This is a genomic window from Pseudoxanthomonas helianthi, assembly GCF_017939625.1.
Classification (GTDB): domain Bacteria; phylum Pseudomonadota; class Gammaproteobacteria; order Xanthomonadales; family Xanthomonadaceae; genus Pseudoxanthomonas_A; species Pseudoxanthomonas_A helianthi.
On sequence record NZ_JAGKTC010000002.1, the window covers coordinates 629 to 56,953 of the forward strand.

A 56,325-nucleotide genomic window follows, 5' to 3' on the forward strand; every position below is an offset into this window, starting at 1 on the left:
GCCACATATGAGACTAGTCGAGATCCGCACCTATAAACTGAAGCCGGGCACTGCTGATCGGTTTGTGGCGGCCTTTCAAGATGCACTCCCGCTTGTGCGGAAAAGTGGCATGGATGTTGTGGCCTTTGGCCGCTCGGACCATGAGCAAGAAAGCTTCTATCTCGTTCGTGCCTACAAGGACCGCGCCCACCTAGAATCGGAGCAAAACGCGCTCTACTCATCCGATGCCTGGCGGCAAGGTCCACGGGAATCGCTCATTGCCTGCCTTGATGACTACCTCAACACGTTGCTTTGGCTTTCGGAGCAAAGCGTGGAAGACTTACGAAGTAACAACGGCCTTGGCGTATCGCTTGTGGCCTAACAATTCATTCAAGCTGACGCCGTTTCGCAGCGCGACTTAATTAAGGCGTTAGCCCGCAACCGTCGGTCCAGGTAATTCTGTAAGCAACATCCCGCAAATCGAGGACTCTATGCCGCATTTTGTAGTTGATTGCTCGCAGGCTATTTTGCAATTTCATACCGAAGAGCAAATTATTGAGCGCGTTCATCGTGCGGCCAATTCAACCAATCTTTTCGATGAGGGTGACATCAAAGTTCGAGTCAACCCTTTCATGATCTATTCCGTTGGCAATAGGCGTGAAGATTTCATACATGTATTTGCGAACATCATGGAGGGCCGCAGCATCGAGCAAAGAGCCCATTTATCTAGACTGATAGTCAGCGATCTTGTTTCCATGTTTCCACATGTCCCTAATATCGCAATGAACGTCGCCGAGTTTGAGAAGGCAACCTATTGCAATCGCGCAATGCTGTAAGCGCGGGCTGACGATCCATTCAAGCCGAAGCCGTTTCGTGGCCCGGCTTGATTCAGGCATAAGGCGTCATGAAGTCATCCTCCGCAGACATGACATCGTTTGAAGAGCAAGTGCTCATCAACGCCCCCGTATCCACTGTCTGGGAGGCGTTGACGCATGTCGAACGCATGCAGGAATGGATGGGGGAGCCCGACATGCTTCTCAAGATCGAGACCGATTGGCAGGTCGGCAACAGGTTTGTCGTGCGAGGACGCCATCACATGGACTTCCAGAATACCGGAACCGTGCGCGAGTTCGATCCAATGCGGCGACTGGCCTATACGCATCTCAGTTCGCTGTCACGGCTTCCTGACAATCCGGAGAACCATGCAGTCATCGACTTCCACTTGGCTCCCGCGCAAGGCGCGACGTCATTGAAGTTATCGATTGCAAGCCCGCGCTCAGCCAACATCTTCGAGCACCTCCAATTCTACTGGCAAGGTACATTGCAAGTGCTGAAGCAGTATGTTGAGCAGCGCAATGAGGCCTAATCCCTCCTTGCGGCGGGCGTGCCTTCGGCGTGTCGCTTTGGTCAAACATTCGTTCGTCATATGCAGGATCAAAGAAATATCGTCCTGAGAATCGCGACCCACGGCGACATCGTTCGCCTGAACGCCTTGATTCGAACATCGGCGATCGAGATAACTCGTGGCTTCTATAGCCCGGTACAAGCCGAAGCCCTGGCAGAACATGTCTTTGGTGTCGATACCGTCCTTGTCGACGATCGGACCTACTACCTCATTGAAGTCGGGTCGGAAATTGCAGCATGCGGGGGGTGGAACAAGCGCGACACCCTCTACGGCGGCGACCAGGCGAAATCCCCGAGGACCCGCTGCTTGATCCCGCGACACAGGCGGCCAGGATTCCAGCCTTCTTCGCTTCTCCGGATTCCGCCCGCCGCGGCCTCGGCATGAAGCTGATTGACGCGCGTCAGAAAGCGGCCTTGGAGGCCGGCTTCAGCCAAATGGAGCTCGGGGCGACCATGCGTGCGTACCCTATACCTGCTGCGGGCCTCGAGATCGTCAAAGAATTCGAAATCGTCCTGCCCGGCGACATCAAGGCGCCGCTTGCTCGCATGTCGAAACGGCTGGTGACCTGGCTATTCGTTCAGGCCAGCCTGTCCCGCTAGGACAGGTGTACGGCTTCCGCTAGTCCCTAGGCCGCGAAGCGATCACCTACCGGTTCCACGGGAGTCTCGTCGCATGTCCCGCAACCCGCTCGATAACTTCATGAATGGCGACCTGAATCACACACCGGTGGCGGTGTCGTAGGTACCGTTCGGCCGGGGAACTGCTTTCCTAGTCGATATCCGGGCTATGAACGATTCAATGGAAAGGACTCTTTCGGGCTTCGCGGCACGAGCGCGCGCCGTGCCTGCGTCACGCGAGGTCGGCGTCCTGCTCGGACTGGCGTTTTCGGCCGCATTGCTGATGGTCAGCATCCACGACCGCAATATGCGGATCGACGCCGCCGAGCGCCACAGCCTGGCGGTCGCGACCGGCGTGGACCGCCTCCTTCATTATGAAGTCCGCCATCTGGAACGTGCCCTGCGGAGTGTCGCGGGCCAGGCCGATGTTTCTGCCCACGATCTTCCCGACCAAGGCCCCTGGGGCATCTCATCGGCGATCCGCGGTCTCCTCTCGAGGAATGCCGAGCTCGAGGACGTGGACTTGTACGACGAGAACGGCGAGCTCATACGCCAGGGCGCCAGCGAATACGCATCGTCGATCCGCTTCGATCCTCCCGCGGGCGACGGAGATTTCAGGATCGGGCTTCTGCAGAAGGACGGGCGCAGCCAGCCCGTGGTGCCCGTTGCCTTGCGGACCCGTGGAGGCAATTGGCTGGTCGCGCGGCTGCGAACGGAGGAGCTGCAGAAGATCCTGAAGGGACTCGATATCGGCCGGCTGGGGAACGCGGCGATTCTCGATGTCCAAGGGCAGGTTCTGGCGCAGGAGGGGACGAACGGCGACAGGATCGGCGAAAGAACCGGTTATCCGGCGTCGCTGGTAGCCGGATCGGCACTCCAGGCCCGCACAGTCGGCGGGATCGACGACATCGAACGGTACTCGAGCTTTACTTCCACGAGCGGCTATCCGTTCGTGGTGGTGGTGGGAATAGCCAAGAAAGAGGTACTGGCGCCATGGTGGAACTATGTGGCCGCAGCCTCGCTGGTGCTTGGCTTCTACTGGATCGGGGCCATCTTGCTGACGAGGCGTTTCCGCCGCGCCGAGTCGGAACGCCTGGCGACGCGCGGGGAGCTGGTCCGGCATGTCGACTGGCTGACCAAGGCCCAGGAGGCGTCGCGGCTGGGCGTGTGGGAACTGGAGCCGGGGACGGAAATGGTCAGGGTCTCCGACCAGGCGGCAGCGCTGTTCGGCTTCAGCAAGGAAGCGGGATTGATCCCGATCGGGGACTTCTTCGAACGGATGCATGAAGAAGACCGGGAACGGGTGAACACCGAATTCCGCGAGTCGCTGGAACAGGACAAGGCGTTCCGTTCCGAATACAGGGTCGTGTTGCCGGGCGGACAGGTCCGGTGGATAAGCGCCCGCGGCGCGTCGGTGGAAGACGAGGCCGGGAAAACCATCATGACTGGCACCCTCGTCGACGTCACCGAGCGAAGGGAGAACCAGGCCAAGCTGGAACGGGCCGAACAGCAGTTCCGCGAGCTCTTCGACCTGAACCCGCTGCCGTTCTGGGTGTTCGACGTGCAGTCGCTGCGGTTCCTCGCGGTCAACGAAGCCGCGATACGCAAGTACGGCTACTCCCGTGAGGAGTTCCTGTCGATGACCATCCTGCAGATCCGCTCGCCCGAGGACCAGCAGGCCGTGCGGCGATCGGTGGACGATTCGACGGAGCCGCGCGAATCCGAACGCGTGTGGATGCACTATGCCCGCGATGGGCGTCCGATGTATGTCCGCGTCCACAGCAGCAGCATCCAGTTCGACGGGCGGGCGGCGCGCCTGGTCCTGGCCGAGGACGTCAGCGAGCGGGTCGCCTACGAGGAGGACCTGGCCTGGCGGGCCACGCACGACGAAAGCACGGGCCTGCTGAAGCTGCGTGCGCTGATCACCCAGGTCGATGCGCGTGCGCAGGGCTGGCATACGCCGTACGGCGTGGTCTACATCCAGTTGCGCGACCTGGAAGTCGTCTCGCCCACCTTGGGTCGGCGATTGGGCGAAGCCATCGTGTCGGAGCTTTCGAGGAGACTGGCGGACGTCGCCCGCCCGTTCGGGCCGGCGGCGTACCTGCCGTCCGATTCGTTCGTCCTCGTGGCGAAGGACGGCAACCGGGTGGGCAACCTGGTATCGAACGTCATCGGCACGCTGGCCGAGCCGGTGGAGTTCGAGGGGGGCAGCCATCGGATGGATGCCTGGATAGGGATCGCGCATTCGCCGGGGCCGGTTCCGGGAGCGGCCGAACAGGTGGTCGACCACGCGGCGCTGGCCGCCCTGCATTCCAGGAACGAGAACGAGGACGCGACGCCCTTCCGCCTGGAGATGACCGAGCAGGCCTCCGAGCGCCTGGCGACGATATCCCAGCTGCGCCGTGCGCTGGTCCAGGACGAATTCGAGTTGTTCTTCCAACCCATCACCTGCCTGCGGTCGGGGGACACGGTGGCGCTGGAGGCCCTGCTGCGGTGGCGCAAGGACGGCAGTTATGTTCCCCCGTCCAGTTTCATTCCCGTCAGCGAGGAATCGGGACTGATCGTGCCGATAGGGGAATGGGTGCTGGAGAACGCCGCGGCGGCGCGCGCGAAACTCCGCGCCGCGGGAATCGAAGATGTCTCGATCGCCATCAACGTGTCGGCTGTCCAGTTCACCGGTGGCGACCTGCCGGCCAAACTGCGCGAGGCGCTGTCGAGATACCGTCTGCCGAGAGGCGCGCTGCATATCGAGCTGACCGAAACGGCAATGCTGAAAAGCAGGGATGCCGTGCGCTCGTTGCTGGAGGAAATCCAGCACGAGGGCGTCTGCATATCGATAGACGACTTCGGCACCGGTTTCTCCAGCATGGCCTACCTGCGCGACCTGCCGCTCGACCACCTGAAGATCGACCGGAGTTTCGTGGCCGGCGTGCATCGCGACGAAAGGAACGCGTCGATCTGCCGCGCGCTGATCGAACTGGCGCGCGGGCTCGGGCTGCGGACGGTCGCCGAAGGGGTCGAGGAAGAAGGCGAACTCGAATGGTTGAGGGACAACGCCTGCGACCAGGTGCAGGGGTACCTGGTGGCGAGACCGGCGCCGCTCGATCGCGTAATGGCGGCACTGCGCGCCGAGACGACATCGATCCGATAGCAGGGGCGCGGCGGCAGTGCAGCAGACGGCTGCGCTGAATCCGCCAAGTCGGCAGGCTGCGGACGGCGCAGCGCCTTCGCAGTCCCTAGACATGCTATGCACAAACCGCGGGGTACAACCGGCCAGCTGTCCAGGAGGCACCATGGGCCGGTTCGTTGTCCCGCGAAGCAAGGCTGGCGTGGACCTGCGTGGCACGGACGCACCATTTCCCGGCAGGGCTTTCCCTCGGCTCGCCTGGATTGCCGGCATCGGCTCGCTGCTCTTGCTGGCCTCCTTATCCGCCGTCGCCTGGAGACACTATTTCTCGCCTCCGCCGCCGGAGCCGCTGGTCGTGCCGGCCGACCTGGTTCCGTTGCAATCGACGCTGGGACGGAAACTGTTGGCCGAAAGCGATGCGCAGGCCGACTACCCGGAGCTGGCGGCGAACTTCGTGACCCAATCGCGGCGCTCCTATTGCGGCGTCGCCAGCTCGGTCATCGTGTTCAACGCCTTGCACGACCCGCGGCCGCGCCTGGACCAGTCGAGCTATTTCGACGGTCCCGTCGGCCTGACTTCCTTCGACGTCAGCCTCACCGGCATGTCGTTGCATCAGCTGTCCGACGGCCTGCGTGCGCACGGCGTCCGCGCGGAACCGGTCTACGCCGGCGACACCGACGCCGCATCGTTCCGCACGCGGGCCGCGCGCAACCTGCGCACGGATGGGGATTTCCTGCTGGTGAACTATCAGCGCGCGGTGCTGGGGCAAATGGAGTCGGGACATATTTCCCCGGTGGCGGCTTTCCATGCGGGCACGGACCGGCTGCTGGTCATGGACGTGGCGAGCTACCGGTATCCGCCGGTCTGGGTACCCGTCGACAAGCTGTGGGACGCGATGCGCAGTCCCTTGAACGCGAAGACGCGGCGCACGCGCGGTTTCGTCGAAGTCGGAGGAATTTCGCGCGAAGTCGCCACTGCGTCCGCCGACGGCGGACAGGGTGTGGCGGTTCACGACTGACCATGGCCGATTCCGCGGCCGCCGTGTTGCCGGTTCGCGAATGCCTCACAGGCCGAAGGGATAGGTGTCCGGCATGCCTTTGCCCGGGGTTTCGGCGAGCGCATGCACCGCATGGGTTCGGTCGAACCAGGCGAAGGCGTCGAACTGCCGGGCGAGGGCCGCTTCCGCATAGTGGCTCCAGCGTTCGGTGCGCGGACGGTAGATCACGCCGATGAAGCGCTCCAGCTTCGCGGACGACAGGCGCCCATGCAGTTCCGGCTCGGTCGCGGCACGCAGGTCGTACAGGCAGGGCGACACGTCGGCATCGTGGAACAGCCGCTCGTAGCTGCCCGTCAGCGAGGGGACCACGTCCATGATCCGCATTGGACCGTCCCAGTCGTCGGCGGCCGCAACGGTGCCGCCGTGCGTGCCGAAACCGATCGTCGCCACCCGCTCGCCGTAGCTTTCCCGGCACAACTGGCCGATGTTCAATTCGCCGCGCGTCCAGCCCATCTCGGTATGGCGCGCGTCGCCGACGTGCGAGTTGTGCGCCCAGACGACGGCCTTGGCGTCCTTGCCCCGCGATCCCAGCGCGTGTTGCAGGGTTTCGAACATGTGCCGGTCGCGCAGGTTCCAGGACTCCGCGGCGCCGTAGTACATCGCGCGGTAATAGGCTTCGGCATCGCGCACCAGGCGGGCGTTCTGCGCGGCGTCGAGGAAGCTTTCGCCGTCCTTCCCGCCGTACTGCAGCTGCCGCTCCAGCAGGGCTTGCAGCATCTCGAGCACGGCCTTTTCGCAGCGGCCATAACCTTCGCTGAGCGCCATGCGGCCGTATTCGGCCGGTTCCCTGGCCCAAGGCACCAGGCAGCCGTAGCGATGCTTGGCGACGCGTGCGGCCTCGGGATCGACCCGGTCGAGGTAATCGACGACGGCGCGGATCGAGCGCTGCAGGCTGTACAGGTCCAGCCCGCAGACGCCGACCCGCTGCGCGGGTTCGCGCGTGGCGTTGTGCCCGCGCAACCACTCCACGAATGCCGCGAACTCGGCGTTGCGCCACATCCAGGTCGGGAAGCGGGCGAACGCGCCTTCGGGCTCCGAACGCACCGGCAGATGACGCACATAGCGATCGACGACCGCGGCATCGGGCCAGTCCGCTTCGATGGCCACCAAGGCGAAGCCGTGCGCCTGGATCAGCCGGCGGCTGATTGCCGCGCGTGCGGCATAGAACTCCGCGGTGCCGTGGCTGGCTTCGCCCAGCAGGACCACCCGCGCCGTCGCGAAGCGATCGAAACAGGCGCCGAAGCCTTCGTCGTCCAGCGCCGGCAACGCGATGCCCCGCTTGCGCAGCAGCTGCGTATCCGCATCGGGCTCGGGCTTGCGGGGCTCTTCGACATCGGGTGCGCGTGCGGTGGGATCCGGCCAGCCTTGTTCGCCGATCAGCGGAACGAAGAGGACTTCGCCCAGGTCTTCGCGGGTCGTTTCGCCGTCTTCTCCCCGCGTGACCTTGACCAAGCGCTGCCGATGCGGCGTATCGCCGACCGGCATCACCAGGCGTCCGCCCGGCGCCAGCTGCTTCACCAGCGTCTCCGGAATGGAAGGAGCGCCGGCCGCGGCGAGAATGGCATCGAAGGGAGCGGCTTCGCGCCATCCGCCGCTGCCATCGCCGGTGCGGACTTCGACGTTGCGGTAGCCCAGTGCCTTCAGTCGCCGGCGGGCGAGGTTCGCCAGGACCTCGTGTCGCTCGATCACGAATACGTGCGCGGCGATGGTGGCGATGACCGCGGCGGCATAGCCCGAACCGCCGCCGATCTCAAGGACCCGATCGCCCGGCCGGATCCGCGCCGCTTCGACCATCCGGGCCACGATGTACGGCTGCGAGATGGTCTGGCCCGCTTCGATCGGCAGCGGCGAGTCCTCGTAGGCGAACTCGCGCAGCGCATCGGGCACGAACCGCTGGCGCGGCACCCTGCGCATGGCGCGCAGCACGTAGTCGTCCTTGATGCCGCGCCGCGCGATCTGCCGCTCGACCATCAGTTCACGCGCTTTCGGGTAGTTCGTCTTCATGCTTGGATGCGCCTGGCCGACGCGATGACGCACGACTGCGCATCGTTCACCGCGTGGTCTCCGCCGACGACTGCGCGAGTGTGCGTCGTTGTCCATGCCGTGAAGGTGAAAAGCGCGTTCCCGACGCGTGAGGTCGCGAATCTTCACGCCGGGAAATGATTCGGACGTAACACGCCCGGCGCTATCGTGGCCGCGCCGGTGGTGCTTTGGACCTCGGTTCGAAGCCAACCTCGGTAGAAGGCCCTGATGCCGGAGACCCTCGTCTTCGGCACGGGGCCTTCTCTGGGGAGCGGGGAAGGGCGAGGCACGTCGGTGTTTTTCGCGAGCAGCGCGATGTTGAACGGCGCCCGGCGCTGGCGCGCGGCCTTCAGCCCGCCTCGACGACCGGGTTGCGGCGCAACAGCGGATCGATGCAGCCGCGATAGTTGCGGCCGCTGATCAGGCGGCGGCCACCGTGCAGGTCGAGGCGGTAACGGCCCGAGCCGATCGGCTTGATTTCTCGGATCGCCGCCGCGCGCACCACCAGCGAGCGGTGCACGCGCAGGAACAATGCCGGGTCGAGTTCCTGCGCGAACGCCGCCAGCGTGCGCCGCAGCACGTAGCGGCCCTGCTCGCAGTCGATTTCCAGATAGTTGCCCTGCGCTTCGACCACGTTGATCTGTCGCTCGGGCACCAGGTGCACGCGGTGCCCCACTTGCAGCGGAATCCGCCGCGCGCCGTCGTCGTCGGATGGGGTACGCAGGCCGTTCAAGGCCTGGCGTTCGCGCAGGCGCTCCACCGCCTGGGCCAGGCGCTCGGCGGACACCGGCTTGAGCAGGTAGTCGACCGCGCGCGCGTCGAACGCGCGTGCGCCGTGTTCCTGCCACGCGGTGACGAACACCACCATGGGCAGCGGACCCTGCCAGCGCGCCAGCGCGGAGAAACCGTCCGGGCCGGGCATTTCGATATCCAGGAACACCACGTCCAGCGGCTGCCGCTGCGCCGTGGCCAGCAGTTCGTCGGCGTCGACGCATTCGGCGACGACCTGTAACTCGCTGCCGGCCACCTTTTCCAGCAGGCGGCGCAGGCGCGACCGCGCCAGCGGCTCGTCGTCGACGATGGCGGCCTTCAGGCTCATGCGAAGGCCTCCGCCGGCGCCGCGGCGGCCGAATGTCGCGACAGCGGCAGGCGCAATTCCACGCCGTACGAATCCGGGCCGAGATCGAGGCGCCGCATGTGCGCGCGTTCGCCGTACAGCAGTTGCAGGCGGTCGGCGACGCTGCGCAGGCCGATGCCGTTGCCGCGGCGATCGCCGTCGTCCGGTGCGGCGCTGTTTTCGACGCGCAGCGACAAGGCGTCGCCGGCTTCGCCGGCGGCGATCGCGAGGACGCCGTTGGCCTTGCGCCGGGCGATGGCATGGACGATGGCGTTCTCGACCAGCGGTTGCAGGATCAGCACCGGCACCGGCGCGTCCAGGCAGACCGGTTCGACGTTCCACCGTACCTGCAGGCGTTCGCCCAAGCGGATCTTCTCGATGGTCAGGTAGTGCTCGATGGCCGCGATCTCTTCGCGCAACGAGCGTTCCTGTTGCGGTTCCTGTTTCAGCGCATCGCGCAACAGCGCCGACAGCGCCACCAGCATGCGGTCGGCCAGTTCGCCGTCGATGTGGACCATCTCCGCCACCGAGTTCAAGGCATTGAACAGGAAATGCGGGTTCAGCTGCGCGCGCAGGGCTTCCAGCCGGGTCGAGACCAGGCTGCGCTCCATCTCGGCGATGCGCAGTTCGCGTTCGCGAGCACGCTGGTAATAGACATAGCCGTGGGCGACGCCGATCACCGTCCAAGCGGTCATGAAGTTGTTGCGCACGCTGGTGAGCAGGACTTCGCCGAAGCCAGGCAGGGCGTCGTACCAGCCCAGCCACGGATTGGAATACCAGACGTAGACCGCCTTGGCCACGATCACCCCGGCGACCGCCAGCAGGTGCAGCGCGATCGGGCGCGCCAGATGGCCGCGCTCGATCGGATGGCGGAGCGCCAGCCAGTAGAACCCGAGGCTGAGCGGAACCCAGGTCATCCAGCCGGCGAAGCTGTACTTCAGCGCCTCGCCCCAGGCGACCGGTCGCCCATCGGTTTCGCCCATCGCCACCACCTGGCTGGCGAAGAACAGCGCGTAGGCGGTCCACCAGACCAGCACGGCCCACAGCAGCGGCAGGATGCGGTTTTTTTTCGCGGGAAGCATCGCGCCACCGTACCCGCGCGGCGGTGGTCCGCACAAGCCGCGGACGTGTCGTTCGTCCCGCCTGCGGTGCGGTTGGTCACTGCCGGCCGCCAGGCCCGCGCCGGGCGAAGGAAGATCGACCTGCCGCGGGCTGCGCCCGCGCGTCCACTCAATGCAAACCAGGGAAAGCCATGGATAGAAAGGTTCTCGTCGCCGCAGCGCTGTTCGCGGCCGCTTCCGTCGCCCATGCCGGCGAGTGCGAAGACAACTTCAAGAAGAGCGGCAGTATCTTTTCGGGCGTCGATTTCGCCAGCCGCGTCACCGTACCCGACCTGTCGGTGGCCAACGCGATGGGCCAGATGCGCGGCATCATGATCGGCGAGAAGATGGACGTGATCACCGAAGACGCGGACACCGGCACGATGCTGGTCGAGCAGCGTTCGACCAACATGGTCCGGGCGATTCCCACCCTGATCAACATCAGTTCCGACGGCTCCGCCGCGGTGGTGGAAATGACGGTGAAGACCGAGAAGGGCCAGTTCGCCAAGCAGGACGCGATGCGCGCCTACATGTGCCCGCTGCTGGCCAAGCTGAAGGGCGGCAAGGAAGGCAAGCTGGCCGGGGCGCAGGGCGCCAAGGCGAAGAACAGCGAGGACACCACGTTCAAGGACGTCTACGTGTTCTCGCGCGAGATCGCCCGCGAAGCCAAGGCGAATGCGTTGGCGGTGACCGCGCGGCACAAGGGCCGCAACTATGCGCTGAAGGGCAAGGTCGACTACATCCAGGAAGACGGCGAGGACTACAACGTGTCCTTCGACATCCCGGAGCAGAGCGAAATGCTGCTGCAGGTGCCGGGGGACGACCAGCCGCGGGTCGGCGTGGCCTGCCTGTTCCGGCCGAACCAGCTGGCCAACGTGCTGACCTTCCGCAAGGGCGATCGCGCCACGTTCCGCGGCCAGTTCCTCAGGTACGACGATTTCAAGCGCGTGCTGTGGCTGCAGAACTGCAGCCAGGTCAAGAAATAGGCCGTTCGCGCCACGGACGACTTCGCGCCGGGGCCGTCAGGCCCCGGCTTCGTTTGCGGCTCGGCCGTTGTCGTCGCGCCTGCCGCGAGCGCCGTCGTGCGCGGCGACGACCAGCAGCATCGCAAGCAACGCCACGCTGTATTCGCTGCCGCCCGTGCCGTGTTCGCCGACGAACCAGCCGTTATGGCGGTGGATGATGGCGATGCCCACGGCCGCTATGACTGCCAGTCCCGACGCGGCCCAACGCACACCACGGTTCAGCACGAGCAGGGTGCCGGCGCAGATCTCGTACGTGGTGATCGCCCAGACCCAGACCACGCCGTGGGGAAAACCGTGGGTGTCCATGAAGTAGGCGAATTGCGGGATGGTGCCGTTGGCGATGCGGACGATGGCATGGGCCATGAACAGCGCGGCGGTGGTGATGCGCAGTGCGTGCAGCGCAAGCTGCGGGCGGATCCACGGATAGTGGCGTAACGGCTGGAGCATGGTTTCCCCTTGGCGGATGGCATGGACGCATCGCGCCGCCGGCACGCGCGTGCCGGCACCTTGGGGCGGGGAATGGCCTGTCGCAATCGGGCTGGTGCGAAACGCACGCAGGGCGGGGCCAACGCCCTGCGTGGGTGTCGAGGCGGCATCGGCGCGCGGGCCGCAGCGGGTGGTCAGTTCCAGGTGTAGCGGATCACCAGCGACGTGCTGCGCGGCGACTGGTAGCCGGGGAAACCGTAGGAAGGATTGATGGTGTTGTAGCCGCCCACGTTCCAGTTGCGCACCGCGCCGTCCTCGCCGATGTGGTTGAACACGTTGCTGACGTTCAGCGCCACGTCGATGTCGTGCGCGCCGAACTTGCGTCCCCAGGCCAGCAACAGGCCGGCGGTCCAGTTGAACGACTGGCGTCCCATCGAGCCGCGCGGGCTGAGCTTGTTGAAGCAGTAGTACGAATAGTTGCCGCGGCTCGCGGCGGCCGTGCCCGACGGGGTGTTCTCCGTGTTCGGGTAGAAGCTGTTGCACAGCACGGGCGCGCCGGTATGGGCGGTGATGTTGCCGCCGACACGGAAGCCGTTGCGGAAACGGTAGAAACCCATGGTCTTCAGCGAATGGCGGTAATCGTTGCTCAGGTCGCCGGTGGCGCCCTGCATCAGCTGCGGGTAGTCGAAGGCGTAGGACGAGCCGGAAATGCTTTGTCCGGTGGATTCGTCGAAATAGCCTTCGTAGTTGCCGAACATGTGGCCCCACGTGTAGCTGACGTTGAAGAAGTATGGCTCGTCCGGGCTTTCCGCGTGGGTCAGCGTGCCGATCAGCTGGTAGTTGGTGCGCTCGGCCCGCGGCATGCCGTACACGCTGGCCGGCACGGTGATGGTCTGCATCTGCCCGGTGCCGCCGAGGTCGTTGGTCAGCTCGATCGCCGAGCCCGGGTTGTACAGGATGCAGGCATTGGAGATCTTCGCGTTCGGATAGCCCTGCGCCGCCAGGTAGTTGCGCAGCGGGCTGCCGGGACCGAGGTCGCAGGTGGTTTCGATGGTGCGGTCGAGGAAGGTGTACTTGGCCTGCACCGAGCCCTGCCAGTTGCTGTCGAACTTGTGCTGCAGGTAGACCGTGTAGTTGTTCTGCCGGGTGTTCTTGATATTGCCGGAAGCGATGGTGCGCGGGTCGGCGGGATTGCTGCTGCCCAGGGTGACCGTGTCGCCGTACTTGCCGCCGAGGATCGGGCTGCCGTCCGGGTTGATGCCGGTGTAGGCGTAGTAATCCGTGCGGTTGACGGTGATGCCGCCGACCCCGGAGTTGATCGAGGCGGGCAGGGGAATCGTGTACTGGCCCGCGGCGGCGCCGAACTTGGTGCTGCCGTCGCCGAACACGTCCCAGGCCACGCCGACGCGCGGCGATACCGTCTTGAGGTCGATGAACTCGCGGCCGGTCAGCTGGTAGCCGATGTTCTGGTCGTAGCGCACGCCCGCGTAGACGACGAAATCGGGTGCCAGCTTCCAGGTGTCCTCGATGAAGGCGCCGCGGTTGGTGGTGGTGAACGCGCCGCCGCTCTTGCGGTACATGGCCTGCACGTACGGCGTGTTGGCGGGGATCACGACGCCGTTCGGCAACGTGGTGTTCTTGGTGTACTGGTGGTAGGCGTAGTTGCCGTTCTCGCCCGAGATGCTGAGGTTGTTGAAGCCGACGTCGTAGTTCTCGGCGCCGAACATGATCTGGTGGTCCCCCGGCGTCCAGGTGAACGCCGCGCGATAGCCGCGCTTGAAGTAGGTGCTCGGCAGCAGGGAATTCGGCGAGGCGCTGGCGCCGATGCTCTGCGAGGAGCGGTCGTCCACGGTGTACTGCAGCGCATACGGCGCTTCGGTGCCCGAGGTGCTGGTCGGGGTCAGCGCCCAGGTCGACATGTAGCCGCCCATCACCGACAGGGTCATCGTGTCGTTGATGTTCCAGTAGTAGTTGCCGATCAGCAGCCGCTGCAGGTTCTGCGGATTGCTCCACGAACGCTGATTGCGCTGGCTGGTGTCGTAGCGCGTCGGCAGGTCGTAGACGGTGCTGTAGGTGCTGTACCTGTTGCGCTCGCCCATCACGTTCAATTGCTGGCTGTCGGTGATGTTCCAGGTCAGGTTGACCAGCGGCGCATTCAACTTGTCCGTCGACACGGTCTGCTGGGTGCCGGTGGTGTTGACCGACTTGCGTGTGTACTCGGGGTTGTTGCGGTCCAGCACGTAGAAGAACAGGCGGTCGCGGACGATCGGCCCCGACACCCACAGGAACTGGTCGAACAGGCCTTCGCGGCTGCCGTTCGGATACGAGTAGTAGGTGCCGTCCGGATAGCGGTAGGCCGGGGACTTCTCCATCAGGCGGCTGTACAGCGGCGGCGTGTAGTACAGGTCGTAGCCGAAGCGGAAGTCGTTGGTGCCCTGCTTCACGGTCTGCGCCATCGATCCGCCCAACGCGTTCGAATAGCGCGCCGAGGCGGTGTCGTCGATGATCTGCGAAGTCGCCATCGCTTCGGCCGGGATGCCGGTCAGGCCGTAGCCGTTGCGGTCGTTGGTGACGTCGAACTCGTTGACGTAGTAGCGGTTCTCCGCGCCGGAGGAACCGCCGAAGCGCGGGAAGCCGCTGGAGTTGGCGACCGAGACCTGCGACAGGAACTGTTGCGCCGTGGAGATCGCCGAGCGGCCGCCGGCCAGCGAATCCATCAGCTTGACCGGCACGATGGTGTTCAACTGGGGCGTGGTCATGTCGATCGGATTGATGCCGCCGCGATCGACCGCATTGGCGACCGCCTTGACGGTGTCGAGCGTCACCGCGGAGCCGGCGTCGGCAGCCGCGGCGGAATCGAGGTCCACGCGCGAAGACGAGCCGGGCACGACCTGCACGCTGCTCGAACCCACCGGCTTCCCATCGACCTCCGCGGTGACTTCGTAGCGTCCGGCGGCCAGCGTGTTGGCCGAATAGCGGCCATCGGCGTCGGTGCTGCGTTCCTGCACCGCGCCGGTGTCGAGGTTGCGGATGACGACCTTTGCCGGCGATCCGCCGGTTTGCTTGACGATGCCGGAGATGCCGCCGGTGGTGGATTGGGCGTATGCCGAGGACCCGGCGAGACAGGCGACCAGGGCCAGCGCGAGGCGCGTTCTCTTGCGGGTCTTGCAGGACGGCGGAACGGCAAACGTGGAAGCTTTCACTCGCATGATCCTCGGGAAGATGATGGGTTCTCGTGTCCGCCGCGTTCCGCGAAGCGGAAGCGCGTGCAGCGGTTCTGTCGCATGGGCGTCACGCCCTTGACACGAAAAGATTCTGCGCCCAACGCGGGCGCCGATTGCGCCCGCTACTTCATGAGTTCATGTATGCGGACGCACGCGATGCGCGGCTCAATCGCCGCGCGTATCGCTTGCGATCGGACGCAGGACCAGGCTGCGCAACTTGGTGCGGTCCATCTGCCACGGCACGCGGCGCGTGGTGCTGTCGGGTATCGCGAGATCGCTGCGCAGGGTCAGCGTGTACGTTCCCGGTTTGTCGATACGCACGTTGCCGAGGTGGGAGATCGCTTCGGCATAGGGATGTTGGGTGCTGCGTGCGTTTTCCGGTTTGCTGTCGATCGATGGTTGCGTGGAAAGCCGTTGCTCGCCGAACTCGATGCGTACCGGGCCGCGGTAGGCCAGCGGTTTGTCCGGGTGGTACAGGCTGACCAGATCCAATCGGTAGTTGCCCGGTGCGAAAGCCCGGAAGGTCCAGCGCGCGGCGTTGTTCTCCGGCTTCGCCGCATCCGCCTCGAGTCGCGCCGCGGCCATGTCCAGCGTGACTACGCCGGAGCCTTGCTGCAGCAATTCCTGGCGCATGCGCGGCGCCTCGCCGCGGGTTTCCAGCACGACGACGGAAACCGGCTTGTCGGGAGCTTGCGCCGGCAGGCGCAGCGAAAGGCGCGGCACATCGCTGGTCGGGATCCTGTCCTGGGTGAACTCGATGGCCTGCTTCGGCGAACCCAGCAGGTAGGCGCGTTCGACCTTCGCCTCCAATCCGTGCAGCACCAGGTCCGGGCGCCAGTCGATCACGTTGAGGTACAGCTTGCCGGCCCGGGTGGTGATCGTGCCCCAGTCGAACTCGTACGGCGTGCGCAGCGGCCGCGTGCCGTAGATGGCTTCGCCGTTGCGCGCCAGCCAGCGCGCGGCACCGCGCAGGATGTCCTGGGAGGGTTGCGGGATTTTCCCCGAACCGGTCGGACCGACATTGAGCAGCAGGTTGCCGCCCTTGCCGGCCACGTCGACCAGGCGCAGCACCACGGTGTCCGCCGATTTCCAGTTCTGGTCGGCGCGGCTGTAGCCCCAATGGTTGTTCAGGGTCATCGCCGATTCGAAATCCTTGGCGAAGCCCGCCTGCGGAATCTCGTTGTCGCCCATCGAGACGAAGTCGCCGTAGTCGCGCTCTGAGAACGACTTGATCCGGTTGTTGACCAGCGCGTTCGGCTGCAGCTTGTGCACCAGCGCCAGCAGTTCCCGCACGTTGGCGTCCGGCGTTTCCTTGCCGATGTCGAACCACACTTCGGCAATGTCGCCGTAGCGGGTCAGCAACTCGGTGACATGGGGCAGCACCGTCCGCTTCCAGTAACGGTCGAAGCGGTTGCGGTCCAGCTTGAACTCCCACTTGTTATTGAACGAATCGGGCGTCGCATCGGGACTGGACCAGTCGAGGATGTGCGAGTAGTAGACGCCGAACTTCAATCCCTGCTTTCGCGCCTCGTCGGCCAGTTCGCGCACCGGGTCGCGGCCGAACGGCGCGGCCTTGACGATGTTGTAGTCGCTGACCTTGGTGTCGAACATCGCGAAGCCGTCGTGGTGCTTGGCGGTGAACACGATGTATTTCATGCCGGCGTCCTTGGCCAGCTTCACCCATTCCGCCGCGTCAAAATCCTCGGCGCGCAGGTTCTCGACCAGCGCCTTGCGGTACTCGGCGGTCGGGATCTTCGCGTGGTTCATCATCCACTCGTCGTAGCCGGGCTTGCCCTTCCATTCGCCGCCGGCCACCGCGTACGGTCCCCAGTGGATGAACATGCCGTAGCGGGCGTCGCGCCACCATTGCATGCGGGCGTCGCGGGATGCGGGGGCGGCGCCCGGCGCAACGGCCGCCGGTTCGCGGGCCGCGGCAGGCTCGGGCGCGGAGTCGCAGGCGCCGGCGGCGAATGCCAGCAGCAGGGCGGCGCACAGGCGGGCATGACGGGGTCGGACTGGCATGGGTTCGGGCATTGCGGACGAAGACGGCCAGACTAGGCCTTGACCGGCCCCGATGGGCGCCGCGCGTGCACGAGTTCGCATATGTGCACGGGGGAATGGTCCTGCGGCTGCGGCGCCGGGAGGCGTCCGGGCTACTCTTGTCGGCCTCGGACCGGGAGGTGGTTTCTGAACAGGTTGATCGTTTCGCTTGCGCTCGTCGCCACGCTGCTGGCCGGCTGCGCCTCGTCCCCCGCGCGACCCCAGGCCGCGGAGCCAATGGCGCAATTGATCCAGGGCCAGCTGGACTTCGCCGCGAAGCAATACCGGCAACTGGCGGCCTCGGTGCCGGCCGAACGCATGCCCAAGACCTTCGAGGACGGGAAACTGGTCACCAGCGATACCGAATGGTGGACCAGCGGTTTCTTCCCCGGGACCCTGTGGCTGATCTACGAAGGCACCCGCGACCCGTGGGTTCGCGGCGAGGCGGAGCGGCGCACCGAAGTGCTGGAGCCGCGCAAGTTCTTCACCGGCAACCACGACATCGGCTTCATCATCTTCGACAGCTTCGGCAATGCCTACCGGATCACCGGCGACGCCAAGTACAAGGCCGTGATCGACACCGCGGCGCAGACCGCGACCCGGCGTTACCGCGAGAAGATCGGCGCGATCCAGAGCTGGGATTCGAGCAAGCGCTTCGCGGCGCCGGTGATCATCGACAACCTGATGAACCTGGAACTGCTGCTGTGGGCCGCGGACCACGGCGGCGACGCGCGCCTGCGCAAGATCGCCCTGCAGCACGCCGACACCACGCTGCGCAACCATTTCCGCGCGGATCACAGCAGCTACCACGTGGTCGACTACGACCCGCAGACCGGCCAGGTGCGCGCGCGCAAGACGGCGCAGGGGGCGGCCGACGAATCCGCGTGGGCGCGCGGGCAGGGCTGGGCGGTGTACGGCTACACCATGCTGTATCGCTTCACCCGCGACCCGCGCTACCTCGCACAGGCGAAGGGCGTGGCGGACTTCATCGTGAACCATCCCAACCTGCCCGCCGACAAGGTGCCGTACTGGGATTTCAACGCACCCGGCATTCCCGCTGCGCTGCGCGACGCCTCGGCGGGCGCGATCATCGCCTCGGCCCTGCTGGAACTGGGGCAGTACGTCGACGGCGACGATCGCCATCGCTACGTGGGCGCCGCCGAGACGATGCTGCGCAGCCTGTCCGCGCCGCCGTACCGCGCGGAGCCGGGCGCGAACGGCGGTTTCCTGCTGCAACACAGCGTCGGCGCGTTGCCGATGAAGAGCGAAGTCGACGTGCCGCTGACCTATGCGGATTACTACTTCGTGGAAGCGCTGCTCCGCTACCGGCGCTGGTATCTCAACGGTTACTGAGGAAGACGATGCGCAGACGCCATTTCCTGCAGACGCTTTCCCTCGGCGCCGGCGCCGCGGCATTGCCGGCCGCGATGCCGGCGTTCGCAGCCGCCGCTTCCACGGCGGTCGCCGCCACCCAGCCGGCGAACGACCGCGAGTACTGGTGGCGGATGCTCGACCGCATCGCCTCGCCGGTGGTGGAAAACCTGGCGCGCGGCCAGCTGGTCCGCAACATGCCGGTCGAGAAGGGCGCCAACTACGGGCCCGAACCGGCCGCGACCTATGTCGAAGCCGTGGGCCGGTGCTACGCCGGCCTCGCACCGTGGCTGGCCCTGCCGGACGACGCCGGAGAGGAAGGCAAGCGTCGTCGCGCTTTGCGCGAGCAGGCCTTGCAGGGACTGGCGAACGCCGTCGATCCGAGGAGCCCGGACAAGCTGGACTTCGGCGCCAAATGGCAGCCGATCGTCGATGCGGCCTACCTGGCCCACGCGTTGCTGCGCGCGCCTGACGCCTTATGGACGCCGCTCGATGCACGCACGAAGCAGCGGTTGATCGCCGCGTTCCAGTCCTTGCGCGACCGCAAGCCCTGGTACAACAACTGGCTGCTGTTCGCGGCGATGAGCGAAACCTTCCTGCGTTCGGTCGATGCCGCGTGGGACCCGATGCGGGTCGACTACGCGATCAACAAACTCGAGGAGTGGTACGTCGGCGACGGCTGGTACAGCGATGGGCCGAACTTCGCCTACGACTATTACAACGGTTTCGTCATGCACCCGATGATGGTCGACGTGCTGCGGGTGCATTCGCAGCGCGACAAGGCGTTCACGGAAAAATACCAGCGCGCGCTGAAGCGCATGCGCCGTTTCGGCGAGCAGCAGGAGCGGATGATCTCGCCCGAAGGGACCTTCCCGCCGATCGGGCGTTCGATCACCTACCGCGCCAGCGGTTTCCAGCCGCTGGCGCAACTGGCGTTGATGGAGCGGTTACCCGAGAAGGTCACGCCGGGCCAGGTACGCGCGGCGCTGACCGCGGTCACGCGCAACGTCTACGACCATCCGGGCACGTTCGATGCCAATGGCTGGCTAACCCTGGGCTTCGTCGGCCACCAACCGGAAATCGCCGACTACTACACTTCGACCGGCAGCCTGTACATGGCCACGCTGAGCTTCCTGCCGCTGGGCCTGCCGGCCGACAACGCGTTCTGGACCGCGCCGGCGGAAGACTGGACGGCGAAGCGCGCGTGGTCGGGCCGGTCGTTCCCGAAGGATTACCACGTCGATTATTGAGCGCGTGATCCCGAGGACCCGCACAGGCATCCAGCATGGAATCCCTCTCCCCGCCTGCGGGGAGAGGGTGCCGAAGGCGGGTGAGGGGCAAGCCCGGACGTGATGACGCCTCGGAAGTCATGGCTTTATCGAGTGCCATGCTCCGCGACGCGTCAAGCGCGGATCGGAATCCGCAGCGAGTTCAGCGGCACCGAGCGTCACAAGCGCTCGAATTCGTGGCGTTACCGGAAGCGCATGTGCTCCGGGTGCCCCTCATCCGGCCTGTCGGCCACCTTCTCCCCGCAGGCGGGAAGAAGGATTGAGGGCGCAGATTCCGCGAGCGGTCAATCCAGCTTCGCCGGCTGCATCCGCGGCACCAGCAAGTGGATCAACAGCAGCGCGAACAGATAGGCCATGCCCGCGATCAGGAAGATCGGGATATAGCTGCCGGTTTGCTGCAGGATCGCGCTGGCGACCTTCGCGATCAGCATGCCGCCGATCGCGCCGAACATTCCGCCCAGGCCGACCACCGAACTGACCACGCGGCCCGGGAACAGGTCGGAAGGCAGCGTCAGCAGGTTCGCCGACCAGCCCTGGTGCGCCGCCGCGGCCAACGAAATCAGCGCGACCGCCGTCCATACGTCGTGCACGCGCGGCGCGAGCACCACCGGCAACACCGCCAGCGCGCAGATCAGCATGGCGATCTTGCGTGCTGCGTTGGGACTGCGCCCGCGCTTCATCAGGCGCGAAGAAAGCCAGCCGCCGCCCACGCTGCCGACGTCGGCCGACAGGTACACCACGACCAGCGGAATCGCGAAGCTCTTCAGGTCGAGGTGGAAGCCGCGGCTGAAGAAATCGGGCAACCAGAACAGGTACAGCCACCAGATCGGATCGGTCAGGAATTTGCCGACCGCATAGGCCCAAGTCTGGCGATGGCGCAGCAGGCCCAGCCATGGCGTCTTGCTGCCGGCTTCGATCGGCGAACTGCGGATATGCGCCAGCTCTGCCGCGGACAGCTGCGCGGTTTCTTCCGGGCGCCGGTAGATCGCCAGCCACGCGGCCAGCCAGAACAGGCCCAGTCCGCCGGTGATGACGAACGCCCAGCGCCAGCCCAGGGTCAGTACGATGGCCGGGACGACCAGCGGCGTCAGCATCGCGCCGATGTTGGCGCCCGCGTTGAGGATGCCGACCGCCAGCGCGCGTTCGCGCCGCGGGAACCAGTCGGTGACGGCCTTGATCGCGGCGGGAAAATTGCCGGCTTCGCCCAGGCCCAAAGCGGTTCGCGCGGCGATGAAGCCGCCCACGCTGCCGACCGCGGCATGGGCCATCGCGGCGAGGCTCCAGAAGCCGACCGCGAACGTGTAGCCGCGACGCGTCCCCAGCCAGTCCAGCAGGCGGCCCATCAACAGCAGGCCCACTGCGTAGCTGGCCTGGAAGGCGAACACGATGTTGCCGTAGTCGATCTCGCTCCAGCCGAACTCCGCACCCAGCACCGGCTTCAGGATGCCGATGACCTGGCGGTCGACGTAGTTGATCGTGGTGGCGAACAGCAACAGCGCGCAGATCGTCCAGCGCCGGCCGAAACGCGGCGCGGGCGCGGCGGTGTCCGCACGCGGATCAGGCTGCGCGAGAGACATCGGCTTCCGCGGCAAGCGCGCGACCGGCGGCGACGATGCGTTCGAGTTCCGCCAAGTCCTCGCGCGTCGGCTGCACCAGCGGCGCGCGGACCGGGCCGGCCTCGATGCCGGACATCGTCACCGCGGCCTTGACCAGCGACACCGCATAACCGGGCACGCGGTTGCGCAGCTCGACCAGCGGACGGTAGAACCCGGCCAGCAATCGCTGCGCGGCGTTGCGATCGCCATCGCGCACGGCGCGATAGAACGCGAGGGAAATTTCGGGGGCGAAGCAGAACACCGCGGAAGAATACAGGGGAACCCCGATCGCGGCGTAGGCGAGCTGGGTCATTTCCGCGGTGGGCAGTCCGTTGAAGAACTGGAACGGACGTTGCCGTTCGACTTCGGCGACGGCCAGGATGATGCGCTGCATCGCATCCATGTCGCCGATGCCGTCCTTGAAGCCGACCACGTTGGGCAGGCGCGCCAGCGCGGCGGCCGTTTCCGGAGTGAAGCGCGCATTGTTGCGCTGGTACACGATCAGCGGCAGCGGCGAGGCCGTCGCCACTTCCTCCACGTAATCGGCGATGCCGGCAGGCGGCGCGGTGACCAGGTACGGCGGCAACAGCAGCAGCCCGTCGGCACCGGCGCGCGCGGCGGCTTCGGCATAGCGGCGCGCCAGCGGCAGCGCGCCGCCGGTGCCGGCATACACGGGCACTCGTCCCGCGGTCGCTGCGACCGCGATGCGCACCACCTGTTCGTATTCGTCCAGGTCGAGCGCATGGAACTCGCCGGTGCCGCAGGCGGCGAAGACGCCGCCCGGCCCCTTGCCGACGCCGCGCGAAACATGGGTTTCGAGCGCGGTTTCGTTCAGGCGTCCGTCCGCCGCGAACGGCGTGACCGGAAAGAACAGCACGCCGTCCAAGGGTGCGGTGCGATGAGCGGGCATTGGGCTTCCTTCGAAAGATATGGCGCCGGGTTGCTTGCGTTTGAGCGCACCGGATCGCGTGCAGTCTGTGCCGGTTGTCCGATCCGTGGGTTCGCATACGAAAACTTGAGCCGCCGCTGTGCCAGACTTCAGGCAAAGTAGGCATGAACCCCAGTCGGTGCGGTACGGGCATGGCGATCCATTCCATCGAATCCGAATCCCAGGAAGAACGTCAGGGCGGCAGCGCTTCGGCGCGTACGGTCAAATCGGCCGACCGGACCACCCATTTGCTGGAAGTGCTCGCGCGTTCGCCGTGCCCGCTGTCGTTGACGGAACTGCAGCGCGAGCTGGATTGGCCGAAGTCCAGCCTGTACATGCTGCTGCAGACGCTGGTCGCGCGCGGCTGGCTGCAGGTGGAACCGCGCACCGGCGCCTATGGCGTGGGCGTGCGCGCACTGCTCGCCGGCACCGCTTACCTGGACCATGATCCGGTCGTGCAGGCGGCCAGCCCGGTGATGTCGCGCCTGCGCCTGGAAATCGACGAAACCATCCACCTCGCCCGGCTCGACGGCTGCGACATGGTGTACCTGGCCAGCCGCGAGTCGCAGCATCATCCGCGGATCTTCTCGAGGGTCGGGCGCCGCCTGCCGGTGCACGCGACTTCGCTGGGCAAGGCGCTGCTGGCGGTGCGCACCGTGTACGAAGTCGATGCGATGCTGCCGTTGCGCCTGCCGCAGCTCACCGAGAACACGGTGACCGACCGCAATCGCCTGCACCAGCAACTCGCGCTGTTCCGCGAACGCGGCTACGCGTTCGAACGCGAGGAGAACTCGATCGGCCTATGCTGCTTCGCGGTCGCCTTGCCGTACCGGCGTCCCGCGTTCGAAGCGATCAGCTGCTCGGTGCCGATCGATCGGCTGGATGCGGCGCACGAACGGCGCGTCGTAGGCGCCTTGCTCGACGCCGCGCGCGAAATTACCCAGAACCTGCGGCGGAACGCGGCGTGAAACCGCTGGTTCCGTTGTGCCTGGCCGTGGCCATGGCGGCGGGCGCTTGCGCGAGCGCTTCCGGCACCGGAGCGGCCGCGGCGACGCTCGGCCGTTTCCAACTCGTCAATCCGCTGCAGGTGGCGCGCGTGGAGATCGTGGCGCTGCCGTTGTCTGCGGATGCGCTGCGCGCGACTCGCCTGGAAGCCTTCGATGCGACGGCCGGCAAGCGGTTGCCGATCCAGCAGCGCGCCGCGGACGACGATGCGGGCCGCGCGCTGGTCGAGATCCGGATGGGCGCGGGCGAGCGCCACGAAGTCGTGTTGCGAACGGCCGGCGATGCCGTGCCGCCGGCATCGCGCGCCTTCGGCCGCCACGTGCCGGAACGCATGGACGATTTCGCCTGGGAGAACGACCGGGTCGCCTTCCGCATGTACGGGCCCGCGCTGGCGGCGACCGGCGAAATTTCCAGCGGCATCGATGTGTGGGCCAAGCGCACGCAGGCGCTGGTCATCGATCGCTGGTATGCGGGCGAGGACTACCATACCGATCACGGCGAAGGGCTCGACTTCTACAAGGTCGGCCCGAGCCGCGGCTGCGGTGGCCTGGCCCGTCGCATCGATGGCGTCGATCATGTATCCGGCAATTACGTGCGCTGGCGCCGCCTGGCCAACGGACCGCTGCGCGTGGTGTTCGAACTGGATTACGCGCCATGGGGCGCGAAAGGCAGCGAGGTCGCGGAAACCAAGCGCATCTCGCTGGATGCCGGTTCCGACTTCTCGCTGATCCGTTCGCGCTTCGGCGGCGATGCCGTGGGCGTGCCGGTGCCCGGGATCAATGGCGATGGCGAAGCGAGCGCCGATCCGCAGGGGCGCTGGATGGCGCTGTGGGGCAAACCCGATCCCGCGCATGGCAGCATCGGTTGCGCCATCGTGCTCGCGCAGGGCAAGGGTCGCGCGGACCAACGCGGCGGCCAACGCTGGCTGGTGCCGGCCGATGTGCCGGGCAGGGAATTCGCCTACTACGCGGGCGCCGCATGGTCGCAGGGCGCCGACGTCCACGACGCGCAGGCGTGGGAACGCGCGGTGGCCGCGTTCGCGCAACGCATCGCCGCGCCGATCGAAGTGCGAGTGCAGGAGAACGGGCGTGACTGAAGCGGTTTCGCAAAGATTGCTGTTCACCGGCGCGGCCGGCCAGCTGGGCCGCCTGCTGCGGCCGCGGCTCGCACGCACGGGCCGCGAGTTGCGTTTGCTCGACATCGCGCCGATCGATTCGGGCGACGACGGCGCCGTGCGCCTGCAAGGGTCGGTGACCGACATGGCGCTGATGGAACAGGCCTGCGCCGGTGTCGATGCGGTGCTGCATTTCGGCGGACTGAGCGTCGAGAACACCTGGCAACGCGTGCTCGACGCGAACATCAATGGCAGCTACGTCACCCTGGAAGCGGCGCGGCGCCAGGGCGTGCGCCACGTGGTGCTGGCCAGCTCCAACCACGCGATCGGTTATATCCCCACCGATCGGGGTCTGATTCCCGCGGACGCACCGCCACGCCCGGACACCAACTACGGCGTCAGCAAGGCGGCGATGGAAGCCATCGGCAGTCTGTACGCGGACCGTTACGGCATGTCGGTGACCGCGGTGCGGATCGGTTCGTGCCTCGAGCGGCCGCCGAACGCACGCATGCTGCGCACCTGGCTGTCGCCGGCCGACGCGATCCGCCTGCTGGATGCTGCGATCGCCGCGCCGCCGGGATTCCGCGTGGTGTGGGGCGCATCGCGCAACACTCGCGCCTGGGTGTCGCTGGAAGCCGGCGAAGCCATCGGTTATTTCCCGCAGGACGATTCGGAAGTCTTCGCCGAAGCGCTGCTCGGCGGACGCGGCGACCCGCCACCTGACGATCAGATGATGGCGCACGTCGGCGGGCTGTGGTGCGGACCCGACTGGGATACCGCGGTCAGGGAACAAGCCGAATCCGCAACATGAGAAACATCGCATGAGCAGTCAGGGCATGGATCCGCGCAGCGGACGCAGCATCGGCGAGCCCATCGCCGACACCGGCAGCGCCGAGCTGGATCGTCTGGCCGAAGTCGCGTCGGCGGCTTTCCCGCGATGGGCTGCGACGTCGCGCGAGCAGCGCGCACGCGTGCTCGAGGAAGTCGCCGGCGCGCTCGATACGGAAGCGCCCGCGCTCGCGGCGATCGCCGACGCCGAAACCGCGCTCGGCCTGCCGCGATTGCAGGGCGAGATCCAGCGGACCAGTGGGCAACTGCGCCTGTTCGCGCGGGTCATCCGCGAAGGCGGGTACCTCGAAGCCATCCTCGATTCGCCCGATCCCACCGCCGCGCCACCGCGACCCGACTTGCGGCGCATGTTGCGGCCGCTCGGACCGGTGGCGGTATTCGGCGCGAGCAATTTCCCGTTCGCGTTCTCCATCGCCGGCGGCGACACCGTTTCCGCGCTGGCGGCCGGTTGTCCGGTGCTGGCGAAAGCGCATCCCGCGCAGCCGGGCACGGCCAAGGCGACCTTCGACGTGGTCGCCGAGGCCTTGAAGCGGGCCGGTGCACCGGAAGGCGTATTCGCAGTCGTATACGGAACCCCAGCCGGCCTGGATCTGGTGCGACATCCTGCGATCAAGGCGGTGGGCTTCACCGGTTCCACGCGCGGCGGTCGTCATCTTTTCGATCTGGCGCAAGCACGCCCCGAACCGATTCCGTTCTACGGCGAACTCGGCAGCCTGAACCCGGTCGTCGTGCTACCCGGTGCAGCTGCAACGCGCGCAACCGCGATCGCGCAGGGTTATGCGGCGTCTCTGACCCTCGGTGTGGGACAGTTCTGCACCAATCCGGGTTTGCTGTTCGCACCGCAAGCCTTGCTGCCTGCGCTGGGCGAAGCCATTGCCGCGACCCGGGGCGGCCCGATGCTCACCGCCGGCATGCGCGATGCGTACGAGTCCGGCATGGGCGAGATGACCCGCCATGCCGAACGGCTTGGCCAGGGGCAGGCGGATGCGACGCACAATGAAGTCGCGCCGCATCTGTTCCATGTCGACGTGCATCGATTCCTGCAATCGCCGCAGCATTACCTCGACGAGCACTTTGGTCCGGCCGGCCTGGTCGTAACCTACGACGACATCGCAGAGCTGATGGCGGCCGTCGAACTGATGCCAGGTGCATTGACCGCAAGCGTGCACGCGGAGTCGGAAGACGCCGCGCTCGCCGCGCCGCTGCTGTCGGCATTGGCGGCGCGCGCCGGACGCTTGGTCTACAACGCATGGCCGACCGGGGTCGCGGTCAGCTGGTCGATGCAGCACGGCGGCCCGTGGCCGGCGACGACCAATCCCTTGCACACTTCGGTCGGTGCGACCGCCATCCGCCGCTGGCTGGCGCCGGTCTGCTACCAGGACTGGCCGGAAGCGCTGCTGCCGTTGGAACTGCACGCCGACAATCCGATGCGGATTCCACGCCGTGTCGATGGACGCCTCCAGCCCGGATCGCAAGCCTGAGCGGGTGAAACCGCGAAGCGCTACGCTTCGGCGCGTCAGTTCAATCTCCGGAGAAAGACGATGAAGCCGTGCGCCGTTCCGATCCTCATCGCCATCGGCCTCACTGCCTGCACCGCCCGCGAACCTCCGGCCGAGGCGGCGGCTCCCGCCCCGCCACCGGCCGCGACGCCGGCGATGCCGGGTTCCGACCGCGATGCGCACGGCTGCATCGGTTCGGCCGGTTACAGCTGGTGCGAAAGCACCGGCAAGTGCGAACGGCCGTGGGAATTGGCGAAGGAGAAGAATTTCGACAATAGCGCCGAGGCTTTCGCCGGCTATTGCAGAAACCCGGCGAAGTAAGCGCTAGTCGCGCAGGGGCGGCACGGTCGCCAGCCGCAACACCGGCAGTTTCGAATCCGGATGCACGCCGCTGCGCTGCGGCAGGCCGGCGGTGGCTTCGCCGACCGCCTGCAACGCGGCTTCGGTCTCGCGGATCGGCCGCCACAGGCCGACCAGGTCGAACGCGCGCTGATGGCGCAAGGTCTGCGCGCTGCCGATCCACAATGCGCTGCCGTCCTCCAGTCGCGCCGGCGCCGGCCACAGCCGCAACACGTGCAGTTCGTCCGGATGCGCGCCGGGGCGCAGCATCAGCAGGCTTTCCGCGCGCGTGTCCAGGGTCGCCGGCAATACGGGCTGGTCGGCGTCGGCGCGTTTCGGGTCGAGCAGGGTCAGCGCTTCCACCCAGCCGGCCTGCGCCTGCGAGCGCCAGCCGGCCGCTTCCAGTTGCGCGCGCAACGGCGCCAGCGGTCCGGCGACCTGCACATCCAGCGGCCAGCGCTGTTCGTCGTCGAATTCGTTGCGCCGCGCGGGCAATGTCTGCCAGCCGGTGTTCCACCAGTCGGCAAAGGACAGCAACGTCGGCAAAGGCGCGTATTCGAAACGCGCCAGTGTCGGCGCGATGTGGCGCGGCGCGTACCACAGCGCCGCCACGGCGAACGCGCCGTAGAAGATCGCCGCCAGCGGCTTCATCCAGAACGAACGATTGACCCGGCGACGATAGGCGACGCCCAGCACCAGCAGCCAGACCGTGCCCAGCAGGCTGCCGCCGACCACGTCGCTGAGCCAGTGCGCACCGAGGTACAGGCGGGCGAAGCCGATCAGCGCGACCACCACGCCGGCGACGAGGTACGGCCAGATCCGGCGCCGGCCCGGCAACTCGCGCGCGATCAGCACCGCGAAGAAGCCGAATTGCACCGTCGCCATGGTCACCGCCACCGACGGGAAGCCGAAGCCGCTGCCCACCGCCGGCGGTTTCGGAATGTCGATCACCGCGCCCAGCCAAGCGGTCAGCGCCAGGCCGAACACCAGCGCCGCCAGCCAGTGCGCCGCCGCCATCCAGCGCTTGCGCCACGCCAGGTAGGCCAGGGTCAGCGCCGCCGCCGGCACCAATACCGGCCAGTCGCCGAGCGAGGCCAGTGCGGCCAGCGGCGCGTCGGCCAGCGGATTGCGCAGACCCTGCATCAGCTGGTGCAGGGCCAGGTCCACGCCGAGCGGCTCGCCGCTGCCGACCACCCAGCCGAGGAAGGCAAAGGCGACCCAGCCCACCGCCAGCAGCAGCACGGCCAGCAGGGCCAACGGCACCGACTCGCGCCGCCGCGGGTCGAACACCGCTTCGGTATAGCGTCCCAGCACCGGATGCGCATGCGACCAGTGCAGTGCGCGCGCCAGCAGCGCGTCGGCATGCGTGGCGAACCAGCGATAGCCGTACAGCACGCCGAACCACGATGCGGCTAGCACCAGCGCCAGCAATCCCAGCACGATGGCCAATTGCCCGGCGACCGCAGCCACCGCATCGTAAGCTTGGCCAAGGATCCAGCCGGGCGCGAGGAACAGCGCCGCCCAGCTGACCGCGGCGAAGGCGCTGGCCGGCGCGTAGCGCTGCAACGGCATCTTCAGCATGCCCGCGACCGCCGGCACGAACGGACGGATCGGCCCGACGAAACGGGCGATGAAGATGCTGCGCGCGCCGTTGCGGCGGAACATCGTCTCGCCGCGCTCCAGCAACTGCGGGTAACGCGCGAACGGCCACACGCCGCGCAGCCGGTCGCCCCAGCGGCGCCCGACCCAGAACCCGATCGCATCGCCGAGGAAAGCACCCAGCGCCGCGCAAGCCAGGGCATAGGGCCCGGAAATCTCGCCCATGCCGATCAGGATGCCGACCGGCAGCAACAGCGGTAGCGCGGGCACCACCGCACCGACCACGATCAGCGCGTCGCAGAACGCGACCGCGAAGATCGCCGCGCCCGCCGCCACCGGATGCGTGCCGATCCAGGCCAGCAGGCTGTCGAACCAGGAAGGATTCATTGGCGCCGATTATAGGTGGAGCCGCTCGGGCGAATGCCGCTCCCATGGCCTTGCGAACCATTCAGGACCGTTCCCTAGAATTTCCGCATGGACGAAATCCCCCCGCTCGAGCTCAAGGCGCTGAAAGCGGATAGCTTCGGCCGCGTATTGCTGATGCGCGGGAAAAATGGCGTATTCGTCCGCCGCGACCTGAGCGTGACGCCACCATGGCTGCGCCTGCCGGCCTGGAGGCTGGCCCGCCGCGAAGCGCGCGCCCTGCAGCGCCTGGCCGGCCAGCCGGCCACGCCGCAGCTGCTGGCATGGAACGGCAAGCAACTCGATCGCAGCTACATGGCCGGTGCGGCGATGTACCTGCGCCCGCCGCGCGGCGACCTGGCCTATTTCCGCGCCGCGCGCCGGTTGCTGCAACAGATCCATCGTCGTGGTCTGGCCCACAACGACCTGGCCAAGGAAGCCAACTGGCTGGTGCTGGAAGACGGCAGCCCGGCAGTGATCGATTTCCAGCTGGCGACGCTCGGCCATCCGCGTTCGCGCTGGATGCGTCTGCTCGCGCGCGAGGACCTGCGCCATCTGCTCAAGCACAAACGCATGTATTGCCGCGAACGCCTGACCCCGGTGGAACTGCGCCTGCTCAAGCGCCACTCATGGCTGCGCGACCTGTGGTTCCGCACCGGCAAGCCGGTGTACCGCTTCGTCACCCGCAAATTGTTGAAGTGGGAAGACAACGAAGGGCAAGGCCCGAAACCGTGACATCACCGTCATAATGGCTGCGCTCTTCGCCCCCTTTGTAAAGGGGCGGGCGTTCGCGCAGCGAACGACGGGGATTTGCTTTTGACGCGAAGAGCAAATCCCCTCATTCCCCTTTTCCAAAAAGGGGAGATCAACGACATCGAAATGGATTGCCAACGCATGAATACCCTCAACGGCAAAACCTTGTTCATCACCGGCGCCTCGCGCGGTATCGGCCTGGCCATCGCCCTGCGCGCGGCGCGCGACGGCGCCAATGTCGCCATCGCGGCGAAATCCAGCGTGCCCAATCCGAAGCTGCCCGGCACCATCCACACCGCTGCCGAAGCGGTGAACGCAGCCGGCGGCCAGGGCCTCGCGCTGAAGTGCGATATCCGCGAGGAGGACGAAGTGAGGGCCGCGGTCGCCGCCACCGTCGACACGTTCGGCGGCATCGACATCCTGGTCAACAACGCCAGCGCGATCTGGCTGCGCGGCACCCTGGACACGCCGATGAAGCGCTTCGACCTGATGCAGCAGGTCAACGCGCGCGGCAGCTTCCTGTGCGCGCAGGCCTGCCTGCCGCACCTGCTGCAGGCACCGAACCCGCACATCCTGACCCTGTGCCCGCCGCCGTCGCTGGAACCGAAATGGTGGGGCCCGCACACTGGCTATACGCTGGCGAAGATGGGCATGAGCTTCGTCACCCTGGGCCTGGCCGCCGAATTCGGTCCGCAGGGCATCGCGGTCAATGCTTTGTGGCCGCGCACGCTGATCTCCACCGACGCGTTGAACATGATTCCGGGCGTGTCCATGGCGAACGGCCGTTCGCCGGAGATCATGGCCGACGCCGCGCACGCGATCCTCGTCCGCGAAGCGGAGACGTGCACCGGCCATTTCTTCATCGACGACGAAGTGCTGGCCGAAGCCGGGGTCACCGACCTGTCCCGCTATGCCGTCGATCCTTCGCAACCGTTGCTTCCCGACCTGTTCCTCTGACGGGAACCGCGCTCAACCGTCGATGACGACGCGGTTGCGTCCCGCGCGCTTGCCGGCGTACAGCCTGCGGTCCGCGATCTGCAGCAGAACGCCGGGCTGGGTTCCATCCTCGGGCAACGTGGCGACGCCGATGGATACGCTCAGCGCCAGGTCGGGCACGCCCTGCCAGGCGCCCACCTTGTGGCGCAGGTCCTCCGCGATGCGCGCAGCGGTCGCGGGACTGGCGCCGGGCAGGACCACGACGAACTCCTCGCCGCCATAACGGCACACCCAGTCGGTCGCGCGCAGCGCCTTGCTCATCGTTTCCGCCAGCCCGACCAGGATCCGGTCGCCGACCACGTGGCCATGGCTGTCGTTGATCCGCTTGAAATGGTCCATGTCCACGAACAGGACCGCCAGCGCCTGCTGTCCGGCGACGGCCGCTTCGATCGTCGGCGCGAAGAAGGCGTTGAAATAGGCCCGGTTGTAGACCCCGGTCAGGCCGTCGCGCATCGCCGCGGCTTCCGCGCGTTCGTATTTCTGCCGGTAGCTGAGCACCGAAAACGCATCGCGCATGTCGCGCGGCTCCGCATGCCCCGCGAGGGTCGGCTCGCGTTCGAAATGGTGCAGGTACAGCGCGCTGCACATCGCGTACCACAGCCCGGCGACCGCCTTCGACACGACCGAGGTCGTCAGCAGCACCGCGAAATCTGCGTGGCCGTGGAAGGCGAACGATGCGTATGCCAGGCTGTCCAGCGTCAGCACCAGCACCAGGGTGCCGCCCATCGGCGCGAACAGGCCCGGCAGGCGCTTCGCCATCCACTCGTAGACGACCACCAGCAGGAAGGCGTCGATCACCAGCAGCACCGAACCCACCGCGAGGTTTCGGGCCGTCTGCACGAACGTCTCCGGCGCCATGCCGCTGAAGTTCAGCATGCCGGGCTGTTCGGCCTGCCATGCCAGGGTGACCAGCAGCAGGGAGATCGCGCCGTTGGCCGCGGCCAGGGCATAGATCAGCCGGCGGGTCTCGGTCGCGTCTTCGCGGATGTAGACCATCAGCACCACGAACAGGCTCGCGCTGAACAGCACCGCGGACCCCGGCGGCACCAGGATGCCGTTGCCGACCGGGACCAGCACGCTGCTCGCGACGGTCTGCAGCACCTGCATCGCCCCGAGGAACACGTACAACGGCACCATGCCCAGTGCGGAGCGCAAGCGGAACAGGACCAGGAGCACCCCGGCCACCAGGATGGCCTGGAGCGTCAGTACCAGCATGCAAGCTCCCGATCCGCGCGCGAACCCCGCGAGCGTCCGGCGCGGGACGATGGGGCGAACGGCATGGGCGATGGAACTGCAAGCATCCGAGCTTCCTGCACCGGCTCCCCTCGAAACCGGAGCCGTCCTGGCGGACTCTACGACATTCCCCGGCGTTTTTGTGTCCATCGCCGACCGCGAAATGGTGTGGGATCATGTCGAGTCCCCCTTCCCCCATTGCCCGCAAAATGAAATACCTGCACGCGATGATCCGCGTCCATGACCTGGACGCCACCAGCCGTTTCCTGACCGAAGGCCTGGGCCTGAAGCAAACCCGGCGCATGGACAACGAGGCCGGCAAGTTCACCCTGGTCTATTTCGGCGCACCGCAGAACCCGGAAGCCGAGATCGAGCTGACCTACAACTGGGGCAGCGACGAGGATTACGGCAGCGCCCGCAACTTCGGCCACCTCGCGTTCGAAGTCGACGACATCTACGCGCTGTGCGCGCACCTGCAATCGCTGGGCGTCGTCATCAACCGCCCGCCGCGCGACGGCCGCATGGCCTTCGTGCGCACGCCGGACCTGATCTCCATCGAGCTGCTGCAGAAGGGCGAAGCGCTGCCGCCGCAGGAGCCGTGGGTTTCGATGCCGAATACCGGCGTCTGGTAAACGCGTTTGCGGGGAAGTTGCGTGGTGCGCGGTGCCGCGCCCGTGCTAGCGTATTGGCGGCATCGGATGGCGCCATGGGGAGTGCAATGGATTATCTGCAGGGGTTTTCGGCCTTCGCCACGTACTTCAGCGTGGGCCTGGGTTTCGTTCTTTTGTACGTGGTGCTGTATTTGCATGCGACGCCGCATCGCGAGCTTGCGCTGATCCGCGAAGGCAATGTCGCCGCCGCGATCGCGCTTGCGGGCGCGCTGCTCGGTTTCGCCCTGCCACTGTCCAGCGCCTTGCGCGGGGCGACCAGCGTTTTCGACCTAGTCATATGGGCGGGCATCGCGCTGGTGGCGCAGATGGCCGCCTACGTGTTGGTGAGATTGTTGCTGCGCGGGTTTCCCGCCCGCATCGCCCGCGGCGACCATGCCGCGGCGGTGCTGTCCGCGGTGATCCACGTCAGCGTGGGCCTGGTCAACGCGGCCGCGATGAGTTACTGACATGCCTGCCGACTCGCGCAAGCGGCGGAAGGGCAGGCGGCCGGATTACATCGTTCGCGCCACTGCCAAGGACAAGCGCGGCTGGTGGAGCGAGGTGCCCTGGTGGTGGTTGGGCGTGGCGGCATTCATCGGCTTTCCGATGCTGCGCGATGCCACCAGCGACAAGATGCAGCGCAATCGTTACGCGGACGAGGCCAGTTGCCGCTGCGATTACGGCGACCGTTGCGACCTGGACTGGAACCAGGAGAACGGACCGGGCAAGTGGGTCGGGCCGTGGTACGCCAGCAACGATGCGGACCGCCGTGCGGACGATCCCGGCATGGGTGCATGCCGCACCCACGGCGGGGGTTATCGCAGCGGCTATGTCTACCGCGACGACGGATACCGTGGCCCGGCAAGCGTGGAGCGCGGTTACCGCGGCGGCTTCGGCGGCACCGGCCGCGTGCGCGCCGCCGGTTCCTGATGGAACGCCGCCGTTGCGCCCCGCGTCCCGACTGGCAGGCGCGGCTGGACGAAACCGGCTTCGATTTCCACAGCGTTGGCGGTACCTACTGGGTCGAGGACGCGTACTACGCTTTCGACGAAGCGGAAATCGATCGCATCGAACAGGCCGTGGACGAATTGCACGGCATGTGCCTGCAACTGGTCGACGAGACCGTCGCACGCGGCGATTACCAGGGCTTCGGCCTGTCCGCCACGGCGACCGCACTGGTCGAGCGTTCGTGGCGCGCGCGCGAGCCTGCGGTATACGGGCGCATGGACCTGGCCTACGCCGGCAGCGGCGAAGCCAAGCTGCTCGAATACAACGCGGACACGCCGACCTCGCTGTTCGAAGCATCAGTGGCGCAATGGCACTGGCTCGAGGACACCGGCCTGTTGCCGGACCAGTTCAACTCGATCCACGAGGCCTTGTTGGCGCTGTGGCCGAAGTCGCTCGGCGACGCCAAGCAGGTGCATTTCGCCGGATCGCTCGAGGCGCCGGAGGACCTGCGCACCCTCGATTACCTGCGCGACACCTGCGCGCAAGCCGGTTACGACGCAAGATTGCTCGACATCTCCGACATCGGTTGGTGGGAACTGGGTTTCATCGACCTGGAGAGCATGCCGATCCGCCACGCGTTCAAGCTGTATCCGTGGGAATGGATGATGGCCGAGCCCTTCGCCGCGCACTTGACGCAGGCGCGCACGCGCTGGATCGAGCCGGCATGGAAACAGCTGCTGTCGAACAAGTCGCTGCTGCCGGCCTTGTGGCGGCGTTTCCCCGGGCATCCCAACCTGCTGCAGGCCTCGCACGATCCGCGCGACATCGCCGGGCCGGTGGTGGCCAAGCCGCGTTTCGGCCGCGAAGGCGAGGGCGTGGTGGTGAACGAGCGCGGCATCGATTTCATCGAGGAAGGCATGGTCTACCAGGCCTATGCGCCGCTGTACCGGCAGGAAGGCCGCCATGCCTTGCTCGGCGGTTGGGTGGTCGGCGACAAGGCGGTGGGCCTGGGCATCCGCGAGGACGACTCCGCCATCACCCGCGACACCAGTCGCTTCGTCCCGCACGGTTTCGCTTGACCGCCGCACGGTTGGCGCGGTTTCGGTCAAAATAGGCCGCCGTTTCCCGCGACAGAATCCCCCATGTCCCAGACCTCCGACTTGCTGGCCCTCGGCCGCGACTACTACCTGCCCGTGTACAAACCGCGCGAAACCATCCTCGCGCGTGGCCAGGGCTCGCGCGTGTGGGACCAGGACGGTCGCGAATATATCGACTTCGCCGCCGGTATCGCGGTATGCGGGTTGGGCCATTGCAATCCGGAACTGACCGCCGCGCTGGTCGAGCAGGCCGGCAAGTTGTGGCACACCAGCAACGTGTTCTACAGCGAGCCGCCGCTGTTGCTGGCCAAGGAGCTGGTCGAGGCGTCGAAGTTCGCCACTCGCGTGTTCCTGTGCAACTCGGGCGCCGAGGCCAACGAAGCGGCGATCAAGCTGACGCGCAAATGGGCGGCGTCGAAGGGCCGCGCGGCGGACAGGCGGGTCATCGTCACCTTCAAGGGCAGCTTCCACGGCCGCACGATGGGCGCGGTCACCGCGACCGCGCAGCCGAAGTACCAAGAAGGCTACGAGCCGCTGCCGGGCGGTTTCCGCTACGTCGATTTCAACGACCTGGCGCAACTGGAAAACGCGATGGCGTCGGGCGACGTCGCTTCGGTGATGCTGGAGCCGGTGCAGGGCGAGGGCGGGGTGACGCCGGCCGCACCGGGTTTCCTGCAGGGCGTGCGCGCGCTGTGCGATCGGCACGACGCCTTGCTGATCCTCGACGAGATCCAGGCCGGCATGGGCCGCACCGGCACGCTGTTCGCGCATTGGCAGGACGAAGTGACGCCGGACATCGTCACCCTGGCGAAGGCGCTGGGCGGCGGTTTTCCGATCGGTGCGATGCTGGCCGGGCCGAAGGTCGCGGAGATCATGGGCTACGGCGCGCACGGCACCACTTTCGGCGGCAACCCGCTGGCCGCGGCGGTCGCGCGCGTGGCATTGAAGACGTTGGCATCCGACGGCATCGCCGCCAACGTGAGGAAGCAGGAGCAGGCGTTGCGCGACGGCATCGCCGCGATCAACGCGGAACTGGATCTGTTTTCCGAAGTGCGCGGCCGCGGCCTGATGCTCGGCGCGGTGTTGAAGCCGGCGTATGCGGGCCGCGCCGGCGAAGTGCTCGACCACGCCGCCGCGAATGGCTTGTTGTTGTTGCAGGCCGGGCCGGATGTGCTGCGTTTCGTGCCGGCGTTGAACATCGGCGACGGCGACGTGGCCGAGGGATTGAAGCGGTTGCGTACGGCGCTTGCGAAGCTGGTCGCCTAGTTTCGATACACGGGCCTGGCAGCGAAGCGGCTTCGGCTCGAAGCAAGTGTCAGGGCACGAAGCTGAACTCGTAAGACGTGTAGAAGGATTGCCCGTCGCCGGCGGGCAGCGTGGCCTTGACCAGTTCCTTTTGAACGCATTGCGCGAGGGCGGTGTCGCCCTGGAGCCAGGCTTGGTCGGCTGCGCCGGTCCCGTCGACGTGGACTACCACCGTGAAGGGCTTGATCGGCGATTCCGCCCGGCTTCCGCATGCCGCAAACGCGCCGCCCAAAGCGTCTCCCTGGGCCTTTACCAGGACATTTTTCGCTGACGGGCTGAGGGATGCCTCGTGGGCATCGGCGAGCGCCTTCGCCTGTTCGTACGACAAGGACGCCGTGGCCAGCTGGAGTGCGAGGAACAGAAGTACGGTCACGATAGTCTCCCGTCGGGCTCGCGTCGGAATCAGGCCGGCTCGCGAAGCGGTTTCGGCTTGGGGCGATCGCCGGGTGGGCTGGCCCGGCCGAAACGTTTGGCCGAAAGGGCTGCGGCCTTCCTGCGTTCCGTTTCGCGATCCCTGGGCGGGCTGAACGTGGTCAGCGAATTGATCAGCGTCGTGGCCGCGTCGGTCACCTGCTGGACGGCCAGGTTGAACGCCGCCTCATTGGCCTTGGACGGTGCGTTGAAACCGCTCAGCTTGCGCACGAACTGCAATGCCGATGCGCGGATCTCGTCGCCGGTCGCCGGCGGATCGAAGTTGTACAGCGTTCGGATATTCCTGCACATGTCGCCTCCGGTGCGTGGGGCGGGTCACGACCCGCCATCCCGCATTCGACGAGAACGCGGCGGGCAGGTCAAGACCCGCCTGCCGGTCCAGCACATCGTTGGAGCGATCAGGTGAACAAACTGATGAGCCACGCCAGTACGAACCAGACCGGGCCCGCAACGGTGACGGGATGGATGCGTCTCAGCGTTTTCCAGTCGTAACGCGCCAGCGACAGGAAGAAACCGATCCAGACGCCGTAAAAGAACGCGAGGAACGCCGGATCGGCGTTCAATCCGGCGAAGTCCATGCGCATGCCGGCCATGCGCGCGGCGAACGCGGGAAACAGCGGTTCCGTCCACGATGCGATCAGCGGATCGTAAGCGCGTGCCAGCACGGGACCGAGCATGAAGAAGGTACCTGTGAAGATCAGCCGCTTGTGCCAATCCGGTTGTCCGCGCCGCAACCATGCGGACCACAGGCACAGCGCATAGCTCGGCAGGAACAGGCGATTCGCGCGAACCTCGCCCGACATGTTGGCCCAGCCCTTCCACAGGACGACGAACAGGTACAGGGTGCTGAGGGTGACGCCGATGGCCACGATGAAGGTGGCGATGCCGAGCTTCCTGTGCAGGCGCAGATTGCGCACCCGGACCAGGTTCGCCTGCGTCGCCAGCAAGACGTACCAGGCCAGCCCGAACAGGCCGTGGACGACGAATTTCGGATCGCCGTTGCTGGGTTGGCCGATATCCGTGAACAGGTTGTCGGAGAACGCCACGATGCTCAGGAACAGCAGCAGCACGCTGACGACGGAAAAGTACGTACCCCACGCCCTGTTGGCCATTACGCTCCCCCCGGGAGTGCGCGGCTTTTCAATAGGTACGGAGTATTGGCGTCCGACCGGACGGCTCCTGGTAGGGCGGGTCATGACCCGCCTGAGCAAGCGCAAGGTGCCGGAGGCGGGTCATGACCCGCCCTACCAGGAGCTGCGGAGGTCAGCCCCTGGCGATCTTGAAAGCCTCGCGCGCAGCTTCGACGGTCGCGTCGACGATCGCATCGTCGTGCGTGCTGGAAACAAAGCCGGCCTCGTACGCACTCGGCGCAAGGAACACGCCGCGCTCCAGCATCGCGTGGAAGAAACGGTTGAACGCCGGGATGTCGCAGGCAGTGGCCTGCGCATAGGTTTCCACCTTTTCCGAAGTGAAGAACAGCCCGAACATCGCGCCGACCTGGTTGGTCGTCACCGCCACGCCGGCTTCGCGCGCGGCGGCCTCGAGGCCTGCGCAGAGTTTCGCCGTCGTCGCGGTCAAACGATCGTGGAAACCGGGCTCCAGGATCAGCTTCAGCATCGCCAGGCCCGCCGCCATCGCCACCGGATTGCCGCTGAGCGTGCCAGCCTGGTAGATCGGGCCGCTGGGCGCGATCTGCTGCATCAACTCGCGCCGGCCGCCGTAGGCGCCGACGGGCATACCGCCGCCGATGATCTTGCCGAAGGTGCTGAGGTCGGGCGTCACGCCGTACAACGCCTGCGCGCCGCCGAGCGCGACGCGGAAGCCGGTCATCACCTCGTCGAAGATCAGCAGCGCGCCGTGCCGCGTGCATAGCTCGCGCAGGTGCTGCAGGTAGCCTTCGCGCGGCGGGATGCAGTTGGCGTTGCCGACCACCGGCTCGATGATCACCGCCGCGATTTCGCCGCCGATTTCGTCGAACAGCTTGGTCGCGCCTTCGAAATCGTTGTAGCTCAGCGTCGCGGTCAGCTCGCTCAGGCCTGCCGGCACGCCGGGTGAAGTCGGTACGCCGAGCGTGAGCATGCCGCTGCCGGCCTTCACCAGGAACGAATCGCCGTGGCCGTGGTAGCAGCCTTCGAACTTGACGATGCGGCTGCGCCCGGTCGCGCCTCGAGCCAGGCGGATCGCCGACAGCGTGGCTTCGGTGCCCGAGTTGACCATGCGCACCATCTCGCACGACGGCACCAGTTTGATGATCTCCTCGGCCATCGCCACTTCGGCCGGGCACGGCGCGCCGAACGACAAACCGTCCTGGATCGCCGCCTGCACCGCCTCGCGCACCGCAGGGTGGTTGTGGCCGACGATCATCGGACCCCATGAGCCGACGTAGTCGATGTAGCGATTGCCGTCGACGTCATACAGGTACGGGCCATCGGCGCGCTGCACGAAGAACGGCTCGCCGCCGACCGACTTGAACGCGCGCACCGGCGAGTTGACGCCACCCGGCAGCAGTTGCTGGGCGCGGGCGAACAGGCTGTGGGAGCGGGCGTGGTTCAAGGGCATTGGCGGTTCCGAGAGATGGGCAAGCCATCCATTTTCGCCGCTGGCCTGTGCGGATGTCATTGGGGCTCGTCTTCCGGCGCGGCACCTGTCGGCCCCGTGGGAGGGGCGGAGGGAAGGGGTTTGACAGGGTTGTGCAATGCAGCATAAGGTCGGGTTGCTGCCCCGGTTATTAACTTCTGGTTATTTCGAGCCGCCCAGCACTCATTTGCGGCTCGCGCACAGGAAAACACAAGCTCGGAAGCTTGGCGGTCGGGAATGACGGCAGCCCAACGCTTTATCTCCACCACCCCCACGATCGAGAGAGAGCTACATGAAAAAGCGAAACGACAGATTGTTGCGTACCAGCGCCCTGGCCACGGCCTTGTACCTGGCGGTTGCCGCCGGTGTGCACGCGCAGTCCACGACCGGCAGCATTTCCGGCTCGGTGGCCGACGCTGCCGGAAAGACCGTCCTGATCGAAAACGACAGCGGCTTCCGCCGCGAGGTCGCCGTGGACGCCAATGGCCGGTACGCGGTCGGCAACCTGCCGCTGGGCACCTACAAGGTGACGGTGAAACAGGGCGAAGCGGCCGTGGCGACCCGGGAAAACATCGGCATCATCGTCGGCAAAAGCACCGATGTGTCGTTCGGCGGCGGCGAAGCCACCACCCTCGGCGTGGTCAGCGTGACCGGCGCCCGCGTCACTCCCATCGACGTCAGCACGGTGGACACCCGCACGGTGGTCACTGCGCAGCAGTTGCAGCAGTTGCCCCTGGCGCGCAACGCCGAAGCCATCGCCTTGCTGGCGCCGGGCGTGGTCAACAACAGCGGCGGTTTCGACAACGGCCCGCTGGGTGGCTCGCTGCCGAGCTTCGGCGGCTCCGCCGCGTCGGAAAACGCCTACTACCTCAACGGCTTCAACACCACCAATACGCAGAACAACCTGGGCGGCCTGACCCTGCCATACGGCGCGATCGACCAGCAGGAAATCTTCACCGGCGGCTACGGCGCGCAGTACGGCCGCAGCAACGGCGGCGTGATCAACCAGGTCGGCAAGCGCGGCAGCAACGATTGGCACTTCGGTGCCGCGGTGATCTGGGAGCCGGATAGCTTGAAGGCCAAGCAACACGACCTGTACTGGCGTCCGGACAGCCTGGCTACCACGATCAACACCAATCCCTACCGCTACGCTCGGGGTGCCAACGGCCTGTACCAACCGCTAAGCGAGACCGAATCCAGTACCACGACCTACAGTGCCTACGTGGGTGGCCCGATCCTGCCAGATCGGCTGTTCTTCTTCCTGGCGGCCGAACAGGCTGATTCGGATGGCGTACGCATCGTTCCCAATCGCGATGCCGATGCCGGGGAACTGAATCACGGCATAGGCAACGGCTATACGGACTATGAGTACAAACAGCAGCGTTGGTACGCCAAGCTCGATTGGTACATTACCGACGACCATCTGCTCGAATTCACCGGTGCCAGCGACGAGTACGAAACCAGCGGCAAAATCTATAGCTACGATTACGTCAGTCGGGCGCGCGGGGCTTACAGCATCGACGAAAACGTGAACAAAGCCGGCCCGACCCTGTATTCGGCCAAGTACACCGGCTATTTCGGCGATAACGTCACCCTGTCCGCGTTGTACGGCCGGATGACCGCGCCGGACAAGGTGGATTACTTCAACTATGACCCGGCCAACGGTCCGTTTATCGACGGTACTGGCGCGCAGAATCCGCTCTATAACGGAGGTACGCCGATCCAGGGCAAGCAGCCGAAAAGCCTTTCCCTGCTGACCTCGCCGGATCGCGAATACGAGAAGGAAAACCTGCGCTTGAACCTAGAATGGCGTCTTGGTGACCACAAGCTCAGCTTCGGCATCGACAATCAGGACCTCAAAGCGACCGATATCGGCACAGCCTCCTCCGGGCCCGGTTATTCGTGGACCTACGGCTGGACCGATGACCCGTTCGGCACGAAGCCTAATGCTAACGGCGAGATCAGCCACGCGGCGAACGAGGCAGGCGGCACCGGTGTGCCCAGCCCCGGCCTGGTGGATCCGACCTATGGTTCCAGCGGCTATTACGTCACCAAGGACACCGTCAATGGCCTGAATTCCTACGACGCGGAGCAGAAGGCCTACTACATCGAGGACGCGTGGCAGGTCACCGACAACTTCCTGCTCAACCTTGGTCTGCGCAGGGACGAATTCACCAACTACGTGCCGATCAGCCACGAGCCCTACATCGAGGTAAAGGCATGGTCGCCGCGCATCGGTTTCAGTTGGGACGTGAATGGCGATTCCAGTTTCAAGGTGTTCGGCAACCTGGGCCGCTACTACCTCGGCTTGCCGCTGTCGGCAGTGGGTCTGTTCACGGCTTCGACCAACAAGAACGAGTACTTCACCTACAAGGGCATCAACCCCGACGGCACGCCGATCATCTCGCAGTCGCTGGGGCCGGCGGTATCGGCCAATTCGCGCTTTGGCCGCGCCGCCGATCCGCGTGCCGCGGTGGTGAAGGACATCAAGGGCGAGAACCAGGATGAAATCATCCTGGGCTTCAGCAAGGAGCTGCAAAACGGCTGGGTGCTGGGCGTGCGCGGCACGCACCGCCGCCTGAACGACGCTATCGACGATCAGAACTTCGACCAGGAAAACCTGGGTCTGGTCAACTCCGCCGCCGAGCAGGGCGTGGATATCGACTGGGAGCGCACCGCCGGCGCGGAACTGGTCAACCCGGGCCGAACCAATGTCTGGAACGTCTACGACACCGCCGGCAACTTGCGGCAGGTGACGGTGACCCGTGAAGCGGCTGGCTTCCCGGAGCTCAAACGCAACTATTCGGCGGTGGAATTCAACCTGGAGCGTCCGTTCGACGGCAAGTGGTACACCAAATTCAACTATGTCTGGTCGCACAGCTATGGCACTACCGAAGGCCAGCTGCGCTCCGATCTGTGGCGCACCGGTGGCGGGTTGGGTAGCTACCAAGGCCAGGCGTCGGTGTCTACCACGCAGAGCTGGGATCACGCCGCATTGATGGAGAGCTTCAACGGCGATCAGTCCAACGACCACCGCCACCAGCTCAAGCTGTACGGTTACTACCAGTTGACCAGCGAGTTCGGTATTTCTGGCAACCTGAGTATGATTTCAGGCGCGCCGAAGAACTGCCTAGGGCGCTATGCTGGCCCCAATTACAGTGACAGCGACCCGGCCGGTTACCACAGTTCGGTGACCGGCGCTCCGTATCACTTCTGCAAGGGCCAGCCGTCGCCTCCGGGTTCGCAGGGCCGCACCGGATGGATCAACCAGATCGACTTGGGCCTGACTTACAAGCCGGGCTTCGCGAAGGGCCTGGCCGTCAGCCTCAACGTGTTCAACATCACCAACGAGGATGCCGTCACCAACTACTACCCGTTCTCCGAGTTCCGCGATGGCACGACGCATCCGTTGTACGGCCAGCCGGTCGCCTACCAGACCCCGCGTTACGCACGCCTGACCGTCAGCTACGACTTCTGATCGACGGCATGCGAAGAGGCGCCGGATATCGGCGCCTCTTTGTTTTCCGGATTACACCGGCGTGCCAGAATGCCGGAGCATTCCCATCGGAGAGAGCGATGAATAAGGTGGTCTTCGGCTTCGGCCTGCTGCTGTCCTGCGTTGCGTCCGCCCACGCCGGCACCGGCCCGGCGGTGATTTCGGAAAAGGCCAAGGCCATCCAGGCCAAGGCGATCAACTTGGATACCCATCTCGACACGCCGGCGTTGTTCGGCCGTCCTGGCTGGAAGATCACCGACCGGCACACGTACTCCGGAGACGGTTCGCAGATCGATTATCCGCGCATGGTCGAAGGTGGCCTCGACGGCGGCTTCTGGGTGGTGTTCACCGGTCAGGAAGGCCGCGACGCGGCCGGCAACCTGAAGGCGCGCGATGCGGGGCTGAAGCGCCTGTCCGAAATCCGCGAGATGGTCGCAGCCAATGGCGACAAGTTCGAACTGGCCACCACCGCGGACGACGCGGCGCGGATCAAGGCCGCAGGCAAGCGCATCGTCTACATCAGCATGGAGAACGCCTATCCGGTGGAACAGGATCCCAGCCTGCTGAGTTTCTACTACAAGCAGGGCCTGCGCATGATTTCGCTGGCGCACACCAGCCACAACGATTTCGCCGATTCGGCCGGCATGGGCGTGGCGCCGAAGGGCGAGCACGGCGGCCTCAGCGAGAAGGGCAAGGCGCTGATCGCGGAAGCGAACAAGCTTGGCATCATCATCGACCAGTCGCATTCGTCGAACGAAGTGTTCGACCAGATGCTGGAGCTGAGCACGGCGCCGATCATCCTCTCGCACAGCGGCGCCTACGATGTGTTCGCGCATTCTCGCAACATCGACGACAAGCGGATCAGGGCGCTGGCGAAGAAAGGCGGGGTGATCCAGGTCAATTCGCTGGGCGGCTACCTGATCGATACCGGCGCGACGCCGGAATACCGCGCCGAGCAGCGCAAGATCTACGAGGCCTTCGGTGGCCGCCGCGGCATGAGCGAGGCGGATCGCAAGCAGGCGATGGAACAGATCGCGGCGCTGGACAAGAAGTACAACATCAAGAAGGCCGACTTCGACGACTACATGCGCCATTTGCTGCACATCATCAAGGTCGCCGGCTGGGAACACGTCGGCCTCGGCGCGGATTGGGACGGTGGCGGCGGCGTGCAGGGCTACGAGGACATCGCTGCGCTGCCGAAGGTCGTGCAGGCATTGCTGGACGCCGGCTACGATGAAAAGCAGATCGACGGAATCCTGGGCGGCAATACCGTACGCCTGATCCGCGAGGTGCAGGCGAAGGCCGACCCGGCGGCGGTCAAGGCTGCGCTGGAGTGAGAGCAGCGTCTTCCCGGCGCTAAAAGATGCCTGACGTGGGAGCGACGTAAGTCGCGGATGCTTTTCCTTTCAACTGCAAGAGCATTCGCGACTTACGTCGCTCCCACATGGAAAGATTCTCGATACGCGTGGATTGCGGCGAGCGGATCGGCGGCGTCGAACACGCCGCCTATCACCGCGATCAGGTCGGCACCTGCTTCGACCAGCGACTGCGTGTTGTCCGGGGTGATGCCGCCGATGGCGGCGAGCGGCACGCCGAGCGGCTTCGCATCGCGCAGCAGCTGCGGTGTCGCGCGGCGCGTGGTGACCTTGGTGGTGGTCGGGAAGAACGCACCGAAGGCGACATAGCTGGCGCCGGCGGCGACCGCGCGCTCGGCGCGTTCGATTTCGTCGTAGCACGACGCGCCGATGATCGCTTCCGCTCCCAGCGCGGCCCGCGCCGCGGCGATGCCGCCGTCGTCTTCGCCCAGGTGCGCGCCTGCCGCACCGACATGGCGGGCCAGCATGATGTCGTCGTTGATCACCAGCGGCACGCCGGCCTGCGCGCAAAGCGCCTGCAGGGCCGTGGCCTGTTCCAGCTTCAGCACCGCGCTGGCCGCCTTGTTGCGGTATTGCAGCAGGGCGACGCCGGCGCCGAGCAGCGGCGAAACCCGTGCCAGCAAGCGCGCGGTGTCGGGTTCGTCGGGCGTGATCAGGTAGAGGCCCCGTGGAACCGGGCCATGCAAGGCTTTCGGCGTGGCGGCCGGGGTGGGACAATGCGCTTCCATTTCCCCGCATTATCCCCCGATGAGCGACGCCGACGACACCGTATACCGCAGCTGGATGTGCGTGGTATGCGGCTTCATCTACAACGAGGCCGACGGCTTGCCGGAAGAGGGCATTGCCCCGGGCACGCGCTGGGAGGACATCCCGGACACCTGGACCTGCCCGGATTGCGGGGTGACCAAGGACGATTTCGAGATGGTGGAAGTGTAGGAGCGCCCCGGCGCGCGACCGGGTTACCCCTCGTTTTGTAGAGCCGAGCATGCTCGGCTGCTCTCGCTTTTCGTTTTTGTAGGTGCCGGGCTTGTCCCAGCACGCTTTTTGATCTTCGCAACGAAATGTGAAAAGCCAGCCGGGACAAGTCCGGCGGCTACAAGAGCAAAAGCAGCCGAGCATGCTCGGCTCTACAAAGCCGAAGCATTGCGGCTGTAGCCGCTCCCACCAAGCGGATCAGTGCATCCGCGACTTGCCGGCGCTGAGTTCCACCAACCGCTCGCGCATCGCGTCGGCGTCGGGCGCTTCCGGGGCGACATGCAGGTAGCGGGTCAGATCGTGGCGTGCGCCGTGGGCGTAATCCATCTTCAGGTAGGCCAGGCCGCGGTCGCGCAGCGCTTCGGCCTGGTCGGGCACCAGTTTCAGCACGCGGTCGGCGCAGCGCGCGGCGCGGTCCCATTCGTCGCGTTCGGCGTAGACGCCGTGCAGGTTGCGCAGCACGCGGATCAGGATGGCGCGGTGCGTGGCCGGGTCGAGGATCTGCAGCAGGGTGCTGTCGTCGGGCGCGTCGCCGCCGAGGTGCGGCTTGGCGCGTTCGCGCAGTTCGTCGGCGCCCAGCGGGCGGCCACCGTTGAACGGATCCATCACCAGGATGCCGTCGTCGACCGGCAGGCGCACCAGGAAATGGCCGGGGAACGACACGCCGTCCAGCGGCACGCCGAGCCGGCGCGCGACTTCCATCTGCACCATCGCCAGCGAGATCGGGTTGCCCAGGCGGCGCTCGAACACCTCGTTGAGATAGCTGTTGCGCGGATCGTAATACTCGTCGTGGTTGCCGCTGTAGCCCAGTTCGTCGAACAGGTGGCGATTAATCGCCGCCATCTTCAGCGGCCACGCATCGATCGCGTCGATTTCCGGGCGCAGGTGCTCGGCGTGGCTCTGCAGCACGGTGTCGTACAGGTCGGCGTCGAGGTCGGGGTATTCGTCGCGCGCGATCAGCAGCGCGGTTTCCAGCAGCGGCACGGTCTCGTCCGCTTGCGCAGCCAATGCGTTCCAGTCCGGCAGTGTCAGTCTGGTCCCCATGGCCGCACTTTGCGGCCATTCGCCCGGACAATCAAGCCTCGGCGGTCGCCCGTTCGCGACCGTTCATCCGCGCGATTCAGTCCTTCGGCGCGGCGATGCCCTTGCCGAAGTGCAGCTGGGCGCCATCCTGCAATTTCATCTGCTCGGCCTGACCGGCATTCAGCTCCAGCACGTAGCGCGCCGGCGCGTTGCTGGGATACGAAGGACAGGCATCGCCGGCCGAACACGGCGGTACATCGCGTTGCTGCGCGACCAGCTTGCGCGCGTTATCGAAGTACAGGATGTCCAGCGGGATCTTGGTGTTCTTCATCCAGTACGCCTGCGGCTCCTCGCGGTCGTGGATGAACAACATGCCGTGGTCGGTTTCCATGCGGTCGCGGAACATCAGCCCGCGCGCGCGTTCCTCGTCGGTGTCGGCGATTTCCACCGCGTAGTGCCTGCCGCCGAGCTCGACCGAAGGTTCGCTGGCGCAACCACCGGCGCCGAACAGCAGCAACAGGGCGGGCAGGGCGGCACGGGGCAGGGACATGGCGGGTTCCGGCAAGGACGAGGCGCGCAGTTTAGCGCGGCCCGGAGCGGCGGCAGGTCAACGCAACGGCTGGGTTCGCCGTCGCCTATTGCCGGAGCGCGTTTCCGATCTCAGGGATCGGGCGGAGCCGTATCGCCCACGCTGGCGCAGCTGCGGGAGATTTCCGCGAACAGCCGCTCGACCTTCGCCTGCAACCACGCCCGCACCATCGGCGAGGGTTCCTCGAACAACTGGCAAGCCAGCGCCAGCGACACCGCCCTCAGGCCCTGCGGATCCTGGTCGTGGCGGCCCAGTTCGAAGAACCGCTGGTACAGGTCCGAACGGCTTTCCAGCAGCATCGCCAGGGTTCCGCCGAGCGCCTCGTCCACCACGACGTCTTCCGCCCGCGACGGCAGCCGCCATCCCCTGGGCGGCAAGGGTGCCCAGGCGTCGTCCGGCGTTCCACCGCGTCGATGCAATCGGTACACGCAGACGGTGAGCCAGAAGTGGAACAGCGCGAGTTCCGCCAGCGCGTTGTCCGGATCGGGATGATGCTGCAGCACCGGCGCGTATTCGCGACGGTAGGGATAAGGCAGCTGGCGATAGAAACGTTCCGGGTCGAAAGCCGGTGCGGCGGTGCGCGGGACGTATCCCGTCGGCGATGATGAACGCGAAGATTCCATGTGGGTCCCTCTCCTTGAGTCGTTGCGGCTGTTTCCGGACGCGCCGTCACATTAACGTCCTGCTTCCATTGAATGGAAGCAATAAGTTAATCAGAATGCAAGCGATTGGTGAATCCGTGGCGAGCGCGCTCCGTAACGTGCCCGGGCATGAGCGACGAACGTCAGGAATTCTCTCGCCGACTGGCCGAGGCGATGCGTGCGGCCGGCTATGACCCCCGGCCCGCCGTCCTGTTCCGTCTGTTCAATTCCCGCTACCGCGGCCGCTCGGTGAGTTTCCAGTCGGCTTCGCGCTGGCTGGGCGGCCGTTCCATTCCCGACCAAGACAAACTGGTGGTGCTGGCCAGCCTGCTGGGCATGGAGCCGCAGGCCTTGCGCTACGGCACCGGCAAGCACCGGGTCGCGGAAGCCCGCGGCACCTGGCCGTCGGGGGTGAACGCCCGGGAGCGCCAGGTCATCGACGCCTTCCTGGCCCTGCCGCCGAAGCAGCGCGAGCTGGTCGGCGAACTGGTGCGGGCACTGGCCAAGCACGCGTAGCGGTCACGCGGCAGGTGCGGAAAGGCGCTTGCGACGCACATCCCTGAAATCGTCACGACCCGACATGCGTCGGTTGGAAGCCCCGCGAAAGCGGGAATCTATGGACTTTGATTTTTGCCTTGGCCTTTGAAAGGCGGATCCGATTTCCCATTCGTCCGGGAAAAGCAACGGCAACGTCCATGGATTCCCGCTTTCGCGGGAATGACGAGCAAAAAATCGGCCAAGCCTGGGCCGGAAATTACAGAACCTTTGGCGGTTCTCCGCCGACGATCACCACGTCGGCGGGACGGCGCGCGAACAGGCCGACACTGACCACCCCGGGGATTTGATTCAAGTCGCGTTCCATCGCCACCGGATCGACGATCGACAGGTTGTGCACGTCCAGCACCACGTTGCCGTTGTCGGTGACCACGCCATCGCGCCACACCGGCTGGCCGCCGGTCAGCTTGACGATCTCGCGTGCGACCAGGCTGCGCGCCATCGGGATGACTTCGACGGGCAGCGGGAACTTGCCGAGCACCGGCACCAGTTTGCTCGGGTCGACGATGCAGACGAACTTGTCGCTGGCCTCGGCGATGATCTTCTCGCGGGTCAGCGCCGCGCCGCCGCCCTTGATCAGGCGCTTGTGCGGGTCGCATTCGTCTGCGCCGTCCACGTACAGCGACAGCGGGCCGGTGTTGTTCAGGTCCAGCACCTCGATGCCGTGCTGTTTCAAGCGCGCGGTGCTCTGTTCGGAGCTCGACACGGCGCCGGCGATGCGGTGCTTGATCCTGCCCAGCGCGTCGATGAAGAAGGCGACGGTGGAGCCGGTGCCGACGCCGACGATCATGCCGTCTTCGACGTACTCGATGGCTTTTTCGCCGGCCAGGCGTTTTGCTTCGGACATGGGTGGGATTCTGCAGGTAGGGAAAGACGTAATGTTTTTCCCGTCATTCCTGCGTAAGCAGGAATCCATTTTGTTGTTGCCCGTGCTCAGACCCGGAAGCAAAAGCAAAATGGATCCCAGCGTTCGCCGGGATGACGAGGGCGGTTATTCCAGCGAGAGGAGCAACTTCCACTGCGCCGCGGTCACCGGCAGCACCGACAGGCGGCTGCCGCGCTGGATCAGGGCGAAGCCTTCGCCGAGTTCGTCGGCATGGCCCTTGATTTCGTCGAGCGGAATCGTGCGCTTCAGTTTCTTCACGAACTTCACGTCGACCAGGTCCCAGCGCGGTTGCTCGCGTGTGCTCTTCGGGTCGTAATAATCGGATTTCGGGTCGAACTGGGTCGGGTCGGGATACGGATCGCTGGCCACTTCGGCGACGCCGACGATGCCCGGCACTTCGCAGCTGGAGTGGTAGAACAGCACGCCATCGCCGGGTTGCATGTTGCGCATGTGATTGCGCGCCTGGTAGTTGCGCACGCCGTTCCACGGCTCCACGCCGACCTTCTTCAGGGCGTCGATGGAAAACGCGTCCGGCTCGGACTTCATCAGCCAATAGTGCTTGGTGCGGCGGCTCATGCGGCGACTCCGGTCGGGAGGGTGGTGGAGGCCCTCACCCCATCCCTCTCCCGCAAGCGGGAGAGGGGGAGTCGGTGCCATGCAGTACTCGCTTCGAAACCGGCGAGGACGCTTGATTCGCCAGGTTTCATGGATAGGTTGCACTCTCGGTGCAAATGGCGTCGGCGTGCACGTCCCATTCTTCGCTGCGCAGCGACTCGACCCGTTGCACGTCGAAGCCGGCGCCGACCAGGTACGGCGGCGCGGGCACATGCTTGCGGAAGGCGAAGCTGCGGTCGTACCAGCCGCCGCCCATGCCGAGGCGCCGGCCCTGCGCGTCGAAGCCGACCAGCGGCATGACCACCAGGGCCATCGCTTCGGGTTCCAGTGCACTGGCGGGTTCCACGTCGGGTTCCGGAATGCCGAAGCGGTTGCTGACCAGGGGGTCGCCGGAACGCCACGGGGCGAAACGCAGTTCCTCCCCGTGCAGTACGGGCAGGCACCAGACCAGTCCCTTCGGCAGCTTCAGCTGGAAGCTGTGCAGGGCGATTTCGCCGTCGGTTGCCCAATAGCCGGCGACATAGCCTTGCTCGGGCAGGAAGGGCAGGGCCAAAAGTTGCGCGGCCAGTCCGTCGGCGGCGGCGATGCGTTGCGCGGCCGGCAATTCGCGGCGGCGTTGGCGCAGTTCGCGACGCAGGGCGGCGCGGTCGTCGCCGTTCGGGGCATGGAGGGAGGCCATGCGGGAATTCTAAGGCATGACCCTCTTCCGCTTGCGGGAAAGGAGAAGGGACGGGACCGCCGCAACGAAAATCCGGTGACGCAAAAAACAAGGGCGCCGCGAGGCGCCCTTGTGGGAATCAATACATCCTCCGCCATGACGATGCCCGCGAAACGACCTTGAACCCGGGGTTCAAGTGGGACGGTTTGGGGACCATCGGGCTTCCCGCTGCGTGGCGGACATGCACTCCCGGTCTCCGTCGCCGTCCCGTGGTCGTCATTAAGGGACAAGGCGAATGTTTGCGCGTGCTGTCGTACACGGCAGAGGATGTGGAGGCCAGTATAGCGACGCGATTCGGAATGCAAAAGCCGTTCGTCGGCGGATCGTTCATCGCCGGCTGTGAAACGTAATGTAGCTTCGCGACGGCGGGTGCCGAGCCATCAAGTCGACTCGATTCTCCAGACGACAAGCTTTATCAACCTGTCTCCACGGAAGGTTCCAATGATGGAGATCGTCGTATCGACCGAAGCCGATGGCATCGTCGTCTTGAATTCGAATCTTGCGCTGCCGGTATCGGGTGTCCAATCGACGTGCGTACCGAGGATGCTCTGGAAGCGACGGCGCGTCATGCCGAGTTCCAATCCGGCGGCGCCAGCGGGAAGCACGTGGCGAGAGGCGGGGCAGTCGCTTGTCGATTTGATGCCATCGATGGCGTAGCCGAGCAAGTGGACTCCGCCGCCTATTTCCGGAGACATGAACCTGACGTCGCCGAACGGCGCCGCGTAGCAAATCTCGGCGAGGTATTCGCCTGCGTCGCCTGACTCACGGATACGACTGCTACCGAATCTCGCCTGGACGTCGGCCAAGGTCGTGCGACCCAGATCGAAGCCGGAGAAGCGGGTGAAACGCTCCCCTGGAAATTCCCGTGCCGATGCAGCCGAACCGATGAAGAGGAGCAAAAACGGAAGCGCGACTCTCATGCGGGCTTGAGAGTCAGCTTCCGAGCGCCCGATCCAGCCTGTGGTTCAAATCTTCAATGGCGCGGGCGAGCTCGCGTTCGCGCGCGCTGTTCGCGTCGCGGAGCTGTTGCAGTTCGTGGGCCAGGTTCAGCGCGGCCAGCACGGCGACGCGGTCGACCGCGGCCATGCGGTTGCCGCCGCGCACCTCGCGCATCTTCAGGTCCAGCAGCTTGGCCGCCGCCATCAGGCTGGCGCGTTCGCCGGCTTCGACGCCGACGGTATATTCGCGGTCGAGGATGTGGACGCTAACCGGCTCGCTGGCGTTGCTCACGTGTGCTGCTCCAGCGACTTCAGCCGCGCGATCATCGCCTCGACCCGCGAACGCGCCTGTTCGTTCTTCGCCAGCAATTGCGAGCGCTCTCCGACCAGTTGCTCCTGCTGACCGCGCAGGCTGCGGTTCTCGTCGGCCAGTCGCCGGCCTCGTTCGGCAAGCTCATCCACGCGCGCCGCCAGGGCGCGCAACTGCTCGAGAACGTCGGGCTGGTCCATGCGACGCACGATAGGCGGGGCCGGGGGCGGCGGTCAAGCGACCGCCGGCGGGGCGGGGGAGTGCGGTTTTCCGGGTCAGGAAACGATCGAATCGACCCTGCGGGAGCGGCCTTGGCCGCGAATGCTCTTGAGGGCGCCAGGCAGGTCAAAAGCATTCGCGACCAAGGTCGCTCCCACCAGGAGCCTCGCAGGCAGGATCGGGTTGTCCGGGCCCGTCCTCAGGAAACGATCTTCATCTGCGGCCCGTAGCGGTAGTCGCGGATGAAGTCGAAGCACTCGTCGCGCGGCAGCGGCGGCGCGACCCAGTAACCCTGCACTTCGTCGCAGCCGTGTTCGCGCAGGAACTGCAGCTGGCCGACGGTCTCCACGCCCTCGGCGACGACCTTCAGCGCCAGCGAATGGCCCATCGCGATGATCGTGCCGGTGATGGCCTCGTCGTCGGCGTCGCGGCCGAGGTCGCCGACGAATTCGCGGTCGATCTTCAGCGTGGTGATCGGCAGGCGCTTGAGGTAAGCCAGCGACGAGTAGCCGGTGCCGAAGTCGTCGATGGCCAGGCCCACGCCGAGATCGCGGCAGGCGCGCAGGGTGTCGGCGTTCTTCTCCGGGTTGGCCATGACCACGCTTTCGGTCAGTTCCAGTTCCAGCAGTTCGGCCGGCAGGAAGGTTTCGTGCAGGCAGCGCGCGACCATTTCCGGCAGGCTGCCGCGCATCAGTTGCAGCGCGGACACGTTGACCGCCATGGAAAGGTCCTGCCGGCCCAGGTGCCGCCAGTGCTGCAGGGTCAGGCAGGCTTCGCGCAGCGCCCACGCGCCGATGTCGAGGATCAGCCCGGTTTCCTCGGCCAGCGGAATGAACTGCGCCGGCGACACGACGCCGAATTCGGGGCTGTTCCAGCGCAGCAGGGCCTCGACGCCGGTGACGCGCTGGCGCAGCAGCGACAGCCGCGGCTGGTAGGCCATCGAAAGCTCGTTGCGTTCCAGCACCCGGCGCAGCGAATTGGCCAGCGCGACCCGTTGCCGGGTCTTCTCGTTCATGCTGCGCGAATAGACCTCGAAGGTGCGCCGGCCGGCGGCCTTGGCCTGGTACATCGCGGTGTCGGCGTGCTTGATCAGGTCGGCGGAGAGGCGTGCGTGCAGCGGATACAGGCTGATGCCGATCGATGGGGTCAGCAGCACTTCCTGGCGATCGCCGTAACCCAGCGGAGGCGAGAAGGCGACGATGATCCGCCAGGCCATCGCTTCGGCTTCCTCGGCGCCGGTGTCTTCCAGCACCACGGTGAACTCGTCGCCGCTGAGCCGGGCCACCGTGTGCTGCGGCCCCACCGCGTCCTGCACCCGCTGCGCGGCTTCGCGCAGGATGCGGTCGCCGGTGTCGTGGCCCAGTGAATCATTGATGTCCTTGAAGCGGTCCAGGTCGATGAACAGCACCGCCAGCGGCTTGTCGGTCAGGCGCGCGCGGTGGATCGCCGCATCCAGGCGTTCGAACAGCAGGGTGCGGTTCGGCAACCCGGTCAGCGCGTCGTAGTTGGCCAGGTGGCGCAGCTCGCCTTCGGCGCGCTTCTGTTCGGTGATGTCGTTGAGCACCAGCACGTGCAGCCGGTAGCGGCCGCTGTCGTCGTGCACCGGCGTGGTGGCGACGCGGAACAGGATTTCCTCGCCGTCCTTGCGCCGCATCCACATCTCGCCGCTCCAGCGGCCGTCGTCGGGCAGGTCGGCCTGCAACTGGCCGGGCTGCAGCGGTTGTTCGCGAGCGCTGTCCAGCAGCGACAGCGGCTGGTCGATGGCTTCGTTGCTGTAGCCGGTGATGCCGGAGAACGCGGGGTTGAAGCCGACGAAGCGGAAATCCTGGTCGAGCACGGCCACCGCCTCGTTCATGCTGTGCAGCACTTCGCTGGCGATGCGGCGCTCGAACTCCGCGTTGCGGTAGGCGGTGATATCGCGCGCGGTTCCGGCCAAGCGGGTCGGGCGGCCGTCGGCGTCGCGTTCGACCACGCGTCCGCGCGCTCGGATCCACACCCACTCGCCACGTTCGTGCAGGTCCATGCGGTGTTCCGACATGAACAGCGGCGTGTTGCCCTGCAAGTGTTGGCGCAAGCGTTCCATCACCAACGGCAGGTCGTGCTCGTGGATCCGCGGCAGCTGTCCGTGCCGGCTGACCACGGTGACGTCGTTGCGGTCCGTCGTGCTTTCGTGCGCACGCAGCCGGTACATGATGCGATGGGCGAGGTCGTAGTCCCAGAACTGCTCGCCGGAGGCCCACAACGCCAGCTTCAGGTGCTCGTCGCGCTCCCACAGCAGTTTGGTCCGGGCGACGGCCGTGGAAGAGCGGCGGGCCCGCCAGTAATGCCAGCCGACCAGGCCGATCAGGCAGACCAGGGTCAGCACGGCCAGCACCAGCGCGACCACTTGCCATTCACCCGGCCCCAGGTGCAACGGGGCGAAGGCCACGGCGAACGGATCGGGGCTGGCGGGCAAGGCGGCGTCCGGGAAAAGTGTGACCGACGACATGTTACGCATCCGCGACACGGTGCAGCAAGGGCGGCGGGCGCCCGGACGGGCGCGATTGCTAGACTGGCGCCTTTCCCCTGCTGGATGCACTGCTTTGGCCGAACTGCCCGCCTACGACGAAGTCGAACAAGCCACCCGCCAGGCCGGGCTCGGCATCGAGGCCAGCGAGCTGCATGGCGCGTTGAGCGGCTGGCTGGCCGGGGGCGGCGGCAACGGTGGCGACTGGCTGGCCAAGGTGCTGGCCGACCCGCAGCAGGCCGCGCCCGAGGCCGGCGGGGCGCTCGACGCCTTGCGCGAGGCCAGCGCCAAGCAGCTGGAGGACCGCGATTTCGCCTTCGAACTGCTGCTGCCCGGCGGCGAGGCGGCCTTGTCCGAGCGGGCGGCGGCGTTGTTCGACTGGTGCCGGGGCTTCCTCGGCGGGTTCGGCCTGTCCGCCGGCGCGCGTCCGCCGTTGTCGGAAGAGGGCGAGGAAGCATTGGCCGACCTGGCCCGGCTAGCCCAGGCCGCGCCGGAACAGGGCGAGGACGAAGCCGAGGACGAAGACGCGCTGGCCGAGATCGAGGAATTCGTCCGCGTCGCCGTGCTGTTGCTGCATGGCGATTGCGTGCTGGCGGCGCGGCACCGGCAGAGTTTGAACTGACGCAGGAAGCATTCGCTGGTTCCACCGCATGAAATCCCTGACCGGTATCTCCGCTCCCGAATTCGCCCGCCGCCGCAAGCAGCTGATGCGGTTGGCCGGCGAGGACGCGATCCTGGTGCTGCCGGCCGCGCCCGAGCGCGTGCGTAGCCACGACACCCATTATCCGTACCGGCAGGATTCCGATTTCTGGTACCTGAGCGGTTTTCCCGAGCCGGAAGCGGTGCTGGTGCTGGTGCCGGGCCGCCGCCATGGCGAGGCGTTGCTGTTCTGCCGCGAGCGCGACGCCGAGCGCGAAGCCTGGGACGGACCACGCGCCGGCCAGGAGGGCGCGGTCGAAGCCTTCGGCATGGACGATGCGTATCCGATCGACGACCTCGACGAGATCCTTCCGGGCCTGCTCGAAGGCCGCACGCGCGTCTACTACCACTTCGGTCGCGATGCCGAGTTCGACCTGAAGCTGATCGGCTGGGTCAACCGGGTGCGCGCCCAGGTGCGGCAGGGCGCGTCGCCGCCGCACGAATTCCTCGAACTCGGCCACCTGCTGCACGAGCTGCGGTTGTTCAAGTCGAAGGACGAACTGAAACTGATGCGCCGCGCCGCCGAGATCAGCGTGCGCGCGCACCAGGCCGCGATGCGCGCGGCGAAGCCGGGCGTGCGCGAATACGAATTGCAGGCCGACATCGAGCGCGAATTCCGCGCCAGCGATGCATGGCCGGCCTACAACAGCATCGTCGGCGCCGGCGCCAACGCCTGCGTGCTGCATTACCGCGCCAACGCCGCCGCGGCGAAGGACGGCGACCTGGTGCTGGTCGACGCGGGCGCGGAATTCCGCGGCTATGCGTCGGACATCACCCGCAGCTTCCCGGTCAACGGGCGTTTCAGCAAGGAACAGCGCGCGCTGCACGACCTGGTCTGCGCCGCGCAGGCCGCGGCGATGGCCCGGGCACGGCCGGGCGTCGCCTACGAAACCGGGCACGAGGCCGCGGTGCAGACGTTGACCGAGGGCCTGCTGAAACTCGGACTGCTGAAGGGCAGGCTGGAGAAGAACCTCGCCGACGGCCAGTACAAGCGTTTCTACCGGCACAAGACCGGGCATTGGATCGGCCTGGACGTGCACGACGTCGGCGATTACCGGATCGACGGCGAATCGCGTTTGCTGGAACCGGGCATGGCTTTCACCATCGAACCGGGTCTGTACGTGTCGCCGGACGACACCAGCGTCGATCCGAAGTGGCGCGGCATCGGCATCCGCATCGAGGACGACGTGGTCGTTACCGCCGATGGCCACGAAGTGCTGACGGATGCATTGGCGCGCAGCGCTGATGAGGTTGAAGCGTTCATGGCACGGTAGGTCGGGCTTACAGCCCGACAGAAAATCTCCTCCGATGTGGGAGCGACGTAAGTCGCGAATGCTTTTGTTTCTCAAAAAAGCAAAGGCATCGCGACTTACCGGTTGTGGCATGCCACAACCACTCCCACGTCAAACGTTATGGCTTCGGCAATGGCAACGAGGCCTGTCCCAGCACGTATTTCCAACCCTGCGGCGTACGTACGTAGGTGTCGCTGAACCATAGCCGGTAATCGAACACGCTGCCGTCGCGGCGGGTGCCTTTCAGCCACAGCTTGGCGGTGACCACCGCGGTATCGCCCCAGACGCGCACGTGCTGCTCCAGCTCGTCCTGTTGCTCGTAATGGCGGTGTTTTTCCCGCGCTTCGACCAGCAGATCGGCTTTACT

Annotated in this window: 54 protein-coding genes and 1 other RNA gene (1 of these 55 running past the window's edge); 28 read left to right on the forward strand and 27 right to left on the reverse strand. The window is 66.2% G+C overall.

All coding sequences use genetic code 11. The annotated features are described in order from the left end of the window. The 7 genes from J5837_RS07700 to J5837_RS07730 all read left to right on the forward strand — a co-directional run. Positions 1-361, forward strand: a 361-nt coding sequence (locus tag J5837_RS07700; protein WP_342345518.1) for an NIPSNAP family protein, incomplete at its 5' end; no start/stop codon positions are given. Positions 362-470: 109 nt separating this feature from the next. Continuing rightward, positions 471-815 carry a 5-carboxymethyl-2-hydroxymuconate Delta-isomerase gene (locus J5837_RS07705; protein ID WP_210536199.1) on the forward strand — a complete coding sequence of 115 codons (345 nt, stop codon included), beginning with the start codon at positions 471-473 and terminating at the stop codon, positions 813-815. Between the two features lie 68 nt (positions 816-883). Then, the gene (locus tag J5837_RS07710; RefSeq protein ID WP_210536200.1) at positions 884-1,345 is read left to right on the forward strand and encodes an SRPBCC family protein; all 462 of its coding nucleotides are present in this window, start codon (positions 884-886) and stop codon (positions 1,343-1,345) included. A gap of 60 nt (positions 1,346-1,405) precedes the next feature. Further along, entirely contained in the window at positions 1,406-1,768 is a 363-nt protein-coding gene (locus J5837_RS07715; protein ID WP_210536201.1) for a hypothetical protein, read from the forward strand. Next, complete coding sequence (locus tag J5837_RS07720; RefSeq protein WP_210536202.1) at positions 1,765-1,983, forward strand: hypothetical protein; 219 nt, start codon at positions 1,765-1,767, stop codon at positions 1,981-1,983. Before J5837_RS07715 ends, J5837_RS07720 begins: the two co-directional genes overlap by 4 nt. Positions 1,984-2,170: 187 nt before the next feature. Further along, the gene (locus tag J5837_RS07725; RefSeq protein ID WP_210536203.1) at positions 2,171-5,152 is read left to right on the forward strand and encodes a bifunctional diguanylate cyclase/phosphodiesterase; all 2,982 of its coding nucleotides are present in this window, start codon (positions 2,171-2,173) and stop codon (positions 5,150-5,152) included. Between the two features lie 142 nt (positions 5,153-5,294). Beyond that, entirely contained in the window at positions 5,295-6,146 is an 852-nt protein-coding gene (locus tag J5837_RS07730; RefSeq protein ID WP_210536204.1) for a phytochelatin synthase family protein, read from the forward strand. Positions 6,147-6,191: 45 nt separating this feature from the next. Here J5837_RS07730 and J5837_RS07735 read toward each other — a convergent pair whose 3' ends face one another. The 3 genes from J5837_RS07735 to J5837_RS07745 form a co-directional block, all read right to left on the reverse strand. Beyond that, positions 6,192-8,189 carry a protein-L-isoaspartate(D-aspartate) O-methyltransferase gene (locus J5837_RS07735; RefSeq protein ID WP_210536205.1) on the reverse strand — a complete coding sequence of 666 codons (1,998 nt, stop codon included), beginning with the start codon at positions 8,187-8,189 and terminating at the stop codon, positions 6,192-6,194. 367 nt (positions 8,190-8,556) lie between these two features. Then, the gene (locus J5837_RS07740; RefSeq protein ID WP_210536206.1) at positions 8,557-9,306 is read right to left on the reverse strand and encodes a LytR/AlgR family response regulator transcription factor; all 750 of its coding nucleotides are present in this window, start codon (positions 9,304-9,306) and stop codon (positions 8,557-8,559) included. Beyond that, positions 9,303-10,406 (reverse strand): sensor histidine kinase, encoded by a 1,104-nt coding sequence (locus tag J5837_RS07745; protein WP_210536207.1) that lies wholly within the window; start codon positions 10,404-10,406, stop codon positions 9,303-9,305. The genes J5837_RS07740 and J5837_RS07745 overlap by 4 nt, the downstream gene beginning before the upstream one ends. 170 nt (positions 10,407-10,576) lie before the next feature. Here J5837_RS07745 and J5837_RS07750 point away from each other — a divergent pair, with 170 nt between their 5' ends. Further along, positions 10,577-11,410 carry a hypothetical protein gene (locus J5837_RS07750; RefSeq protein ID WP_210536208.1) on the forward strand — a complete coding sequence of 278 codons (834 nt, stop codon included), beginning with the start codon at positions 10,577-10,579 and terminating at the stop codon, positions 11,408-11,410. Positions 11,411-11,446: 36 nt separating this feature from the next. On the opposite strand, the gene J5837_RS07755 is transcribed toward J5837_RS07750, so the two are convergent. From J5837_RS07755 to J5837_RS07765, 3 genes are all read right to left on the reverse strand, one after another. Continuing rightward, positions 11,447-11,896, reverse strand: a complete 450-nt coding sequence (locus J5837_RS07755) for a DoxX family protein (RefSeq protein ID WP_210536209.1) — start codon at positions 11,894-11,896, stop codon at positions 11,447-11,449. A gap of 173 nt (positions 11,897-12,069) precedes the next feature. Continuing rightward, positions 12,070-15,078, reverse strand: coding sequence for a TonB-dependent receptor (locus J5837_RS07760; RefSeq protein WP_210536210.1), 3,009 nt, complete (start codon positions 15,076-15,078; stop codon positions 12,070-12,072). Between the two features lie 186 nt (positions 15,079-15,264). Further along, positions 15,265-17,121 carry an alpha-L-fucosidase gene (locus J5837_RS07765; RefSeq protein WP_210536211.1) on the reverse strand — a complete coding sequence of 619 codons (1,857 nt, stop codon included), beginning with the start codon at positions 17,119-17,121 and terminating at the stop codon, positions 15,265-15,267. A gap of 174 nt (positions 17,122-17,295) precedes the next feature. Between J5837_RS07765 and J5837_RS07770 the strand changes: the two genes are divergently transcribed. Continuing rightward, positions 17,296-18,492: a glycoside hydrolase family 88 protein gene (locus J5837_RS07770; RefSeq protein WP_210536212.1), complete on the forward strand. Its 1,197-nt coding sequence runs from the start codon at positions 17,296-17,298 to the stop codon at positions 18,490-18,492. A gap of 8 nt (positions 18,493-18,500) precedes the next feature. After that, on the forward strand, positions 18,501-19,760 hold the full coding sequence (locus tag J5837_RS07775) for a DUF2264 domain-containing protein (protein ID WP_210536213.1): 1,260 nt from the start codon (positions 18,501-18,503) through the stop codon (positions 19,758-19,760). Positions 19,761-20,083: 323 nt separating this feature from the next. On the opposite strand, the gene J5837_RS07780 is transcribed toward J5837_RS07775, so the two are convergent. Continuing rightward, positions 20,084-21,376: an MFS transporter gene (locus J5837_RS07780; protein ID WP_210536214.1), complete on the reverse strand. Its 1,293-nt coding sequence runs from the start codon at positions 21,374-21,376 to the stop codon at positions 20,084-20,086. Beyond that, positions 21,357-22,304, reverse strand: a complete 948-nt coding sequence (locus J5837_RS07785) for a 5-dehydro-4-deoxyglucarate dehydratase (protein ID WP_210536215.1) — start codon at positions 22,302-22,304, stop codon at positions 21,357-21,359. The genes J5837_RS07780 and J5837_RS07785 overlap by 20 nt, the downstream gene beginning before the upstream one ends. A 170-nt stretch (positions 22,305-22,474) precedes the next feature. On the opposite strand from J5837_RS07785, the gene J5837_RS07790 reads away from it, so the two are divergent. The 5 genes from J5837_RS07790 to J5837_RS07810 are packed head-to-tail and all read left to right on the forward strand — an operon-like array spanning position 22,475 to position 27,110. Beyond that, positions 22,475-23,290 (forward strand): IclR family transcriptional regulator, encoded by an 816-nt coding sequence (locus tag J5837_RS07790; protein ID WP_210536216.1) that lies wholly within the window; start codon positions 22,475-22,477, stop codon positions 23,288-23,290. Continuing rightward, positions 23,287-24,423 (forward strand): DUF4861 family protein, encoded by a 1,137-nt coding sequence (locus tag J5837_RS07795; protein ID WP_210536217.1) that lies wholly within the window; start codon positions 23,287-23,289, stop codon positions 24,421-24,423. The genes J5837_RS07790 and J5837_RS07795 overlap by 4 nt, the downstream gene beginning before the upstream one ends. After that, positions 24,416-25,252: an NAD-dependent epimerase/dehydratase family protein gene (locus tag J5837_RS07800; protein WP_210536218.1), complete on the forward strand. Its 837-nt coding sequence runs from the start codon at positions 24,416-24,418 to the stop codon at positions 25,250-25,252. The genes J5837_RS07795 and J5837_RS07800 overlap by 8 nt, the downstream gene beginning before the upstream one ends. A 10-nt stretch (positions 25,253-25,262) precedes the next feature. Further along, positions 25,263-26,771, forward strand: a complete 1,509-nt coding sequence (locus tag J5837_RS07805) for an aldehyde dehydrogenase (NADP(+)) (protein ID WP_210536219.1) — start codon at positions 25,263-25,265, stop codon at positions 26,769-26,771. 60 nt (positions 26,772-26,831) lie between these two features. Then, positions 26,832-27,110: a peptidase gene (locus tag J5837_RS07810; RefSeq protein ID WP_210536220.1), complete on the forward strand. Its 279-nt coding sequence runs from the start codon at positions 26,832-26,834 to the stop codon at positions 27,108-27,110. A gap of 3 nt (positions 27,111-27,113) precedes the next feature. Here J5837_RS07810 and J5837_RS07815 read toward each other — a convergent pair whose 3' ends face one another. Next, positions 27,114-29,114 (reverse strand): bifunctional DedA family/phosphatase PAP2 family protein, encoded by a 2,001-nt coding sequence (locus tag J5837_RS07815; RefSeq protein WP_210536221.1) that lies wholly within the window; start codon positions 29,112-29,114, stop codon positions 27,114-27,116. Positions 29,115-29,201: 87 nt separating this feature from the next. On the opposite strand from J5837_RS07815, the gene J5837_RS07820 reads away from it, so the two are divergent. Together J5837_RS07820 and J5837_RS07825 are read left to right on the forward strand one after the other, a co-directional pair. Continuing rightward, positions 29,202-29,864: a phosphotransferase gene (locus J5837_RS07820; protein WP_210536222.1), complete on the forward strand. Its 663-nt coding sequence runs from the start codon at positions 29,202-29,204 to the stop codon at positions 29,862-29,864. 159 nt (positions 29,865-30,023) lie between these two features. Beyond that, positions 30,024-30,839, forward strand: a complete 816-nt coding sequence (locus J5837_RS07825) for an SDR family oxidoreductase (RefSeq protein WP_210536223.1) — start codon at positions 30,024-30,026, stop codon at positions 30,837-30,839. A 12-nt stretch (positions 30,840-30,851) separates the two neighbouring features. Here J5837_RS07825 and J5837_RS07830 read toward each other — a convergent pair whose 3' ends face one another. Then, a complete protein-coding gene (locus tag J5837_RS07830; protein WP_210536224.1) occupies positions 30,852-32,093 on the reverse strand; it encodes a GGDEF domain-containing protein in 1,242 nt (413 codons plus the stop codon). Between the two features lie 227 nt (positions 32,094-32,320). Here J5837_RS07830 and J5837_RS07835 point away from each other — a divergent pair, with 227 nt between their 5' ends. From J5837_RS07835 to J5837_RS07855, 5 genes are all read left to right on the forward strand, one after another. Further along, on the forward strand, positions 32,321-32,743 hold the full coding sequence (locus tag J5837_RS07835) for a VOC family protein (RefSeq protein ID WP_210536225.1): 423 nt from the start codon (positions 32,321-32,323) through the stop codon (positions 32,741-32,743). Between the two features lie 86 nt (positions 32,744-32,829). Continuing rightward, complete coding sequence (locus tag J5837_RS07840; protein WP_210536226.1) at positions 32,830-33,228, forward strand: DUF350 domain-containing protein; 399 nt, start codon at positions 32,830-32,832, stop codon at positions 33,226-33,228. Position 33,229: 1 nt separating this feature from the next. Beyond that, a complete protein-coding gene (locus J5837_RS07845; protein ID WP_210536227.1) occupies positions 33,230-33,691 on the forward strand; it encodes a hypothetical protein in 462 nt (153 codons plus the stop codon). Continuing rightward, complete coding sequence (locus J5837_RS07850) at positions 33,691-34,788, forward strand: glutathionylspermidine synthase family protein (RefSeq protein WP_210536228.1); 1,098 nt, start codon at positions 33,691-33,693, stop codon at positions 34,786-34,788. The genes J5837_RS07845 and J5837_RS07850 overlap by 1 nt, the downstream gene beginning before the upstream one ends. Positions 34,789-34,851: 63 nt before the next feature. Continuing rightward, positions 34,852-36,072, forward strand: a complete 1,221-nt coding sequence (locus tag J5837_RS07855; protein ID WP_210536229.1) for an acetylornithine transaminase — start codon at positions 34,852-34,854, stop codon at positions 36,070-36,072. Positions 36,073-36,121: 49 nt separating this feature from the next. Here the strand turns inward: J5837_RS07855 and J5837_RS07860 are convergent, their stop codons facing one another. From J5837_RS07860 to hemL, 4 genes are all read right to left on the reverse strand, one after another. Next, positions 36,122-36,484 (reverse strand): hypothetical protein, encoded by a 363-nt coding sequence (locus J5837_RS07860; protein WP_210536230.1) that lies wholly within the window; start codon positions 36,482-36,484, stop codon positions 36,122-36,124. A 29-nt stretch (positions 36,485-36,513) separates the two neighbouring features. Further along, on the reverse strand, positions 36,514-36,834 hold the full coding sequence (locus J5837_RS07865) for a DUF2277 domain-containing protein (protein WP_210536231.1): 321 nt from the start codon (positions 36,832-36,834) through the stop codon (positions 36,514-36,516). Between the two features lie 107 nt (positions 36,835-36,941). Next, entirely contained in the window at positions 36,942-37,655 is a 714-nt protein-coding gene (locus J5837_RS07870; RefSeq protein WP_210536232.1) for a hypothetical protein, read from the reverse strand. 151 nt (positions 37,656-37,806) lie between these two features. After that, a complete protein-coding gene (gene hemL / locus J5837_RS07875) occupies positions 37,807-39,096 on the reverse strand; it encodes a glutamate-1-semialdehyde 2,1-aminomutase (protein ID WP_210536979.1) in 1,290 nt (429 codons plus the stop codon). Between the two features lie 316 nt (positions 39,097-39,412). Between hemL and J5837_RS07880 the strand changes: the two genes are divergently transcribed. After that, positions 39,413-42,598 (forward strand): TonB-dependent receptor, encoded by a 3,186-nt coding sequence (locus J5837_RS07880; RefSeq protein WP_210536233.1) that lies wholly within the window; start codon positions 39,413-39,415, stop codon positions 42,596-42,598. Between the two features lie 98 nt (positions 42,599-42,696). Continuing rightward, the gene (locus J5837_RS07885) at positions 42,697-43,953 is read left to right on the forward strand and encodes a dipeptidase (RefSeq protein WP_210536234.1); all 1,257 of its coding nucleotides are present in this window, start codon (positions 42,697-42,699) and stop codon (positions 43,951-43,953) included. Positions 43,954-44,045: 92 nt separating this feature from the next. Here the strand turns inward: J5837_RS07885 and thiE are convergent, their stop codons facing one another. Further along, positions 44,046-44,720: a thiamine phosphate synthase gene (gene thiE, locus J5837_RS07890; RefSeq protein ID WP_210536235.1), complete on the reverse strand. Its 675-nt coding sequence runs from the start codon at positions 44,718-44,720 to the stop codon at positions 44,046-44,048. Positions 44,721-44,739: 19 nt separating this feature from the next. Between thiE and J5837_RS07895 the strand changes: the two genes are divergently transcribed. Next, positions 44,740-44,928 (forward strand): rubredoxin, encoded by a 189-nt coding sequence (locus tag J5837_RS07895; protein WP_210536236.1) that lies wholly within the window; start codon positions 44,740-44,742, stop codon positions 44,926-44,928. Positions 44,929-45,165: 237 nt separating this feature from the next. Here the strand turns inward: J5837_RS07895 and J5837_RS07900 are convergent, their stop codons facing one another. The 3 genes from J5837_RS07900 to J5837_RS07910 all read right to left on the reverse strand — a co-directional run bounded on the left by J5837_RS07900 (position 45,166) and on the right by J5837_RS07910 (position 47,202). Next, the gene (locus tag J5837_RS07900; RefSeq protein ID WP_210536237.1) at positions 45,166-46,011 is read right to left on the reverse strand and encodes a SirB1 family protein; all 846 of its coding nucleotides are present in this window, start codon (positions 46,009-46,011) and stop codon (positions 45,166-45,168) included. Between the two features lie 76 nt (positions 46,012-46,087). Then, positions 46,088-46,540, reverse strand: a complete 453-nt coding sequence (locus J5837_RS07905; RefSeq protein ID WP_210536238.1) for a DUF192 domain-containing protein — start codon at positions 46,538-46,540, stop codon at positions 46,088-46,090. 110 nt (positions 46,541-46,650) lie between these two features. Then, positions 46,651-47,202 carry a hypothetical protein gene (locus J5837_RS07910; RefSeq protein WP_210536239.1) on the reverse strand — a complete coding sequence of 184 codons (552 nt, stop codon included), beginning with the start codon at positions 47,200-47,202 and terminating at the stop codon, positions 46,651-46,653. A 147-nt stretch (positions 47,203-47,349) separates the two neighbouring features. Between J5837_RS07910 and J5837_RS07915 the strand changes: the two genes are divergently transcribed. Next, positions 47,350-47,736 (forward strand): hypothetical protein, encoded by a 387-nt coding sequence (locus tag J5837_RS07915; RefSeq protein WP_210536240.1) that lies wholly within the window; start codon positions 47,350-47,352, stop codon positions 47,734-47,736. A gap of 238 nt (positions 47,737-47,974) precedes the next feature. On the opposite strand, the gene rpiA is transcribed toward J5837_RS07915, so the two are convergent. The 8 genes from rpiA to J5837_RS07955 all read right to left on the reverse strand — a co-directional run bounded on the left by rpiA (position 47,975) and on the right by J5837_RS07955 (position 53,949). Then, positions 47,975-48,622 carry a ribose-5-phosphate isomerase RpiA gene (rpiA, locus tag J5837_RS07920; protein ID WP_210536241.1) on the reverse strand — a complete coding sequence of 216 codons (648 nt, stop codon included), beginning with the start codon at positions 48,620-48,622 and terminating at the stop codon, positions 47,975-47,977. Between the two features lie 144 nt (positions 48,623-48,766). Then, positions 48,767-49,237 carry an EVE domain-containing protein gene (locus J5837_RS07925; protein WP_210536242.1) on the reverse strand — a complete coding sequence of 157 codons (471 nt, stop codon included), beginning with the start codon at positions 49,235-49,237 and terminating at the stop codon, positions 48,767-48,769. A gap of 127 nt (positions 49,238-49,364) precedes the next feature. Continuing rightward, a complete protein-coding gene (locus J5837_RS07930) occupies positions 49,365-49,955 on the reverse strand; it encodes a 5-formyltetrahydrofolate cyclo-ligase (RefSeq protein ID WP_210536243.1) in 591 nt (196 codons plus the stop codon). A 123-nt stretch (positions 49,956-50,078) separates the two neighbouring features. Beyond that, positions 50,079-50,264: non-coding RNA, 6S RNA (gene ssrS / locus J5837_RS07935), on the reverse strand. Between the two features lie 110 nt (positions 50,265-50,374). Continuing rightward, the gene (locus J5837_RS07940) at positions 50,375-50,914 is read right to left on the reverse strand and encodes a hypothetical protein (protein WP_210536244.1); all 540 of its coding nucleotides are present in this window, start codon (positions 50,912-50,914) and stop codon (positions 50,375-50,377) included. Positions 50,915-50,927: 13 nt separating this feature from the next. Then, positions 50,928-51,224 carry a cell division protein ZapA gene (locus J5837_RS07945; RefSeq protein WP_210536245.1) on the reverse strand — a complete coding sequence of 99 codons (297 nt, stop codon included), beginning with the start codon at positions 51,222-51,224 and terminating at the stop codon, positions 50,928-50,930. Continuing rightward, entirely contained in the window at positions 51,221-51,442 is a 222-nt protein-coding gene (locus tag J5837_RS07950) for a TIGR02449 family protein (protein ID WP_210536246.1), read from the reverse strand. The genes J5837_RS07945 and J5837_RS07950 overlap by 4 nt, the downstream gene beginning before the upstream one ends. Before the next feature lie 218 nt (positions 51,443-51,660). Then, positions 51,661-53,949, reverse strand: a complete 2,289-nt coding sequence (locus J5837_RS07955; RefSeq protein WP_210536247.1) for a putative bifunctional diguanylate cyclase/phosphodiesterase — start codon at positions 53,947-53,949, stop codon at positions 51,661-51,663. Between the two features lie 94 nt (positions 53,950-54,043). Here J5837_RS07955 and J5837_RS07960 point away from each other — a divergent pair, with 94 nt between their 5' ends. Both J5837_RS07960 and pepP read left to right on the forward strand, forming a co-directional pair. Continuing rightward, on the forward strand, positions 54,044-54,589 hold the full coding sequence (locus J5837_RS07960) for a UPF0149 family protein (RefSeq protein WP_425504830.1): 546 nt from the start codon (positions 54,044-54,046) through the stop codon (positions 54,587-54,589). A 28-nt stretch (positions 54,590-54,617) separates the two neighbouring features. Next, positions 54,618-55,940, forward strand: coding sequence for a Xaa-Pro aminopeptidase (gene pepP / locus J5837_RS07965; protein ID WP_210536249.1), 1,323 nt, complete (start codon positions 54,618-54,620; stop codon positions 55,938-55,940). A 136-nt stretch (positions 55,941-56,076) separates the two neighbouring features. Here pepP and J5837_RS07970 read toward each other — a convergent pair whose 3' ends face one another. Then, positions 56,077-56,325, reverse strand: the 3' portion of a protein-coding gene (locus tag J5837_RS07970) for a nuclear transport factor 2 family protein (RefSeq protein ID WP_210536250.1). It continues 183 nt past the right edge of the window; the window shows 249 of its 432 coding nt (coding positions 184-432); its start codon lies beyond the right edge, outside the window; it ends in the stop codon at positions 56,077-56,079.

Excerpts from the sequence above, each read along its gene's own strand:
- J5837_RS07705 (WP_210536199.1), top strand. The coding sequence starts at position 471 with ATGCCGCATTTTGTAGTTGATTGCTCGCAGGCTATTTTGCAATTTCAT.
- J5837_RS07710 (WP_210536200.1), top strand. The coding sequence starts at position 884 with ATGAAGTCATCCTCCGCAGACATGACATCGTTTGAAGAGCAAGTGCTC.
- J5837_RS07715 (WP_210536201.1), top strand. The coding sequence starts at position 1,406 with ATGCAGGATCAAAGAAATATCGTCCTGAGAATCGCGACCCACGGCGAC.
- J5837_RS07720 (WP_210536202.1), top strand. The coding sequence starts at position 1,765 with ATGAAGCTGATTGACGCGCGTCAGAAAGCGGCCTTGGAGGCCGGCTTC.
- J5837_RS07725 (WP_210536203.1), top strand. The coding sequence starts at position 2,171 with ATGAACGATTCAATGGAAAGGACTCTTTCGGGCTTCGCGGCACGAGCG.
- J5837_RS07730 (WP_210536204.1), top strand. The coding sequence starts at position 5,295 with ATGGGCCGGTTCGTTGTCCCGCGAAGCAAGGCTGGCGTGGACCTGCGT.
- J5837_RS07735 (WP_210536205.1), bottom strand. The coding sequence starts at position 8,189 with ATGAAGACGAACTACCCGAAAGCGCGTGAACTGATGGTCGAGCGGCAG.
- J5837_RS07740 (WP_210536206.1), bottom strand. The coding sequence starts at position 9,306 with ATGAGCCTGAAGGCCGCCATCGTCGACGACGAGCCGCTGGCGCGGTCG.
- J5837_RS07745 (WP_210536207.1), bottom strand. The coding sequence starts at position 10,406 with ATGCTTCCCGCGAAAAAAAACCGCATCCTGCCGCTGCTGTGGGCCGTG.
- J5837_RS07750 (WP_210536208.1), top strand. The coding sequence starts at position 10,577 with ATGGATAGAAAGGTTCTCGTCGCCGCAGCGCTGTTCGCGGCCGCTTCC.
- J5837_RS07755 (WP_210536209.1), bottom strand. The coding sequence starts at position 11,896 with ATGCTCCAGCCGTTACGCCACTATCCGTGGATCCGCCCGCAGCTTGCG.
- J5837_RS07765 (WP_210536211.1), bottom strand. The coding sequence starts at position 17,121 with ATGCCAGTCCGACCCCGTCATGCCCGCCTGTGCGCCGCCCTGCTGCTG.
- J5837_RS07775 (WP_210536213.1), top strand. The coding sequence starts at position 18,501 with ATGCGCAGACGCCATTTCCTGCAGACGCTTTCCCTCGGCGCCGGCGCC.
- J5837_RS07780 (WP_210536214.1), bottom strand. The coding sequence starts at position 21,376 with ATGTCTCTCGCGCAGCCTGATCCGCGTGCGGACACCGCCGCGCCCGCG.
- J5837_RS07785 (WP_210536215.1), bottom strand. The coding sequence starts at position 22,304 with ATGCCCGCTCATCGCACCGCACCCTTGGACGGCGTGCTGTTCTTTCCG.
- J5837_RS07790 (WP_210536216.1), top strand. The coding sequence starts at position 22,475 with ATGGCGATCCATTCCATCGAATCCGAATCCCAGGAAGAACGTCAGGGC.
- J5837_RS07805 (WP_210536219.1), top strand. The coding sequence starts at position 25,263 with ATGAGCAGTCAGGGCATGGATCCGCGCAGCGGACGCAGCATCGGCGAG.
- J5837_RS07810 (WP_210536220.1), top strand. The coding sequence starts at position 26,832 with ATGAAGCCGTGCGCCGTTCCGATCCTCATCGCCATCGGCCTCACTGCC.
- J5837_RS07815 (WP_210536221.1), bottom strand. The coding sequence starts at position 29,114 with ATGAATCCTTCCTGGTTCGACAGCCTGCTGGCCTGGATCGGCACGCAT.
- J5837_RS07820 (WP_210536222.1), top strand. The coding sequence starts at position 29,202 with ATGGACGAAATCCCCCCGCTCGAGCTCAAGGCGCTGAAAGCGGATAGC.
- J5837_RS07825 (WP_210536223.1), top strand. The coding sequence starts at position 30,024 with ATGAATACCCTCAACGGCAAAACCTTGTTCATCACCGGCGCCTCGCGC.
- J5837_RS07830 (WP_210536224.1), bottom strand. The coding sequence starts at position 32,093 with ATGCTGGTACTGACGCTCCAGGCCATCCTGGTGGCCGGGGTGCTCCTG.
- J5837_RS07835 (WP_210536225.1), top strand. The coding sequence starts at position 32,321 with ATGAAATACCTGCACGCGATGATCCGCGTCCATGACCTGGACGCCACC.
- J5837_RS07840 (WP_210536226.1), top strand. The coding sequence starts at position 32,830 with ATGGATTATCTGCAGGGGTTTTCGGCCTTCGCCACGTACTTCAGCGTG.
- J5837_RS07845 (WP_210536227.1), top strand. The coding sequence starts at position 33,230 with ATGCCTGCCGACTCGCGCAAGCGGCGGAAGGGCAGGCGGCCGGATTAC.
- J5837_RS07850 (WP_210536228.1), top strand. The coding sequence starts at position 33,691 with ATGGAACGCCGCCGTTGCGCCCCGCGTCCCGACTGGCAGGCGCGGCTG.
- J5837_RS07855 (WP_210536229.1), top strand. The coding sequence starts at position 34,852 with ATGTCCCAGACCTCCGACTTGCTGGCCCTCGGCCGCGACTACTACCTG.
- J5837_RS07865 (WP_210536231.1), bottom strand. The coding sequence starts at position 36,834 with ATGTGCAGGAATATCCGAACGCTGTACAACTTCGATCCGCCGGCGACC.
- J5837_RS07870 (WP_210536232.1), bottom strand. The coding sequence starts at position 37,655 with ATGGCCAACAGGGCGTGGGGTACGTACTTTTCCGTCGTCAGCGTGCTG.
- J5837_RS07880 (WP_210536233.1), top strand. The coding sequence starts at position 39,413 with ATGAAAAAGCGAAACGACAGATTGTTGCGTACCAGCGCCCTGGCCACG.
- J5837_RS07885 (WP_210536234.1), top strand. The coding sequence starts at position 42,697 with ATGAATAAGGTGGTCTTCGGCTTCGGCCTGCTGCTGTCCTGCGTTGCG.
- thiE (WP_210536235.1), bottom strand. The coding sequence starts at position 44,720 with ATGGAAGCGCATTGTCCCACCCCGGCCGCCACGCCGAAAGCCTTGCAT.
- J5837_RS07895 (WP_210536236.1), top strand. The coding sequence starts at position 44,740 with ATGAGCGACGCCGACGACACCGTATACCGCAGCTGGATGTGCGTGGTA.
- J5837_RS07900 (WP_210536237.1), bottom strand. The coding sequence starts at position 46,011 with ATGGGGACCAGACTGACACTGCCGGACTGGAACGCATTGGCTGCGCAA.
- J5837_RS07905 (WP_210536238.1), bottom strand. The coding sequence starts at position 46,540 with ATGTCCCTGCCCCGTGCCGCCCTGCCCGCCCTGTTGCTGCTGTTCGGC.
- J5837_RS07910 (WP_210536239.1), bottom strand. The coding sequence starts at position 47,202 with ATGGAATCTTCGCGTTCATCATCGCCGACGGGATACGTCCCGCGCACC.
- J5837_RS07915 (WP_210536240.1), top strand. The coding sequence starts at position 47,350 with ATGAGCGACGAACGTCAGGAATTCTCTCGCCGACTGGCCGAGGCGATG.
- rpiA (WP_210536241.1), bottom strand. The coding sequence starts at position 48,622 with ATGTCCGAAGCAAAACGCCTGGCCGGCGAAAAAGCCATCGAGTACGTC.
- J5837_RS07925 (WP_210536242.1), bottom strand. The coding sequence starts at position 49,237 with ATGAGCCGCCGCACCAAGCACTATTGGCTGATGAAGTCCGAGCCGGAC.
- J5837_RS07930 (WP_210536243.1), bottom strand. The coding sequence starts at position 49,955 with ATGGCCTCCCTCCATGCCCCGAACGGCGACGACCGCGCCGCCCTGCGT.
- J5837_RS07940 (WP_210536244.1), bottom strand. The coding sequence starts at position 50,914 with ATGAGAGTCGCGCTTCCGTTTTTGCTCCTCTTCATCGGTTCGGCTGCA.
- J5837_RS07950 (WP_210536246.1), bottom strand. The coding sequence starts at position 51,442 with ATGGACCAGCCCGACGTTCTCGAGCAGTTGCGCGCCCTGGCGGCGCGC.
- J5837_RS07955 (WP_210536247.1), bottom strand. The coding sequence starts at position 53,949 with ATGTCGTCGGTCACACTTTTCCCGGACGCCGCCTTGCCCGCCAGCCCC.
- pepP (WP_210536249.1), top strand. The coding sequence starts at position 54,618 with ATGAAATCCCTGACCGGTATCTCCGCTCCCGAATTCGCCCGCCGCCGC.